The following is a 57671-nucleotide window of genomic DNA, read 5'->3' as shown; positions in this document are numbered from 1 at the left end:
CTCCGAGCGGTAGCGATACCAGCTGCATCATTTACGCTTCTCTTAGGTGTTTTGCTTCTGTTGCTATTCGCGCTCTATCTTGGTGATCTAGAGAGAAGTTGAGAGACAGAGAACTGAAACAAGAGTTAGTTCGGCAAGTCTTCTGCCCGGTTCCCACGCATGGTCAACACGGGAAGCCACTGAGATCGTCGCAGTCGCAGTCTTCCAGTTCAGCATTGTCTTCGTCCTCGGAGGGGAAGATATCGAGCGTCCCGTCGTCCGTTGCGGTTTCGACTGCAGCCATGTGCTTGCAGAATGCGTTACGGTGGATATGCTTAGCTCTTTAGCTATGAGGAGTTTGTAGCCCAGACTGCGTATAGATCAAGACGGGGGTCCCGTGGGTAGGTTACTTCCGCTTAAGCGATTAGGCAACAGAAATCGGATTGCTGTCTTGATTAGCACAGGTACTACATGCTAGTTGGGGTGAAAAATACAACTGGCAATCGGCGGTGTTCGGTCAAACTGGCTCTGTTGATATCCCATTAGTCAGTCATTATTCTCGGTGAAACGCCCGTTGAGTAGGTGTACGAACGTAGCGGGAGAATGCTTATGACAAGACGAGAAAGAGTATTACGGAATGTCGTCACCTGATCCCAATACGGAAGGATTGGGCTTTTCGCTTCGCAATGCGATTTTAGTTGTCCTTTTCTTTTCAATTTTTCACCTCGGAAGGGGGTGGGCGCGGGGAATCCTGGAAGAGAACTATACGATAGGCATATTGGGCTTGATACTTGCTCTTGTACCGATAGTCTGGCTACTATTTGTGATCAGAGAGGCCTATTTCTGAAAATCCATAATAAGGTACTCAATCGAAATAGTCAGTCGCAGTCTCAAGCACTTCCACAGCATCAGATGTCGTCCCAGTGGGAGCGACAAGATCACCGTGTGTACGCTCGATCAGCTTTGCGTCGTTGAGGCGGGGCAAATGGCGATGGGTGAGCGCGAGAGCGAGCGCTGGGTTGGTCGACGGTTCGGGGAAATCGTCCTCATGTTCGCCATCACTACCATTGAACTGCTCTGTGAACTACTCTAACTGTGACTCAGCAGCTAATTACCATGGCAGAAAGGAGGCTGCTTGGAAGGATGGCGCAGGCCTGAACCAGCTAGCGAGAGGCTGACAGAGAGGATTAGCCTTCGGACATGTCCGTTACTGCCATTCCGATCCCGTATGTCAGTGAGACTAACGCGACACCGAACATGAGAAGCCACAAGATAAGAATGAGGTTAAGCGGAACGCTCCTCACTCCCTCGGGGAGGCCGCGCTTTACTGCGATCTTATCTGGAACGATTGGGCGGTAGACCAGCTGTACAACCATCAGAACGAGTCCAGTGGTGGCACCGAAGGCAATCGTCCACCAACTTCCGCCATCGTAGGGGGTCTGTCGGAGGATACTGACATAGTCGATCATGAGCGTAACCCCGATGGAGTACAGGAGACAGATGGTAATAGTTACTACAGAATAATCCAGTAACAAAAAATGCGAACTGAGGCCGATACATATCCCTGCAACCCCACCAACGAGTGCTGCTCGCTTCGTTGGCGGATTTCGAGTTGCCTTCTTGGGTGCTGAAGACGGAGTGGAGTGGTTTGATCGATCGGGGTTCCATCTGATACTCACCAGCTGTTGACGGGGGAATCGGTTCGGAGGGTACCGTTCAACATACAAGAATAGCTATGGTTGTAATAAAGAAACCGATCTTCTATATCGAATTGTTCGTGAGTTCTCGCCGTCTACAGATAAGCAAGGCGAGTGCCTCGGGGGCTGACTCCGAGGGTGAAGCCGACACGAACTGTTAATTGGTATGATTCGTACAGCAGAGTACAGTCAGAAACTCAAATACGGTGCATCAAGCCCTCGATGAACGCACGCCAGTCGAGGAGGAAAACTAGACGGTGCCAAACTCGCCGAAATCCCAGAAAACAGACTGTTTTTCCCCTGATTGTTCGGAGCAGCCGAATTCAATCACCGAAATCACCACCAGCTTGCACGGTCAATATATACCACGAAATGCATAGTAATCGGCTCAAGAGTGCCAAAGGGAGCTACCTCTCATGAGGTTAGAGCGCAGAATCCACATCTGCAGGAAGAGAGCCTCTGTGTTCATTGTATCGTCGCTAATAGAGATCTGCACTGTTGGATCCGATGTCCGAACGGCCGTATTTGATCGTCAAGACGCCAGCAGCTGCAAGAACGAGGCCACAAAGACTCACTACGAGTTGAACGAGAACGTGATTCAACAAGGAGTAGTGAGCCACAGACCCAACAGTACTGGCGAACTGATTGGTCGGGATCCATCCGAAGAGGAAAAATCCAGCCGGTATGAGACCAAGTAAGATCATCAGCGCTCCTAAAAAGAGATCCGCAATACGATCAATATCCATCACTCATCAGTACTTGGTCAGGGCGCTTAGTTCTTTAGCGGTGAGGAGTTTGTAGCCCAGACTGCGCATAGATCGATTCGGGGGTCCCGGGGTTTGTCCACTTCCGCTTATGATTTTCATAAGTAGTGATTTTCGGCCTCTCGATTAGCCGCTTACAACTCAACAGCGCTCATCGACGCAATAATATTCGCTTCCGTGGGCGCAGCGAGATACGGCTCAATCGCGTCATAGCTTGACCAGCCACCGAGCGCCATCACAATCCGCGGAGATACGTTCTCCTCGACCAGCAGGTGATTCGCCCAGCAGCGGCGCAAGTCGTGGGTAGACACCCGCCGATAATCGTCGTTGCCCGTTTCATCGGCAGCACGGTCGGCAGCATTCTCAACCCAGTACTGGACAGTGCGTTTCGACCGTCCAATCAGGGGGTCATCGTCCCGAAGACCGGCCTGCTGGACGTACCGATTGATCGTTGCCTCAACCTCGACCGGTAACCATGTCTCGCGTTGCTTCCCGCCTTGGTAGCTTCCAGTCGTATCCTTCCCGTTCGTGACTTCGAGTTCGTAGTGGCGACCGTCGTCCATCCGCGAGATGTCCGAGGGCGTGACACCGAGTACTTCCGTGACGAGAAGGCCACAGTCACCCATCAACCGAATGGCGATCTCGTGTTCAAACGAGTCGGCGGCGCGGGGGATCGCCCGATACTCCTCCCGACTGAGCCAGACATTGAACGTCCCGTCTTCATTGCGTGTTAGTTGTGAATTTCGTGCAATAGAGAGGTTGGGGACGGTACTATCGAAATGTTGAATCGGCTGCTTTCGGTAGTTTCGCGAGTTTGTGTTTCTCTACAAACATGCACTCATTCTGCTCTCCGAATTTGGATGGTGTTGTGTCTCGACTATTATCTATAATTTCGATTGATTGTTTAAGTATTATTTAATCAAATTTAAACAGGCATAGTATATTGGAATATTAGAGGTTCATCACAGATGTCAAGACGTGACGCTGACTCACAGACGCACAGTAAACAACTGAATAACCGCGTTGAGGATGGCGGCGGCTGTACGGAGACATGGTCGGCGCTCTCAGAGATGCGCAACTCCGGTATACGACGCCGGGATGTTCTCACACACGTCGGTCTCACCCTCGGCGCCATCACCGCCGGCAGCAGTGTGCTGTCCGGATCCGCGACAGCAGTCGCCGACAACGACGTCGACAAGACGCCCGTTCGCGGGCGCGAGCGCGCACAACTCCTCAAACGTGCGAACACGTCCTCGAAAGTTGACGAAGTCGCGGACATCCTCGGGGAGACCCCCGAGGCAACGGCGGCCTTCGAGTACGACAACGGCGAGGAGACGGGATACGGGGTCACGTTCGGTACCCCTGGGGAACAGGGGACAACGATCACGTACTACGAGTCCGACGCCATCAAGGGCGGGTCGACTGCCAAGGGCGGCACGCCCGTCGGTGACGGTGTCCGCGGTGCAAACGCCGGTCCAACGACGGTCACGTTCGACTTCGGTACCTCGCTCGTCCAGAACGTTGCGCGCGCCGTCCCGGACGACGCCGTCGACGCTGCCACCGCCGACGGTGACCTCGCACGACGCCAATCAATTCTCGTTCGCGGCCGCAACCGCTTTGACATTTACGTCCCCGTCACGCGCAACGATGAATTCGTTGGTCGCGTTGTCATGACGAGTGACGTCGCTCCGGCGACAGTGACGAGCGCCGACCTGTCGGTCGCACCGAAACGGAATGACGATGGCATCTCCACCCAGAACCACGTCATTTGCGGCCCATGGGGTACGGTCTGTACGAACTACTGCACCGTGTTATGTTCGGCTCTCGCTGGACTCTCCGGTGCGGCGTGCACGAGTGCGTGCTCCGGAACCATTGTGGGCATCCCAATTTCGCCAGCGTGTGGTGCCATCTGTGCCGGCGTGGTTGGCGGCACATGCTACCCGACCTGCACTGGATTAACCGGACATTGATAGGTCTCAAGCGAATACGTCCTACTCATGAATGTCTCATTCACGTTAGAGGAGGGGAGTGCCACGCTCATTGTGGCAACCGTTATCGCGGTCATGACGTGGTACAGCGCTGGTATGACCGGTATCCCCCGCATCACGAGTGCCGTGATTTCGTGGCTCATCGCGGCCGTAGTCATGGTCGTTGGCCTCTGGCTGCTAAATTGACGGCGAATAATTAGTCCACCAGTACAGCAGGCCAGCAAACCAATTGAAATCGTTGCTCCGTGCAGCGAATAGACAGCGATCACCGACTGCTTTGCATCATCTCCAAGACCCAACGATCCACTGGGCACTGTCTAGTTTAGCTCCTCCTCGACAGGTGTTCGGTTGTTGAGCGATTGATGCTGTCTCTGATGATTATAGTAATGCACAAACTGTTCAAGCCACTGCTGGACGCTTGGCCGACTGCCCATCCACGACGTATGAAAGCGGTCGATCCGCTGTTTGAGCGTGTGAAACCATTTTTCGATGGTGTTTCGCTCGGTATAGTCAAGGTGACCGCTCAATCCAATTCGAAAGAGGGCGGTCCGATAGCCGTAGCCATCCACGAGAAACACTGCGTCTGAGAGATCGTGTTTCTCGGCCAGATCAGCTAGAAACGCAGCCGCTTGATCAGTGCCGTGCCGATCAAACACTTCGATACCAAGCAGCAGCTTTGTGTCGGTGTCTATTGCAGCGTACATCCAAGACCACTCGCCGTTAATTTTGACAGCGGTTTCGTCCACCGCGACCCGCGTCGGTGATGCCGACGGCGGGTCAGAAACACTGTCAGCCAGTCGATGTACCCACTGAAAAATCGCTTGATGAGAGCGTTTTACACCGAATAATCGGAGAATTTCTTTTGTTTCTCTGAGCGAACAACCAGTCGCGTGGAGGCGGACGGCAAACGCCCTGACGGGCGTTGCCGTCCGCTCATTCTCCCAACATTCAAGATTCGCCGTCTCTAACGTTTCACTGAGCAGTTCTTGGTTGAGCATGAACACCAAAACCACGGAACTGCTCGCTTCTTAAACTGGCCTAACTACTTGACTTCGCACGTTTATATAGTGGAATTCACCCCTGCTGGCAGCGTGGAGACTAAGCAACCGCGGTGCGTATACTTGATCGGGCGTTCAAGGACGCGGTAGTGGTCCACATAGCTCGCATGGAAGGTGCGCGTCCTGCCACCAGGCAGGAACCACCAGACGTGGGAGTTTGGCCCTGGCGCGTCCGAAAACGCCCTTTTCGTAACTTACATACGGTCGACGTAGCTATATACTTCTCTAAGAGCCAGCCCATCAGTTACAAAATGACAGTTCTCCAACGTGCGAAGTCAAGTAACTAGACAGTGCCAAACGCACTGAAATCCCAGAACGCAGACTACTTTTCCCCTGATTGTTCGGAGCAGTCGAATTCGGCCATCGAAATCGACGACAGTTGACACGTTAATATGTGACCACGAAATCACATATATCGACTCAAGGGTTCTGAGAGTCGTCTACTGACGTTTTGAGGTTGGGGAATAGAAAGCGGCTGATGTTGGTTAGAGGGAGTGAATAAACTAGTAAAAAGACTGATGATACCTCCCAGAAATTAGAGACTATGTTTGAATGGCTCTTTCCACATTGGTCAAATCCTGCTCTCCTCGCTGCGATCGTTGGGGCGCGAATTTTCATCAATATGGTACTGACGATGATTATGGCACAGTCAACTAGTGCTACGTCGCGTTCTACAGTTGCAATGGCTGTTCTGACCGCCCTTTCAGCGGTTTTAATGGTTACCGTGCTTCGTGGCAGTCTCGGACTCAATGCGTCCTATTTCGAATTCGTTCTCCAACTTATCCTCCTCATACTTACAGGATACGCCATCGCTTCGAACCCTGAAGATGGACGGTGGAGAGTCACTGTTGTTATCTCCCTTGGCGCTATTTTACTACTGCTCATTATGATACCTCTCTATGGTGAGGCCACAGTTGCTCCCTGACCAAACGATTACTGATTGCGAGATGTTGGATCGGGTGGAATACGCCGAGCACTACTAAATGAAGATACCACCAGTAACTGAGCATAGATTGGTTTGGGGCACTGGGGTGGTTCCACTCCCACTTATCGGTCTAGGTAGTAATAGATCGGCATTCGTTTTGAAAGGAGATCTACCTCTCGAAAACATCCATCATGAACAATATGACCACACAGAGTCCAACCAGGATAATCCAAACAAACGTGTCAAGACCAAAGATATCCGGGAGAGGAGACCCCACAAGTTGAGCTACCACTGCAGTTAGCAGGATAGATACGACACCAATCAGGTTCCCACGAAGGTTCCCTTGTGTAGTGGTCATCATCCTCAGATTCTGGCCATAGTGCATTAAACCTTGAGTCGTCGTCGCTAATAGAGATCAGCAGTGTCGGACCCTATATCCGAACGGCCGTATTTGATCGTCAAAATACCAGCAGATGCAAGAACGAGCCCACAAAGGCTCACTACGAATTGAACGAGAGCATGATTCAGCAGGGAATAGTGAGTCACAGTCCCAACATTACTGGCAAGCTGATTGGTCGAAATTCGTTCGAAGAGGAAGAATCCAGCTGGTATGAGACCAAGTAGGATCATCAACGTCCCTAAAAAGAAATCCGCAATACGATCCAGTACTTGGTCAGGGCGCTTAGTTCTTTAGCGGTGAGGAGTTTGTGGCACAGGCTGCGCACAGATTGATGTGGGGGTACCGGGGTGGTGTTACTTCCGCTTATCGATTTAGGCGGTAGACGATCGAGTCGTGCTGAATAGGCGGGATATCTTTTATTATTGCTACCACTATTCTCGAGTATGGTTAGTCTGCAAGTCACGCTGTCACTCAGCGCCGGTATTCTTATCGCTCTTATCGGAGCGATCTGGATTTTTAAAGATGCAAACAGTAGAAATATGGGGACAGCGGTAGATTGGGCAGTGGGATTCTTCGTCGCATTCTTTCTGTTGCCAATCCTCGGGGGTATCGTCGTACTAGCCATATATACAAGCCGTCGAAATCGAAGAAACGGCAGAGGAAAGCCAACTCTCGCTCCTTTTGAAAGATAATCTTCAGCACCCACTTGCTGGCACTGTTTAGTTACGCCTCATCGTGTTCCGCCCAGATTGTTCCAAGGCGCGTCTCCACCCACGGCAGGACGACTGCCTCAAACAGAGCAGTCACATCAGCTGGGAAGTTCCGATCTTCTGCATCACTTGTCCCTGCAGCCGGAAACGGATGGAAATGATCCCGTGTATTGTGATTTTGCTCATGTCGATCCCACCGACAACGCTGGATCTCCCCGACGTAGGTCTCGATGTACGAGACATGAAACGTACCGTTCGTGTAGACTCGTAATTCGAGTCGGACATCATCAACAGCGTCCGGATAATAGTCGACATTCAGGTGGATGAGCAGTGTTTCCTGCTTGTTCGCGGGGAACAACGATGTGGTGTTCACCTCGTCCAAACTGGCAAGCACCCGGGCAAGATAGCGAAGCAACTCCTCGTCAATCTTCTGTGTCTCATCAGCCTTGTCAGCCACGATTAGGCAGCCTCCGACTCCGAATCGGCCGCTCGCTGCTTTCGCACATCATCAAGGCGTTTGATTCGGCGTCGCACAGTTTCCCACTCGCTAAGCTCCATCCACACCTCTTCGACCTGGTCGTAGTCAGCGTGGTCAAGTACGTCGACATCACCTGGACGGTCGGCGTCGTACCGCTCTCGGAGCGCTTGATCCCGCGTTGTGAGTTCGTCGAGCCTGCTTTGAAGCTGCCCCGGCGAAAGCTGTTCGAGGCGGCTTCGCTTACGCCACTCGAAGTAGGACTCGTTCCGTTGGTACGTCGCAGGGTTTTCGGCAACGAGTTCAAGAACGCCGATATCAACAAGGCGTTCCAGGTGACGACGGGCGGTATCTGGTGCACAATCAGCCCGCTCTGCGATTGCAGCCACTCGCGCTGGTTCATAGAGTTGGAGTGCGACCCGGTAGACCCGCTCATCGGCTGGTTCCGAGCCCAGTTTTGTCTCGAACTTGCCTGCGAGATCGAATTCGGAGGTCGGGTCAATGTCTGGCATGGCTTAGTTAGTAACTAGCGGTATTGACTAATATATTTTCCTCTCACCGATCTATTTCGTCAGCAGTATCCTAACATCCGATATCTCTCGATCACTCACCCTGCAGGTGCTGATCAAAGCTGAAGAAACAGATCATTCGGGAGATGCTTCAGGAAAGGACTTGCGGAGATCTTTCGCTGTAATCGCTGTTGCGTCGCGTTCAGCGGCCTGCATCGCTGCATCGTCAATAATACCGACGATATCTGCACTACTGAGACCTTCCGAACGATCAGCGAGATACTGGTAGTCGTCCTCGTCGAGAGCAGTCGGCAGTTCACGGAGCCGCACGCGGAAGATTTTCTCCCGCGCTTCCTGGTCGGGCAGACCCACCTCGTACTGCTGATCAAAGCGCCCTCGGCGAGTAGCGGCTTCATCAAGCAAATCCGCGCGGTTTGTCGCCGCGATAAGCAGAAAGCTCGGTTCTTCATCGTCTAAGTGCGCCAGAAACTCGTTGACGACTTGAGCATGCTCACGGTGAAGATCGTTCCCACGACCGGCAAGGAGTGCGTCGATCTCGTCAACGAAGATCACACACCGGTCGAATTGCTCGGCCTCATTGAACAACTGGTTGACTTGCTCAGTGGACTCGTTCACCCACCGGCTTTTGATATCGCCAGCGCTCAGCTCGAGGTATGGATGGCCCAGTTCGCCAGCAATCGCTCGAGCGAAGTGTGTTTTCCCGGTACCAGGAGGGCCATGGAGAAGGATACCGTTCGGTGGCGAGACGTTGAACCGCTCGTAGGCAGCATCGGTATGTGAGAGTGGGCGAAGAACCGATCGCATAATATTGCGTTTGAGGGAGTCCATGCCACCGACATCGCGAAAGCTCGTGGTGGGAGCTGACCGCCAGTCAAATGTGAGATCTGGCTGAATATCAGCCATCTCCTCTTTGTCGTGATTCCGGTGCTGACTCTGCTCTTGTCGTGTAATGGGTTGGTTTTCCTGTTGGCTACGATCTTCAGCCGATCGTACTCGCTGTTTCTCTGTCTCCTTAGAGCGGTTTTCATTTGTTCCGAGAACTACTGAAAAACTTCTCAACTGTACTGGAACGCATGCTATCCAACTGAGACCCATCAGCCATGGATTGTCGAGCATTGGAGCCACACGGAATAGTTGCAAAACTTCTGCAAGCTGTGGGGAAAAGTGGCTCCAAAGTGGAAGAAACCAAACTCCAGTTAACAGAGTGAGTCCGGTAATCTCTCCAAGAATCCATCCGGTATCTATCTCTTGAATATCTACACGGACAACTAGCCTTAGTAGGTCATACATTATCGAGGTTATGAAAGTTGGAAGGGTCCAGATAGCATAGATACTGATAATCGCTGGGATGAGTACACCAACAATCGAGGCTAGTTCACCTGCTGCTAATAATAATACAATTGGAACAAGTAAATAACACGCTGAGGCGATCAGCGTAGAGAGCGCAATTCTGGCAAGTCTCTGTGGGGAACGTAAGGAATTGTTCTGCGCTACGGTGGACGTTGTGTTTTCTTGACCGTCCATGAGTTATCTTATATTTTCTCCTTCATAAACCCATTATGTCAGATGGTTATCTTGAACTCCGCTTCTCCCTAGAGTCGGCCCAGTCGTTCAACGTACTTTGGTTCGCTTTTGATCCATTCTCAGATGGATCTATAACTGGATTTTCGCGATAGTGTCCGAGACCAGCTTCTGCCCAATCGAGAGGGGAGCGGTCAAGATTCCGCAATACGAAATTCGTTCCGACACGAGCATCATTTGCAGCACGCTTTCCACCGTTCTTTATGTGCTTTCTCTCCTTCGCCATGAATGCTGACCCCTGTCCCGTCTTCGGTTCTTTAATTCTGGATCCAGCACGGCTTTTTATGTTGCTAACGGTTGTATTAGCTTTACTGACGCCTCCACTAACGGCTCCACCAGTAAGACGCTGATCAAGAGAACCTGCCTTAGAACCTGCGTAGCTACCTGCCTGCTTCCCTCCAAAGCGTGCTTGGTTCATGATACTCGCACGGCTCGACTCCTGTGATCCGCCTGCTGATGCAGCTGAACGACTTCGAGATGTCCGTTTCCGCCGACTACGTACTCGACCAGGAACAAAACCCGATGACATGGCTGTTTTCAGCCCATAGATCGCAGGTGCGACCAAGCCAATCAACCAAAAGAGGAACGACTCGAGCACATCGTTAAACGAGCCAGGATCCGATCCTGCAGTGGCCGCTGCCTGCGTGGTAGCACCGGATCCAGTGATCCCCATCGCCGTCGCACCCACAAACATGAGCGCGGCCATGAAAATACCCGCAAGCAGGAGCGAGAGCGTCGCGTTGATGAACATCTTCGCGGCTTTCGCTGAATCCTCGAATGGCCCGAAGTCGAGATAGAGCATCACCGCCAGAATCGGCAGCGTCACAAACATTGCTACGAAGAGGAACTCCCGAATTACCAGCATTGCAAAGAGAAGGAGAATTCCGATAATCGAGGTTACACTCAAAATCACCATGCCGACTGCGACGACGCCTGCTGAAGCGGCTGCACCCTCCATCCCAGTTTTGAGCATCTCGGTCCCGAACGCGCCATAGCTATCAGGGTAAATGTAGGCGATAACGGCGTTCACCAGCAACAGGCCGAAATGCATGAGTTGCCGCCCCACGGCAACAAAGATAATCGCCTTGAGCGCCTTCCAAACCAGGATAACACTATCCACGTCGGCATTCTTTGAAAATGGCTGTGAGGCAAAGCCAGCCATCACCACGACCACAAGCAATTGGGGGAAGATACCCAACAGATGATCAAACGCCTGGAGATATTGTGGATCGGTATAGGGGCTATCGAACACCAAGAACGTGTATACACCGCCGGACATCAGCAGTCCAACAAAGCCCATGAGTTTGGTCATAAGCCATGTAAACAGATCTGCAATCCAGCCAGTGAATCCAGCAGCCAAAACGAATGATGTCATTTCTGCTGGGAGATGCCCGGCTCCGACTGTAAGCTTAGGAATCGTAAGTGTACCATCGTGAGCGATGGAGGCACCGTATGTTCGGAGGAAGCTGAGAACCATTGCGTATCAAATTTCTTTCGTTTGATTGTATATCTCTGCCACATCATGAAAATATTCTCTTAGATTTTGAGAATTATCGTTGCTTGAGATAGTGAAATGGAAGATAAAACAGTACAAACGCAATGGAAGCGATGAACCCCTTACTCAGTGCCAATAGTGCACTATAGATGTTGAACGGCGATGGTGCAAATCGGATCAGATTATGCGATGGAGCATAATAGAGCCCTCGTGAGTCAGTAGTGATACCGCGAAACGTGGCCTCGACAGCACTCTCATCACGCGTAACGACAACAACACCGTCCTGATTGGTAATGACACGGCCTTGGACGGCCCCGTGGAGATAGATCGGTTGGTTCCTAATCGGGGACCCAGTCTGTGAGTCAGTAAGCTCAATCCGTACGTGTGTCTTATCCTGTTTCCGCAGTGTGATCGAAACTGGGTGCTCTGTTACACACCTCGTTTCCAGTGGAATCTCATCACCATGGATATCATAGAGGGTAGTGAGTCGCTGATCGACGTTTGTGATGAGGACACGAGTGGATGTCCGGGGTGAGACCGATGAGAGGTTAACGGTCGGATTCAGCGGAGCAGCCTCCGAAGCAGGCGGACTAGTGCGAACTCGCCCAACCGTTGCCGTCGACGCTGCTTGTGGGGCCGTGGGCACGATCGTTGGCGTACTACGAACGGCGAGAAGTTGCTTTTCGAGAACACCAGGTGGCGGGACTGTTCTCTGTGAGGTCATGTTGGGTGACGAAGAGTGATTGAGCGACCGGTTGAGTCGGACAGACGGTCGTGTTGTATTGTGTGAAAGCGTCGTGTTTGGTCGTTGTGTGCCGATCGTTGCATTCGAATACCGATGCTGGGAGTAAACACCCCATACGTTCTGGAGACGCATCTGCCCTGAATCAAATGCTGCGTAACTCCAGTGTCGACGATTAGTGACGGTCGTCGGTCCATCTAAACGCAGCACAATTCGTTCGAGTTCGCCGTTGTCAGTGACAAGTGTTTGTGTCGCGTTGAGTTGCTGATTCGGTGTGATCACGACGGGTGCCGTGTCGCGTACAGTATGTGAAAATAGAGTCGTATTCGTAGTTCCATTCACGTGCTGCCATCCAGAACTCGTCCGAATAGAGACGGTCTTGTGAATGGCCAGCTGTGTTGTGATCGTCCCTTGAACGACCATCGTCGTTCGTCCAGTTGCTCGTGCATTCGTGTATGTAAGCGGGCGCGATGCACGTGCTTCAGAGGTTTCCGTCGAAATCCATGTTTGAGACCCAATTCTGAGAGACCGATTGACCGACTGGCTCGTGATGGAATAGTTGAAACAGGTTTTCGTGCCATTCGTGACCCTGCAGGTTCGATTTGGAAGTACTGTCGAATAATCGAGTGCAGCGAGAATAGTCCCGTTCTTAGGAAGCAAAAAGAGGGCTTGTGAGGACGTGTTCGCCTGACCAAGACGGGTTTGTGTTCCGTGTTCCGTTCCCAGGATTGTTACATGCGCATTGTTGACGACAGTGCCGTTCGAGCGATTCGAATCGGGAAACCACATGCTCGTCGAGCGATTGTGTGGAAAAGTCTGGAGATTGGAACGGCGGTATTCAGCGAGTGTCTGATTGTGAGGACCGACTCTATAAGCTGGCTGGGACGTTGAATAAACGAAATCACGGGCTTCACTGATATTCGCGGCTGAAATGTTCGGGGACTGGAGGACCGTTCGGAGGTCTGGTTGAACGAATGGCGGCAATGCACCGATGTTGGGATCCAGGTCATCAGAAACAAAAACGTCAGTAGCGGTAGCGAGTCGAGTGGTGTTGGCGCTGGTTGCAAATGAGCTTAGCAACAGAAATGACACTACAATGCCAAGAATCAGTGGTTGAAGAGGTGTGTCTGTGAGAGGCATTCGTGATGGAAGTGTTGCTGATGCAAGTTCGCTGATGAGATACTGGAGACTATTCGACTATCATTAGATGAACGGTGGAACGATCATTCCCGGAGCGAGATTTTCGAACAGGGTGACAAACACATTATAGCTGACCGAGAGAACGACCATCCCAGCGCCACCCCAGAGAGCACGCCACCCCCATTGTGTCCGATTTGTATTTCGGCCGGAGATAAACCACATCGCTGCACCAACGAGGAAAACGATGACTCCAATCTGCCCGAGCGTGGTCGCGACGAATTGCTCGATTTCACTAAGCGAATTATTGATTTCGCTTTGTTGAGCAGCAGCGATTCCAGTGCTAACACTGATCGCAAACAGAGCGGTGACTAAATCCGTGACTCGGTGTGGGTATGTGTGGCGCATGCATGATTTAGTTCTTTTTTCTATGGTAAAAATTTTAGGTATTATGAATAATATCCTGAGTTTTAGAGAGAGTAGCAAATCACTCAGATGAATTTGGAATTGGTCTCATTACAGCAGGACAACCAATCCCAGTCTGTACTATCAATACTGGTCCATATGCTTACGGCATCAACGATGGTTTTTCGGGAAAACGCGATTGAGAAGCCGGGTCAATGACGCAGTCCGTGCGATTCGAGTGGGTTGACCACGGCTGGTCGGGGAACCTCACCCGCAAAGGTCTCAACCAAGTGGATACAAGCCCGTCAGTTGCCTCCATGGGTCAGTTGCCAAGCTCCCAATGTGAGGAATCCTCGCGCTTGAGCGTGGAGAGGATGGCAATCCACAAAATCCAGATTGAAAGTGAGATTTGAAAACAGGAGAGGATTTTTCATCATTCACGATGTATGGATTAGTTGGTAGTAGAGAGACTACCGGGGGAGGGACTAAACGACACCTATGACAGCAACTCATAAAAACGGGAGTGGCGACACGGGTCAGGGTGAGAAAACAGAACGGTACGCTGTGGTAGTTGCTACGAAAGGAGAGAGCATAGATATCGTGCTTCATGGGATAGCAGCTGCTCAAGCAGAACAAATCGCAGCTCAAAAAAATAGAGAAATGGACAGAAAAACCTCGGTTCATGCAGTATCCGAAAAGCAGGTCGAGAAGGCCCACCAACACTTACAGCGACTTCTCACATCGTGACCCAATCCAGTGCTGACCCGATCCACAGTGAGCACCAAAGAACATGAGTGAGTCAGAGACCTGCGAGTACACACTTAGTGAGAAACTCCTCTATTGCTGTTCCGACAGTATACCGAACGTGTGTATGTCCGATGTCGAACATCGCGATCTCATCTATGATTTTTCGGGAAATGTTTCTATATGAACCGTCTCGCCCACTATTCGACGGTCACACTCTTGGCGAGGTTTCGAGGTTTGTCGATAGAGCGTCCCTTCTGATTCGCGACGTGATACGCGAATAGCTGTAGGTAGACGTTCGCAACGACCGGTTCCATCAAGCCAACATCCGGAACTTGGAATGAGATATCGAACACTGCATTTGGGTCGGGGTCTGACGTGAGGCCGATTGTAGGTGCACCCCGGGATTCGACTTCTTTCACGTTGTGCAAAGTTTCTGCTGCGTTCGTTCCTTCGGTTAGAATTGCAAGGACAGGCGTGTTTTCCGTGACGAGTGCAAGTGGACCGTGTTTGAGTTCGCCGCCCGCAAAGCCCTCTGCATGGTCATAGGAAATTTCTTTGAGTTTCAACGCACCCTCGAGTGCGACCGGATATCCGAGTTGCCGACCGATGAAAAAGAAGGAATCGCTGTCAGCAAACTCCTCTGCGGTCTGGCGGACCGTCGATTCGGCATCGAGGACCTGCTGGATCGCACCGGGAACTTCGGAAACAGCGTTCAGGATAGTCGATGCTTCATTCGATGAGAGAGCGTTTCGTTGGCGGCCGAGATAGACGGTCAGCAAGGTAAGCGTCGTTACCTGTGAGGCGAATGTCTTTGTCGCAGCGACACCGATTTCCGGACCGGATCGAATATACAGAGCATCATCGGCTTCACGGGCCATCGTTGAACCAACGGTGTTTGTCACCGCGAGCGTCCGTACGCCTGCGCCTGCACCTTTTCTAAGAGCCCGTAATGTATCTGCTGTCTCACCGCTTTGGGTGACTGCCACGACGAGCGTTCGCCACGGATCACGATTCTCTCGGAATTCGTACTCACTTGCGATCGAAACCGAGACGCGCACGTCCGCGTATCGCTCTAAGAGTTCCGCAGCGTACAATCCAGCGTAGTATGACGTCCCGCACGCAATTATCTGGATTTCATCGAGAGAGCGACAGTACTCTTCTGACAACGATAGGTCGAGGTCGACAACACCAGCGACTTCGTCGACACGACCGGAGAGTGCTTGACGGACAGCTTGGGGTTGTTCGTGGATCTCCTTGCGCATGTAGTGCTCATACCCGCCCTTTTCGGCAGCATCTGCATCCCAGTCGATGACCCTGCGCTCACGCTCGACGATAGTACCGCCGTTCACGATCGTGTGACCACTCTCGGTGATGTGTGCGATATCGCCATCTTCGAGGAATGAAACCGTTCGTGTGTGGTCGACAAATGCCGTCACGTCGCTCCCGATGAACGTGGCGTCGTCAGCATGGCCGATAACGAGAGGGCTGTCTTGACGAGCAACGACAATCCCATCATGGCCAGCTGCAGTGACAGCAATCGCAAAACTTCCCTCAAGCATCGCGACGACTGCTTCGACGGCATCAAGGAGATATTCGGTCTTGTCAAGTTCGTCTTCGATCAGGTGGGCGACGACCTCGCTATCCGTCTCGCTCGTAAACACATGGTCGCCAATGAGATCTCGTTTGAGCGTCTCATAGTTGTCGATGATGCCGTTGTGAACGATCGCGACCTCGTTTTCACAATCGGTATGTGGGTGTGCGTTTTCGTCGGTCGGCGCACCGTGAGTACTCCAGCGAGTGTGGCCGATTCCACACGTCGCATCGGGTATCGAAGGAACGGTGAGGTCATCGATTTGTCCGCTTTGCTTGTGAACATGCAGGGACCCATCGAGTAACGCAACTCCGGCGGAGTCATAACCACGATACTCTAAATTCTTCAAACTCTGTGCAACGATCTTCGAACAGTTCCCGTCGCCAAGATAGCCTGTTATTCCACACATGAATTAGCCTCGCACGATTGTCGCATCATCTGCAATTCGACCGCTCACGACCGCACCACTTTCAACCGTGACACTCTCGCCGATGACGGTTCCTGGTTGCACCGTAACATTCCCTTCAAGTTCTGCATAATCGCCGACCAGACCACCGAACTCGACATCACGATGGATTTCTTCATCGAGTGTGAGTTCAGCGTCCCCGCCTTCGATCGTGGAATTCGGGCCGACAGTGGCGTTCGCTCCAATGATACAGTCTTTCACGACCGCACCGGGACCAATCGTGGCATCAGGAAGCACAACAGTATTTTCAACAACTGCATTTGCACCGATGGAAACATTCTCACCGATAGACGTCCCACGAAGCACGACGGCACCGGGAAGGATGGCCACGTTCTCGCTCAGAAGAAAATCATCGTGGAGCGTGGCAGTCGATGCGACGTATCCCGAGTGAGCTGTTTCGGCGTCCGGATTCGATCGGTGTTGGTCGACAGTGTAGTCGTTGAGTACGAGCAGGTCCCATGGATACGAGACATCGCCCCATAGACCAGTAACCGAAATTGCCATGAGTGGCCGAACCTCCGATTGTGTCTGTAATGTCGTCGTGAGTGCCTGTTCGCCGAGATTCTCGGTCTCTCGAATTGAATCGAAGATCTCTGGGCCAAACGCGTACACACCTGCGTTAATCTGTCTCGACGACGTCGTTCCGGGAAGTGGTTTTTCGACGATATTTGTAACCGTCTGACCGTCGAGTTCAACGACTCCAAACCGGTTCGGCATATCGACTTGCGTCACCGCGATACATGATTGTCCTGTTTGACGGCGTTCGTCGATCAGGTCTTCGATGACCTGTGATTCGAGATAGCGATCACCGTTCAATGCGATGAAATCTGACTCGATGTATGGTTCGGCTTGTAAGAGCGCGTGACCAGTTCCAAGCTGTTTTTCCTGGACAGCATAGGTGATATCGACATCCCAATGGTTCCCATTGCCGAAATGGTTCTGAATTCGCTCGCGATGATAGCCGACAACGAGAACGATTTCTGTAATCCCGGCCGCAGACACCGCTTCGATGACGGACTCTAACAGTGGTTTGTTCCCGACGGGGAGCATAGGCTTGGGACGGTGGTTCGTAAGGGGGCGCAGTCGTGACCCCTCACCAGCAGCAAGAATAACCGCTTTCATCAAGAAATAAACTCGTCTGAGAGTGTATAGTCCTTTCCATCGATATTTATTTTTATATTTGAATTTTAAGTGAGGTTAAAGTTTGAGATACTTCGGGTGAGATATCGCATCTCGTGAGAGCGCTAGGAGAGTTCATGGGAAGGTAAAATTCAGATAAGTGATGAAACAAAGTTACATTATTATGGGGGCTAATCTAATACACAATGGAATTGTTGATAATCGGGTCCGACGGAGCAAGTCCCCGTCTCCTCAACTACTACTTGCAGAAAGGACGGATGCCCAGCCTTCAATCATTTCTCGAAACACCGGAGACCGAGATGAAACCCATGGCTTCTCGATTTGCTGGAAATGACGTCCCCCATACCGGTCCTGCGTGGACGTCAATTTACACGGGGCTTCGGGCAGAACAACACGGCGTCACTGAGGAAGGGTGGGTCGAAGGTCGGATATCGTTGTCCCCTCATTTCGAGAATACTGTTTTCTCCCGGTTGATGGATGACGGCCTCACGGTGGGGTCGTTCACGATGCCAATCACATATCCGGCGCAAGTCGGGAACGATAGTTCGTGGATGCTTTCGGGATATCCGTCGAGCGAACTCACTGACCGGTTACTGTCTCCCGCCGAGAAACAACCAGCACTCCCCGACGATTATTCGAACCTCCAAGCAAAGCATCTCCTCGCAGAGGACGGGCCCAAACCACCGGAAAAGTGGGTCGAATCGGAACGTCGAAAAGTGAACGACGTCCTCCCCTGCCTCGCAACGGGGGACGAAGACGTGTTGTTCTACGGCACCCAGATCACTGACGTGATGGGGCATCGAGCGCGATACCGACCCTTCCTGCTAAACGGTGCTCTCAATCTCGCCTGCGAAAAAACGAATGACCTTCTCGGGACTGTAATCCAGCCTCCACGGGTCGGCTCGATTGTGTGGACGAAAGAAATGCGAACCGCCTACGAGACCTTAGACTGGGTATTCGGAAAACTGATAGAAAAGTACCAACCCGAGGACGTTCTCCTCGTGTCCGATCACGGGTTCCAGTTGATCGGGGCAGACCATGCGTTTCTTGGTGTGAGTGCTGCGACGTCGGGCATCGAGCGGCCAGAATCGATCTTGGAAGTCAAGCGTGTAATTCTTGACCGCTTTGGAATCGATGAGCATCAGGAATCGACGACAATCGACCGCCCACAAGACGAACTCGACGAAGAAGACGAGGACGTGATGGGACAACTCGAAGCGCTTGGATACCGATAAATACGTGGGCTGTAGTTAGCACATCATACTAACCCCCCTTTTCGATATTGTACGATGACCTCGTTCGGGCGAGTAACAGCACAGAATACCGAACGATATCAGTCACAAACACGATGAGAGAAATCGAAGTTCAAATTCGAGTGGAAAAGAGTCCATGATCAATGGTAAATCACCACTAACTTGATACACGTTTATAACCAAACTACGTGACGATGAGCCTCATCACTGCAATCGGGATATTCATTGTCGGATTTCTCTCAGGGACAGTAATGCGATGGTTTGCAGGAATTGCAGCGATCATCGCTCTCATATTGGTCCTCATCGGCGGTGTCGCACCTGCCCCCATCGAATCAGTAGTCAACCACGTTATCCAGCAGTACTACGTTGGAAACGAGTTGTTGTTTCTCTCGGGGTTCCTGTTCGGCATTGATGCGAAAAAGACGAAGAAGGAGGTCGTAGAACGAAGGACTTCGGGAAGTTAACCACTGGATTTCATTATTCACGCGACCACCGTGAGGTGATGAGATGTTGCGAAAGATGACCAAACGCTATGGTATGGACGAGTGGACTTTTCCATCTCATCGTTCGGTTGAGAAGGTTCCCGGTTGGAACTGAGCGGGTTACGGAGAGTTTCGTTTTATTTTCGCATCTGGTATCAACTGCCGTGAATTTACGCTCTTATTTACTCGCCCACCGGATGCCAACCGCTCTGTCGGAACGGGAGTATTCGAGAGTCGCGACTACATCAGACCGCGCCGTATTCTTTGGAACTTTGAATATGAGGGCTCCGGACCGTGTCGCACCGCCTTCGAGTGATCGAACCGTGTACAAACTTCGAACAGCGTCTTTGGAATCGACCGGGTCGTATCGTTTTCCGTCTACCGTCGCATAAATCGAGATGCCCGACGGAATTCTCTTGGGTGAACTCGTAGGATTTGTGACGGTAAAGTCCACGAAGAGAAACGACCGGTCGGTCGACTGTTTCGTCCCACCAGTCTCGTACGCGGATTCGAACCGGAAGTTCCGTACTGTCCCTTCGAGGCCGCTTTCGAAGGTCGCTGTTTCCCCGAGCGTCAGCCTCTTTCCATGCATTTGCGCACCAGTTCTAGTAGCCGAATCGGTACGTTCGGTTGTCGAGGCGGTCTCCAGTCGTTTGGTAGTAGTTCCCCTCATTCGCTCTGTCGTGTGAGTCGTCTTCTGTTGGGTTGTAGTTTCGTTAGCCGAGGTCTTCTCGGGCGGGGAATTTTCCAACGAAGAACATCCCGCCGCGATGCTTCCGATGCTGACGCCGATTGCCGCGATGAAACCCCTACGATTCATACGGATTGGACAATCTCTTGGTTAAAGTTTCTTTGGTAGAGAATATTATAAGAGAGGTTGCTTAAAATTCCACACGGAGACAGGGACTAACGCGGTAATGAAACGAAAGGGACGGGAGAAACTCACCGACAGATAGTCCAGAATGCCACCCGAATTAGATGAATATCTAATCTTCATTTCTTGGCTAGTGAATTGATACTTATTCGTTGTAGCAGGAGTTCCACAAAACAGAGATGGACACTCACGGACGTACTCACGGGAGGAAACGACCATAACTGGTTCGAAACACATAAAAATGGATGGATTCGTGGCAGTGAGAGCACACAAGGGTAGCGCATTGAATTATCCCACTGCTATGGAAAGATTTATATGAGTCGAGTGGAGACTCTCGCTTAAAGTGGCAGAAGAAAGATTGTATTGTCCACGGTGTGAGGAGGAACAACCTGTCGTCAAAACTGTGAGTTGGCAGGACGATATCTGTAGAGAGTGCAGTACGTCGATCGAGACCGATCGACCGAATCCTTCAGCGTAGTACGGGTCAGGATTCACACCAAACGACAAACGAGATACAGTACCAGCCAGAGTTTTCTAGCAGAACGAAGTACTCTCAGCCGTTCGGTGAATTAGATTTTACCCATTAAGCAATTGTAAATAGATTTCCATAGTTCAGTCTCGGACCACGGTAGAGCAACTCAGTAGGACGTCCCAGATAACGATACAATGTCATCATTGGAAAAGAAAACCCCCTCTACAGCCATTCTCTCCAGAATTTTCGGAAATACCGGTGGAGGGGAAACTGGAGCGGAAAGCGTTCCTTACAGCTGGCAAGAATTTTATTGTCGGCCGTTAATTACATATCTAAACTGAGTTAACATAAAAATTCAAAATTTCTTATTAGAGAGGGTATTGTAGAACCATCGAATGATTTGGCAGACGGGGAAGGCAGAAGGGTCGAAACGTGTTCGTTTGGAGGAAATGAATGAATATTAACCTTTCAATTCTTCTTGTGATACTCTCGGTGCTCGTCCTCACGTGGGGGTTCGAGCGGTATCGAACCCAATTCGTGAAAACGGAGTTGGCCCTCAGTCTGGTCGTAGCCACCGGAATCTTCACCATCGTCATTTCGCCGGACATGTACGACGTCCTCGGGGGGATGTTGAACATCGAAAACCGTTTCATTACGATAATGCTGATCACGAACATCGCACTCGTCGGGTTTCTTTTCTACGTCGTGAAGATGAATCGCGAAAACAAACAGGAGATAGGTGACCTCGTCCGTAGTCTCTCCGTCAACCAAGCCCCCACAGACCCCGTTCTATTAGATGGTGGCCACGAGACGATCGCGATCGTCATTCCGGCGTACAACGAAGAGGAAACCATTCGGCCAGTGATCGAATCGCTTCCGGAATCGGTCAGCGGGTACAAGGTGGAAGGAATCGTCGTCTCCGACGGGTCGGCGGATAATACCGCTAAGCGGGCAGATATTGATGGGACGACGGTTATCGAACACCCCCTCAACCAGGGACAGGGAGGGGCGCTCAAAACTGGCTTCGAAGTCGCCTCGAAGCGCGGAGCCGACATCGTCGTCACGATGGACGGTGACGGACAGCATCCAGCCGAAGAGCTAGAGCGACTCGTCACCCCGATCATAAACGACGAGGCCGACTACGTGATGGGCTCTCGGCAATTGGGGACCGATTACTCGGACAACAGTACACTCCGTCGGATAGGTATCAGCAGTTTCACGTGGATAATCAACCTCCTCACGAAAGCCAAAATCACGGATTGTACGAACGGATACCGTGCGATTCGTGGGTGTGCAGTCGAGCAGCTCACGCTCACTGAAGAGCGATTCAGCGCGCCCGAATTGATCATCGAAGCGAAAAAGAACGGGCTTCGAATCGAGGAGATTCCGATCACCGTCGAAAAGCGACAGGCGGGAAAAACGAAAAAACCAAAGTTGGGCTACGCAATCGGGTTGACTCGAACGATAGTCACGACATGGATTCGGTGAGCCGACTCGACCCGCTCCACCGATAGATATCTGCTTCCGAAACCACTGCCGCGGGTCGGAGTTCGAATCGGATTTTCGGAACGAACCTGCTATCGACAGTGGCGCCGCTACTCTCGGATAGACACGACCATCCGAGACGCTCCGAAATCAGTGATGAGCCGATTATTCGATAGCATCGCTGGCCGCGGTAAGCAACCGGTCCGTATACGCTCGCATCGAATATCGTCCGAGCGTCTGCTCGTCGATGCCCGTGGTCACCGTCAAGTCGGATTTCTCGATAATACGAGGAAGGTCGTTCAAAGAGCCGGTATGAAGTCGGTCATGGGACAGGTGGGGTAGTATTCCGACCGGGGTCGTAAACACCTCGGTGTTCACCGCGAGCGATTCGAAAACGACGGTCGGATAGGCCTCCGCGTCGGAGGTGAGCAACAGCGCATCCGCGGCGGCTATCGTCCGGAGGGTTTCGTCGTGCGGCAGTCTGCCGACGAGTTCGACGCGAGCCTCCAAATCCTCTAGCTGTATTTTGTTGGCCACTGCCTGCTCCTCCGGACCATCACCGATGACGAGGACCTCGTACTCCGGTGGAAGCTTCTTGGCGATGTCGATGATTGCAGTCGGGTTCTTGATCGGTACCAGCCGTCCCACGAAGACCACGAGGTTCGAATCCGGTGCGACGCCATGTCGGTTTCTGATTCGATTCGCGTCCAGTCCGTCCACGACCCGTTCTATCTGCTCGGTCTGCAAGTTACCGTGAAGGATTTCGGCCGACGCGGACGACGTCGCTTCGAGGATCCCCTTGACTTCCGGCGAGCGACAGAACGCGACGTCGCCCATCCAGAACCGGAAGTTGACTCGCTCCAAGACGAAGCGCGGCGAAACGGTAAACGAGGAGTCCATCGACGGGGTGTACCCGACGAACGTGACGTGGGGGAGACGAAACAGTTTCGAGAGTACTGTGCCGGTCCAATACAACGCGTGAGAGGTGGAGTGTACCGCACTGGCTTCGTTCGCGTACAGATATCGAGCCACGAGCGGGAGCATAAGAATCGAGTACAGCACGCGGGTAAGTATCGAAACCGGAGCGTAGTTGGGATACCCCGACGGTTTCGATGGGAGCGGCCGCCGTATCTCTACGCCGTCGACGGTTTCACTGGCGGGCGTCCCGTCCTGTTTCGGAGTGAACACCGTAACGTCATGTCCCTGCTCTGCGGCACGTCGACAGAAGTGCCATCTGACGAGCGCGCCGCCGCTTATCTTCGGATAGAACTCCTCGGCGAGTACTACGATGTGCATCTGTTCACTTGTACCCGAGTGCTTCGAGTCGTTTTTCGATCTCATCGTCCGTCGATGCGCCGTCTTCCTCCCGAAACCGAGTTCCGAGTTGTTCGTCGCTGTGCTCCAAGAGCGTCCGTCTGAGCGAGTCGTACGCCTCTCGCTCCGCTTCCGCAAGCGATTCGATATCGACAGCCTCCCCATCCGGGAGGCGAATCGCGGTTTCGGCGGCGATATCCCCGGAGTCCAACTCGCGGGTGGTTCGATACCCGCGCCTAACACCGTTGATGGCGAACTGTCGCAGCCCTTCCCGCTCGTTTTCCCCGGTCGCGCTACTGAACGCGAACTCGTTCCGTCGGGATTCGTCGGGAGACAACAGTGATTCGCCGGGAAGCGCCTCGCTCGACTCGGAGAGGAAATCCAAGATCGTCGGGAGGACGTCGAGCGTGCTCACCGCATCGTCGATAACTCCCGGAGCGACGTCCGGCGTCGAAACGACCATCGGAACGCGCGTCAGTTCGGGATACACGAATCGAGGATGCGCGTAGCGACCGTGTTCCCCGAAGAGGTCGCCGTGGTCGGCGGTGAGGACGATCAAGGACTCGTCGAACAGGTCGCGTTCCCGAAGTTCGTCGAGGAATCGGCCGATCCACTCGTCCGCGTACCTGATTTCTCCATCGTAGAGGTCCTTCGCCGATCGAACGTCCTTCTCCGACGGTTCGCCCTTCGCCAACCGACTGTAGAGCCGTTGGGCTTCCACTTTCGAGATTTGCGAGGATTCGAACGGTGGGTCGTCGGGAGGATTGTACGGCCCGTGGACGTCCATGTAGTGATTCCAGAGGAAGAACGGACCCTCGTCGAGCGAATCGACCCAATCGAGCGAACGACGGTTGATTTCCTTGGCGCGCGCGTGGTACTCCCCGCGATTGAAGACGAACTTGTCGAGTGCGCGTTGGGCGAGCGCGAACAGTCGACTGTTCCCGAGATACATATCGTCGTAAAACTCGTCGAAATCCGCATCGAACCCGTAGGCACGGGAGACGTACGGGTTCGAATGAAACGCCCCGGAGACGTGCGTATCGGCGAGCGACGTAGCGATGGTCTCGGAGTCGAGCGAGAAGTCCTCCGCGATGGCGTTCGTCGGGTGACGGCCGGTGAGAAGGGACGGAACGGCCTCGCGCGTATGGGAACTCGCCGAGTACGCGTTTTCGAAGCGCAGGGACTTCGAAGCGAACGCGTCGATGTTCGGGGTCGTCTCCCGATCGTACCCGTAACAGGACAGATGGTCCGCCCGGAGAGCGTCGATACTGAGAAGGATAATATTTTTCGTCATTGTTTCGGGGTTGGATAATCCGTCGTGGCGTCGACTGATGAAACTAACGAATGGGACAACGATTCCGAGGGCGTCCACCGGAATCGACCGGCGTCGTCTGCGACGGCTTTTCTCGTGTTTCGAGACGATATGAGATAGTGTGCGGACCGATACATTCAAGAAGGGATTCAACGCTAATAATGACGTAACGACGGACCGCCTCGGTCGCTTCCGGAGTCCTCGAAGAACGAATCCGTTCATCGTCGTACCCCCTGAACTCCCCCGATAACAAACCCATGTCAGAACAGTCAGAGACGCCACCACGCTCCTCGGAGCAACCCCTATCGTTCCTGTACGTCAACAACACCGACCCGGAATCGGGGGGTGGTGGTGACCTTCGAATACTCGAAGAGGCAAAGAAGCTAGCGGATAGGGGCCACAGGACACACATGCTCGTCAGCCGAACCGACCCAGAGTACCCCTCTCAGCGCCGGGTAGACGGCGTGACGATACAGACAGTGAAGTGTCTCCCGGATATGATGGCCGGATTTCCCACGGTGTACTTTTATCTGTCACGGATGCTCTTTCCGTTCATCTCGCTCGTCCCGATTCTCTCGTTGGTGTATCGCGACGATTTCGACGTGCTAATCGACAACTTCACGCCGCATCCGAGTTTGGCGGCACCCGTAGCCCGAATTTTTTCGCTCCCCGCAGTCGCCGTCGTCCACGAATATCACGACCGAACGGCGTTGAAGAAGTACCCGCTCTTCATTGGGGTCATTCAACTCGCCGTTCAAAACCTCCTCCGTATCGGGATGTACGACGCCGTCGTGGTACCGCGGGAACTCACCAAAGAACGACTGCGCCAGTACGGCGTCGAAACCCCGATATACGTCGTCCCGAACGGCATCGATTTGACGCCGTTCGAGCGGATCGACGGCGTCGGCGAATCGACCTACGAATTGGTGGTCGTCTCCCGATTGGAACGACGCAAGGGTATCGATTTACTCGTCGAAGCGATGTCGGTCCTGGCACGGGAGAAACCGAATATACGGCTCGCAATCGCGGGAACCGGAACCGAGCGGGAACGGTTGGAACGAATGGTCGAAGAGCGTGACCTACGCGACCAGATCGACTTTTTGGGATTCGTCTCCGAACGCCGGAAGGTGGAACTCCTCAACGGAGCGGAGATATTCGTCCTTCCATCCCGGCAGGAGGGATTCGGAATCGCGGTCCTCGAAGCGATGGCGGCGAACTGTCCCGTCGTTGTCAACGACCTCCCCATCCTTCACGAACTCGTCCCCGAAGAGGGTGGCGTCTTCGCCGACGCAACCACGAGTGAGGAGTTCGCTGACGCGCTTTCCACCTTGCTTGCTGCTGATCCGGCCCGGCGACGAGCAATGGGGGAACGAAATCAAGTGGAAGCGAACCGATATTCGTGGGAGAACGTCGCTATCGAAGCCGAAAGGGAGTACTACAAACACCACTGATCGACCGAGAAGTCTCGTCCGCGCGTCGCTCATTAAGCGAACAGTTCGTTTCTCGGCCTCCAGAATCAGGAGTTCACCACGAGCGGTTCGTACCAGTCGCGATTCTCCCGATACCAATCGATGAACTCGTCGACGCCTTCACGAATGGAACGGGTCGGCGCGTAATCGAGCAGCCGTTGTGCCTTCGAAACGTCCGCGTGGGTGTGTTCCGCGTCGCCCTCCCGCCGGTCGGTGAACTGGATATCCAAGGACGGGTCGATGGTATCGCGGACCGTCTCGGCGAGCGTTAGAACGTCGATGGTATCCGTGGAACCGATGTTCAGCGTCTCGCCGTCCGCCTCGGAGGTGGAGAGCAGTGTCTCGTTCACGCGAGCGATATCGGCCACGTAGGTGAAGTCACGCGTCTGGGTTCCGTCCCCGTACACGACGGGGGGCTTTCCACGGAGACACCGCGAAACGAAGTTCGAGATGGCCATGTTGGGACGCATTCTCGGGCCGTAGACGGTGAAGTAGCGAAGCGAAACGGTCGGAAGGCCGTAAATCTCGTTGTAGACGCGAACGTACTGTTCGGCCGCGACTTTCGAGGCACCGTAGGGTGAAACCGGCTCGTTGGGATGCTCTTCGTCGTAGGGGAGGTACTCGGGCTTGCCGTAGACGGACGAGGACGAAGCGTGGACGACACGGTCGACGTCCGCTTTGCGAGCAGCATCGAGGACGTTGACCGTTCCAACGACGTTGTACTCGTTCACCTTTTTCGGATGGTCGACGCTCGTCCGGACGCCAGCCTGTGCGGCTTGGTGGTACACGATGTCGGTGTCGGTGAGGAGTTCGTCGAGAAGGCTCGTATCGGTAACGTTCCCTTCGACGAATTCGTAGCTACCGTCGCTTTCGCTCGCCGCCGTACGACCGACATCGATGTTGTGTTCCTTGAGTCTGCGGTCGTAGTACGGTTCGAGATTGTCGAGGACGGTGACGTCGTGTCCTTCCCGAGCGAAGTTCTCGGCGAGATGACCGCCGATGAATCCGGCACCACCGGTAACGAGTAATCTCATAATTCCACGTCAACTTCCGTTAATAAGAGCTTTACTGCAGTATTTTACTTCCTAGTGAATATTCCAACATTCATAAATGTCCACCATTAGTAGATAACACCGTGATTTCGGGAGATCAGTTCAAGAGACTATCTGTTTCTCTCCACGGTCGAACAGCACAGAATTCCCGTTGGTGTAAACTGTATTGTACCTACCCGACAGCTTTTGATTCATATCCCATGTTATCCTGTATATCCCGTTCGAAGAACGATACAGGTACACGTTTGGCCTAATCAATAGATACCTGCTCTCCAACGCCGACATGTTCGAGTTGAAGAGGAATTGCAGTTTGAAGTGTTGATACTCGTGTTTTTCGTGGCGGGATATCGACCGTATCGTCCCCTCCGATGCGTAGTACGAATCGGTGGCGATATCACCCGTCACGTGCTCGTTCGCGAACCGCTTCCCGGCCAGCTCATCGTTGTTTAGATACGTTCGATAATCGGTGGGTCGATCGGGCAGAGCAACGGTCACTGATACGATTTGAGCGACGATGATAAAGCCGACGAGGAGCGCTCCGACGGAAAATAACAACGTCCTTGCTCGACCCGAGCCGAAAAGCGATGGCAGCAATCGCAGGAAGCCAATCGAAACGAGTGCGGCCAACACCGGTTCGGCCACGTACAGACTTCGACCGACGCCACCAATGGAGGGATCAACGAGACTGGCGAGGATGAACAACGAGGCGACTGAAACGGCAGCGAAGGCAAATACCGTTTCGTCCCGTCTATTGGCGACGACGAGGATCAATCCGGAAATCCCACCCAACGGAAGGAGAACGAAACCATGGCCACGTCGAAGAAGGAGACTGGTAACGGTCGTCTGTATTTGTACTGCGTTACTATACGAAGGGGAAGGGGTGTACAACGCGGATTCGGAACCGGGCTGGAAGAGGAAAACGATCCGATTGATCATCCGGATTCCCAATCCCCCGACGTGAAAGTACTGAATATAGAGAATGAGGGAGAGCAACGACACAGTAAAAACCACCCGGGAGGTCGAAATTCCTTTTTTGTAGTTCGGAATGGCCCAATCCAATTTTTCCAAGCCGTTGACGGCAACGATCATACCGCCGAAGACGACCGAAAGAGCGACGATCAACGTCGGTGGAAGCTTATGTGTGAAGATTGCGGCTATAAAGAGTAACATAATGGGAACGATCCGCCTCGAATCGCGCGTCTGGATGTATCCCAACAACAGGACGAGAATGATACACCACTGTAACACCCCGAACGTTTGAGCGATCGGTTGGTACGAGAGAATGGTCGAGACTTTACAGAATCCGGCGATGGCCGCCGCCACCACCGCGACTTTGGACCACGCATCCGTGGTTAGCCTTCTGACGATGAGAAAGGCGGTGAGCGGGAATATCAGACCGGTCAGCGCGGGATACACGACAATCGCTGTTGGGGCGTTGACACCCGCAATGAGGCCGATAATTGCAGGAAAAACCTCGAATATCGGTGCCCTCAAATAGAAGCTGTCTCGGACAGCAGCGATGCTACCGGTTTCCATCACTCCTTGCACCCAATAGGCGTATCCGTCAGGGTCGAGGCCGATCATACTCGCGGGGTACCGATACACGTAGACGCGAAAGATGATGGCGAGAACGACGATGACGATGAAACAGGTGACCAAGTAGCCATCCCGGGAGTAGAACGGAAGGGGAAGAAGTATTAACAGCAACATCGGAAGCAAAATAACACCCATCCACGGATACAGTCGAGAACCGTGGCTGAGACCGAAACCAATCAATATTGAAACAAAGGAAAGCGCGATGGAGAGATAGAGGGCCGTTTTCGACGAGAGGCGATTCACGAGTAGTAATCCGACAGTCGTGGCAAAATATTTTTTGTCCAATAGTAATTCATAAGGAGTGATGTGAAGGTCCCTCTCGGCGGCCGTGTTGCCATCGACTTGGTCTCTCGGCAAGCGGACTCGGGGGAGACACTGTCGTGGATTCATCTACATCGATAGTAGATTCCATTATCCATTACGAAAAAGCATTTAGTGGCAGAAGGGGTAAATCTCGTTGCCGATTTCCATAAACCGGCTTGATATTAATCATGGCAGATACAAATGTTGAAGGCGAAACCGCCTTCTCGCACATCTCAAGGGGGGCATTTGTTACTCTACTGGGGAAATCCATCGGGATTCCGCTCGGGATCGGATCCACGATTCTCGTTACGCGGCTTTTCGGCGCGGAAATCTTCGGACGGTTACGATTCGGCCTGACGGTGATGGATTTTGCCATGATATTTTGTGTCATGGGGTTGACCACGGGAGTGAAACGGTATATTTCGATAGCGGAAACGAGAGAGGATCAGTTGGAGTACTACGTCCTCTCGCTGCTGGTCGGAGGTAGCGGTTCGATACTCGTCGGCGGGTGCATGGCGTTCTTTTCCAGAGATATCGCCCTGCTGTTCTTCAGCAACGCGGCCAGCGCCATCTTCGTCCTCTACTTGGGGCTTTCCCTCCCGTTCGCGACGATATTCACCGTCTCACTCGCGGCCACCCAAGCGTGGAACTACTCCTCGTTCAAAACGGCACTGCAGGATGTCGTGTTCAAGTTGTCCCAGATAGTCCTGTTCGGAATCGTCGCGTATTTCGGCTTTCGTCAAGCGGGATTGGCGCGGTCGATGTTCCTGATCTATCTGCTCGTCAGCCTGTTGGCCGTCCTGTCGGTGTATCTGATCGTCCGTGATGAATTCGATTCGACGAGCGAAATTTTTCGTGCGATAACGTTCGATACGGGGAAGGTCAAACCGTTAGTCACCTTCTCGTTACCGCTGTTGTTCACGAAAAGCGTCTGGTATCTCATGAACAACGCCGACACGCTGATGATCGGCTATTTCATCGACGAAAGCGCGGTCGGATTGTACTCCGGCGCGTTCTCCCTCGCCCTGTTCGTTCAGATGATCCTCGGCGCTTCGGGGTCGCTGTTCATGCCAAACATGGCACGACTCTACGAGAACGGGAAAGCGGGAGAAATCCGCTACGTGTACCGAAAAGTCACGAAGTGGCTGGTGATACTGAGTCTGCCAGTTATGATCGGGAATTTGGGGTTCCCGGTGATTTTACTGAACGTGTTCGGCCGGGCGTTCGGAGAGATGTCGTTGACCCTCGGGGTACTCTCGGTCGGCATTTTCTCCCACGTGTTGTTCGGTTTGAACGGCACGATCATGCCGGCGATCAATCGACCGAGAGTCCTGTTGTACAACAACATGGTCGTGTTGCTGGTGAACATCGTCTTGAACACGTTACTCATCCCTCGCTACGGCATCATCGGGGGAGCGACGGCGACGACAATCTCGTATTTCCTCCTCAACATACTGCACGGGGCGATCCTCTACAAGGAACTGGGCCTCATTCCGGTCAGGGGGGACTTCGTCGCGGTCACGCTGTGTTCGCTGATCGTCATGATCGGCATCGGACGATTCGCCAACCTCGGAATCACATCGCTCGCCGGAGCGATCGCGTACGGTGTGGTCGCTTACGCGATTTATATCGGAATCATCCTCAAACTCGATTACATCACCGTCGACGAGTTCTTGGATCTCATAAACAACTGAGACCGAAACGATCGGCGACAAAAAGCGAATTCCGTCGACCTGCACCGGCGGTAGAACAGCCCATGAATATTCGGTTCTCGGGTGGTTCATCGAGATGTACGATCCGGACCGTATCCTGTTGCTCTCCGACCACGGGTTCGGACTGATCGGAAAGGACCACGCGTTCGTCGGCACCAGCCTCACGTAGGGCGATATTCCCAGACCGGAGTGTACCATCGAGGTGAAAAAGTGTATCCGAGAGGCGTTGATTTCCACGCCACCGCAGCGGAGCGAGAAGGGGAAAAGCGACGAATTGAGCCGCGAGGAGCGAGACGAGATAGGAGAACAACTGGACGCGCTGGGATACACCGATTGACCGCCCCCCAAACGTCACCGCTGGTGAGCTACCTTCGAGAACACGGAAGCGTCATCGAATCAGAGATAACCGAGGTCACGAAGCAGATCGTCGACGTCGAGGTCTTCCTGATCGCGTAACCGGTTTTCGGGGAGGTGGCCGACCAACTCGGCTTTTAGCGCGTCGTCATCGATCGGACGATGCTCGTCCGAATCCTCGTCCAAATCGTAGAGGTCGGGCGACCACCCGCGTTCCGGATATTCGATGTATTTGTGGTCACGAGTTCGGACGGCGCGCATGACGCTATGTCCAAGCGCGTACGGTGGCCCACATGCACGGCAGTACGCGGTTCTGTCGGTGATATCCGATGACGGGAACAGTGATCGTCCCGTCGTCGACTCGGGTACTTCGAGGCCCGCAACTTCGAGCAGGGTGGGAAAGATATCGATCTGACGCACGAGCGTATCTACCGTCCTTCCCTCACTCTTCGGCGACGGGAGGATGAACGGGACGTTCGTTTCGACGTCGTACACTGTGTGTCCGTGGGACCCTTCGACGAAGTGGTCCGATATCCGCGGTCGGGCGACTCTCTCGTGGAGGCGGTTTACCGCACGTTCGATGGGACGAACATCCAGTTGACGATCGTACCGGAGATAGTCCCGGAGATTTTGGATGTGCCCGTGGAACGGCCGCTCCCAGCCCGTGAGATGTTCCCCGTGATCGCCCGTGAACGCAACGGTCGTGTCCTCGGGTAACGCCGAGCAGAACGTTTCGAGGGCGCGGTCGAGGGCAGAAAGCATTCGCGAGTATTTTCGAGCGTGCGGTGCGCTCAGCGACCCGTATTCCTCATTGTCGAACGGTTCGGGAACGTCGATGGGACCGTGCAGCTCCCAGAGGTGGAGGTATAAGAAGAACGGTTCGGACAGTCGGTCGAGCCGCCGTATCGCGGATTGCTGCCAATCGCCGACGAGGTTTTCGTTCCTGTCGCGGTACCAGAAGCGGTCGAAGCCGCGGTCCAATCCGGTGTCCTCGACGATCGGCCCGGTCACCATGGCGTACGTGTCGTACCCTTCGGCACTGAATACTTCACCAAGCGTGTCGAGGTCCGGGTTGAGGCTCACGTTGTGATGGGAGTTCACCCCGTTCGTTTCGGAGTAATTCCCGGTGAGAACGCTCGCTACACACGGCGTCGTCGTCGTCGCCGTGGAGTGCATATTGGCGAAAAAGGTACCACTGTCACGGTTCCCGTTTAGAAACGGCGTGTCCGCGTAATCTTCGGACACGAAATCGCTCCGCAAGCAATCGACACAGACTAAAACGACGTTTCGATCCCGGCTCACTGGTCCTATCTCAACCTAACCGTATTTATATCCTTCTTGTCCGTGCGGTATAAATTCAGCAGATATAGCGTCACGTTTTTTGTCCCCCCAGGTGGTCCTCCCGGTAGGATGGCGAAAATAACGTACGTAACGAGCAGTATCGTCGGCCCGTCCACCGTCTCGTCGTCGATAGCGAAATATCAGTTCCCGAAGTTCTTAACGGCGGAACACTCGACGACGGTGTTGTCGCGAACGCCGATACAGGAACCCGAGATCACCACCGAAGCCACCGTCAAAACGCCGCCGGGAAACGCCTACGTTCGAGCCATCCTCTTCCCGTTTTTCGTGGTGTTCCACCTCCTTCGAAGTCGAGGGGAGACGGACCTCGTCGCGTCCGACCGGTCGGGCGATGCGATCTTACCCGTGGCGATTTTCCATCGTCTCGGCTTCGCCCCGTGGGTCGTCTTCTGCGCCGACAGCCCCGACGGTCGGGAGAACAAGCGCGGCCGAGCGGACCTCGAACTCGACGTTTCGTTGCTTCACACCGAACTGATGCAACGGATAGCGTGGTACGGATACCGGAACGCCGATAGGGTGATTCTGAGCGACGAATCGAGCGAGATAGCGGACTCGCGGAAGACGGTCATCAAGGGCGGGGTGGACTGTGAAACTGTCGAACGCGTCACGGAAACGACCGAACGCACCGAGTCGGACGCTGTCAGGGTCCTCTACGTCGGAAACATGTACTACCACAGGGCTATCGACGTGTTGTTCGACGCCTTTGACCACTGTGAGAGCGACGTCGAACTCGTTCTCGTCGGGCCATCGCCGGAGGGCGGGGATGCGAACAACTTGCAGGAGTTCGTCGAACACGTCGCACCATCCCTCGAAGCGAGAATCGAATCGCTCCCGGTGAACTGCGAGTACAAGGGAAAGCTTCCGCACGAAGCGGCGCTCGCGGAGATGGTCGATGCCGACATCGGCATGTGTTTGCTTCCGTACGAGCGGGGGATGCCCCACTTTCTCGACTCGTACCCGATCAAGATCTTCGAGTACATGGCTACCGGAAACGCTGTCGTGGCGACGCGAACACCTGCGACGAGCGAACTACTCGACGACCCGCAGTTGGTACGGGAAAACGACCCCGAAGCCGTCGCGGACACCATCGACTCGCTGGCGGATGACGGAAACCTTCGCGAACAGTGTCAAACCCGCAACCGGGAAGTCGTCGAATCCCACTGTTGGGGTACCCTGTGGAACCGGATAGACGACGAGATAGAGTCGGTAATCGAGAACGACGAACGGACGACTCCGATGACCGAAGCGCAAACGGAATAGCGTTCGGACACGTAAACGATAGTGAACGTAGCACGGTTTTTATCACTAATGACGGTGTCCGTAATCATATGCCAGTGGAACGGGTTCGAGGGAACGTTCTCGAGGATATGTTCTGGAAACTGAAACGGTATCGCACGACCCAAACGACGGTCGAGATACGGAACTGCGCCGGGGAGTATCGACTGGTCGTTCCCGAGGGAACCTCCTTTGTCGAGAAGTACGAATCTACCGGCGAGTACGAACCGGTGTTCGAGCGCGAACTGAAAGATCGGTTGTCGTCCCTCGATGATCCAACTTACTACGACATCGGCAGTCGATGGGGATATTTCACGAAGTTTAGCTGTCTCGTCACCTCGCCCGGTTCGACGCACGGATTCGATGCGAACCCACACTGGTTCGCACTTCTGCAGCAGACACACGAATCTGACCTCCCGGATATCACCCTCACCAACGCGTACGTCGCGTCCGAGTCCGACGACGATACAATCTGTATCGACGACTACCGCCTCGGACACGATGCCCCGGACATCGTGAAGATAGATATCGAAGGTAGCGAGTACGAAGCGCTGGAGGGAATGCGGGCGACGTTGGACGACGTTCACCCGGAACTCTTCGTCGAGATTCATCCGACGTATCTCCGCGACCGGGGAACCTCGGCGGCGGCGGTTTTCGAACTCCTCCGCGAAGTGGGGTACGAACTTCGGGTGGCCACGGACCATCGAACGAAAAGCGACGTTTGGTCACCCCTCTCAGACGTCGAGCTGCCGTCCGACGGCGACTACCTCGTTTTGGCGGAATGACGTTCGTCGCCCGGGGGAGCGTGGTGTGAATCCGTTTACCCGTACGAGTATGGACCCAACAGCGCGCCGATAGAGAAGTTGTAACCGTCAGCTCTCCCGAACTCTGCCGAGAGATATTCTAACGGACTTTACTGTTTTACTTTCACCCCGTATGGCAAGCATTGTTGGTTACACCCGCTCGACGTTGAGACGAAGTTGACCATGCAGTCCCCGCTCGAAATCACCGACACAGACCCGTATTGGCTCCGTAGTCGAGATGTGAGTGACTCACCGAAAATCGGAGGTGATGACTATTTCTCCGAACACGCTGTGACACGCCCTGAAGACGTTGAGTTCGACCATCTACCACCAGCGGACAGCGAGACCGTTCGCGAAATCGACCGCGAGGCGCTCGAACAGAACAAAACGATCGGCAAGTGGCAAGTCACGGGGTCGGCGGATCGTATCGAACGGTTGTGGCCCGAACTGCTCTCCGACGCAGAGGCGGGCATCATTTGGGCGGTGAAAGCCATGACCGCATTCGGATACGAGGAACTGCCGATGTACGACGAGTACATTCTCACGGTCTATACACCCAACTATTTCGAGCGTCACGATGTCACCCGCGTCCGGGAACACCTCCGAGATGAACACGACGTTACACACGAACTATACTACAAACCGGATATCTACACCGCAAAGAGAATCGATGCGGGAACAGCCGACGAATTTGGCCTCTCGGCCCCAGCTAGATACATCGAATAGAATCCAGCGAGGAACCGCGTCAGCAACCGTTTGGGACCGTCTGACCGACTTGCGTCCTGAAGCTTGCAGCGGTTTGTCGAACAGGCTCGTTTCTGTTATAAACGGCGTTCCAAAAAGAGAGCGCATAATCAGCAACGAATTCATTCTGGTCACTTTGAGAAGTCGCGACCGGCGTCCTCGATACGGCGACGCTGTTCAGCGTCGATGTCCGACTGGCGAGCGGATTCAAGCTGAGAATTGATCAGACGGTTCTGTTGTTCTCCCCAGTCGTCCGGTGAATGCGTACGGATGTATTCTACCCAGCGTTTGATGCCGGTGATGCGTTGCTCACGATTGCGTTCGTGTTTCGCATCGAGTGCATCACGCCCATTTGAGTTGCTCATACTCGTCCTCCACACCGAGTTTCGTGACCCACTCTTGGTGTTCTGGGGTGCTAAGGGTTTCCCCGAACATCGAATACAGATGGACCGCATCCTCGAAATCTTTCTGCGCACTCAGATAGAGTTTGTAGGCGATTTGAATCTCAAGAGGATCGATGGGGAGCGTCGTGTCGACGGTCGTGATTTCCGCGGTAATCCTATTTTTGAGGGAGGCACGATCGTACTCGTCATCCACGAATTTGACCTCCAAATGTGGAATCATTTCGCCATCTCGTGCCACCCAGATATTGTCGCCTTCGGTCAGCATCTCCGACATCGAGTCTAACGGCATCGCTGGACCCTAGAAATCCTCCGTTTGCAGGCGCGTGGCTAGTTGTTCAATCGTCTGTTCTTCACGTTGTTCAAGGAGAATATCGATGTCTTCCGTCGCTCTAGATCGTCCAGCTAAGATTGCGACGTAGCCACTGATGAAGACATGGTTGATGGCAAGGTCGTCAAGAATCGCGGAGAACGTGATTGCAAGCTCATCGAGATCATTGGGATTTCGATCGACAACAAGAGTACCGTCACGAAGTTCGATCCCGCCCATGCTCTCGTCTTGCTTTTCTGAGAAGATAAGTCCACCTAGAATCGAGCACTGTTCGGGTTGTCATCTCTTTGATGGCGAAGGTAATACTCGAAGTGCCACACTGGCGAATTGTACCTGGTATCGTCGATAGTGTGGGGTGACGACGATCGAACGAGCGCACATCTTGCACGGCCGACCGGTGAGGATTGGTCGATTTCCACACTTCGCGCAAATACTGATACTCCGAGGCAGCATATAGAAGCAAGTATGAACGCGTCCGACCCACCGACGGTCCAGCGGGTCAACGAACTCGTGATGGCGAACCGAGCGATCAGAGCACCGTACTACCAAACGGACCACGACGAGGAAGTTCAGTTCACGGATCCGGATAGAGGGCTTCAGTGGGGTGCCGACGCCATTCCAGCCCTGATAGGTTTGTTCCGGATAGAGCAAGACATCCGGGACGACCACCCCGACGGTTGGGTGGGCTTCGCTCGCCACTGGAGAGGAGGGACGTTACGGCTGGACTTCGACCTGTTTTCTGGACCCGAAGACCCAGACCCGATCGTCGTCGTGACCGCGATATCGGGTCGGGAAGGGGACGACACCATCGTGGACGAAGACTTCGGGGAGATCGAACTGCCGGACCGAGCTCCAACGCAGGAAGAATGGGAAGAACGCCAGAAACGGTACCAGGCGGCGCGAAGGAACGATTCTGCCGATGGAACGGCAGCGGTGAAGGCGTACATCGCAGCGCTGCCGGGGTGGAAACGCGAAGTGGCGACGCGATTCGACGAGATCATTCACGACGAAATTACCGATGTGCGCCGTGCGGTGAAGTATCACCAGCCGTTCTATGGCGTCGAGGATAGCGGCTGGTTCGCGTCGTTCAGTGCGTTCACGAAACACGTGAAACTGTCGTTCGTGTGCGAGTCGTACCTCGAACCGACGCCCCCCAGTGGAACGGGTCCGAACAGACAGGCCCTAGACGTGAAGGAGACGGACACGCTGGACGAGGAGCAGGTCGCTTCCTGGGTCCGGCAAGCCGCCGACGATCCTGGAATGGGTTGGTGAGAAAACCCTCGCTTCTCGTCTGGCGTACGGCGGTGACGATTCCAACCATTTATTCATCGAAGCACAGTCGTCGAATTCCAGTACATCCGGAACGGATAACGCCCCTTATTACGACCGAATGATTTATTTTTTTAACCCATGAACCGAGTATCGTGTCGCGATTGGCATCGCTCAAAGCCGGAGTTTCGAACCCTCGACTGATAGCGTTGGAACTCTACAAGCACTTTCAGCGAAACGTCCGCGGACGTCACGGTATCGACGTCGTAGACAGCGACTGGGACACGCTCGTCCTGCTGGACGCCTGTCGATACGATATCTTCGAGCGACACGTTCCGTTCGAGGGTGAGCTTTCGAAAGCGGTCTCCCGAGGGTCACACACCAGCGAATTTCTGGAGGAGAACTTCAGCGGTCGAACGCTGCCGGATACCGTGTACGTGAGCGCGACGCCGCAACTGCGGGCGCACGAACTGGAGGAAAACTTTCACGCGGTAGTGCACGTGTGGGACGACGGATGGGACGACGAGTTGCGCACGGTACCGCCGGAGGCGATGGTCGAGGCGACGCTCGAAGCGCACGAATCGTATCCGAACAAACGTATCATCAGCCACTTCCTGCAACCGCATTATCCGTTCATCGGCGAGCACGGTCGGGGGATAGAACACGGAACCATCACGGGTGGTGGCGTGTTGGCGGACGAACGGGATTTCGCGTCCGTCTGGGAGTTATTGGAGAGTGGAGATGTATCCCACGACGACGTCTGGCGGGCCTACGTCGAAAACCTCGAACTGACGGTTCCCCACCTCGAACGACTGCTGAAATCGATAGACGGGAAAGTCGTCGTGACGGCCGACCACGGGAACTCCTTCGGACGGATGGGCGTCTACGGTCATCCACGAGGGTACTACCTTCCGGAATTAGTGGAAGTCCCCTGGCTCGAACTGTCATTCGACCGGCGGAGGGAGATAATTGCCGACGGAACGACCGACGTCACCGCGACGGAAACGGTCGAGAATAGGCTCCGAGACCTCGGCTACCGATAGGAGCGTTTCAGCGTTCCAGCATCTCGTCGTAGAGGTCGAGATACTGCTCGGCGATGCGGTCGAATCGATGATTCTCCTCGATGTACCGTCTGGTTTTTCGCGCGAATTCGTCGGGTTCGTTCTCCATCACGAAGCGCACGCCGTCGACGAGCCCATCGATGTCGTCGGGGTCGGCCAACCAACCGGTCTCCCCGTGCGTCACGAGTTCGGGCATGGATGTCGCGTCGTACCCGACGACGGGGATGCCGGACGCCATCGCCTCCATCACGACGTTCGGGCATCCCTCCCGGAGCGAGGGAAACAGAAGCCCGGTACAGTTGGCGTACACGGCGGGGAGTTTCGATTTGTCGACTCGTCCGGCCAGCGTCACGTTGTCCAATCCGTCGGCGGACTGCCGGACCGAATCGAACAACGCCCCGTCGCCGAACATGACGAACTGGGCGTCGTCCACCTGTCGGGCGACCTCGACGATGTGTTCGGGTCGCTTTCGCTCCACGAAGTTCCCGACGAACATGAACGTCGGTTTCCCGTCGGGACCCGACAGACCGTGGCCCGGCGCGGGATGGTTCGGATGGAACACGTCGGTGTCCACCCCGTTGTAGATGACCTCCACATCGACATCGTACGCCTCCCTCACGGTTCCCGCCGTGTGCTCGCTCACCGCCGACACGCGGTCGGCGTATTCGAGCAGTTTCCGCTTTTGCTCCGTCGGGAACGTCGGCGTGTCGACGTCGACACGAAAGGTGTGTAAGTGGCGCAACGAGCGATTCCGGGCGTGCGAAATCCGACTGATGGTGTAATGTGCCAACCCGCCGGTGTGGATGAGGTCGTGGCGTCCGAGGCACGACCCGAGATACCGAAGACGGCGCAGCGCCGACCCGGGAGTTCCGGCGTATCGTTCCCGAATGTTCGAGTGATTCAGGATACCCGTTCGTCTGTTCGACAGTATGGTTATTTCGTACCCGTCGTTCGCGACGTGTTCGCCGATGTTCTCGAAGAGGTTCGGAATCGGACTGTCGGACCCGATGGTGTACGGGTAGAAGATTCGTCTCATGGATCTCAGGGTGTGATCAGGGAATCGGTCATCGAGCGGTACTGAGACGACGCTTCGGAGAGGGTAAAGTTGTCCAAGATGTACTCACGACCGTCTTCGCCGAAGGTCCGCCGTCGCCGGTCGTCCGTCAGGAGGTCAGCTATTCGGTCCGTCATTCGCTCCGTATCGTCGGGGCGAACCAACCACCCCGTCTCCCCATGTTGAATTTGGTCCGCCATTCCACCGACCAGGAACGCGACGCACGGCGTCTCACAGAGGTACGATTCCGAGATACACATCCCGAAGCTTTCGGCCGACGACGTGAGGAACGTCACGTCGAACAGGGAGTACCACAGCGACAACTCCGAGTTCGGTTGTTTCCCGACCCAGTGGACGTGTTCCGTCACCCCGATATCGTCGCCGTATCGTTTGTACTTCGGGAGGTGCTCGCTATCCCCGACGAACACTAAGTGGACGTCCCGACCGTCGAGGGGAGTCAGTTCTGAAACTATGTCGAGCGCCTTCTGTGGCTGTTTCACCGGACGGGGCGTTTGACAGGTGCCGATGACGAACGCGTCGGACGGGATTCCCAGTGACTCCCGAAGGGTATCGACCTCCTCGTCTGACGCCGGAGCGAAACCGGATTCATTGATGCCTGGGGAGATGACGTGATGTCTCCGACCGGGGTTTCGCCCGTGTTCCCGAAGTATGTCGAACATCTGGTAGTAAGAGTTGAACACCATCGCGTCGCTGCGTTTCAGGAGTTCGTTTTCGATCAGTTTAGCCGATACCAGCGGGAACTTCTCCGACGGGTTGTTGTAACCGTTGAACCGGGTTACGACCGGCGTTCCCGATATCGAACTCAACAACTGCGGGACGGGCGTATGTACGATTCCACCGAAGACGTGTATCAAGTCGTAGGACCGGCGAGACAGGAGCGAATCGAGCAGAAATTTTGCCTGTCCGACACCCATCGCGTCGCCGACGAACATCGGTTCGATGCCGTTCTCTCGAAACTGCGACGCGACCGGTTCGTTGTACGAGTTGAAAATCGCACTGACGACCGTTTGTTCGGGAAAGTACGACGAAATGCGCTCGGCCGTCGCCGGGATATTATTCGGACTGACTGGTCCCATTACGTTCAGTACGGTACCCATATAGGTTCTATCTTCATTGACGTTCGAATGCGTATTAATCCTTTTTTCGCAATACAGTGATTGGAATCGACCGACCGGTTCCGGCATCGGCGAGCGACCACGAGGCGTCGAGCGAGATTCGACGGGAGGAAAACGCCGTTGCTGACGAATATCCACTCTCACGTCACCGCCGAACGGATTCAGCCGATTACGTCGGAGATGACCTCCCGCAGCCGGTTCTTCTGGAACTGCGGTCGGAAGTAGCGCTCGTTGAGCCACTCCTCGTCCCACGTCTCGTTCTCGATGACCGAAACCATCTCCGCGGCGGTGGTGACGACGTTGTTGGTGACGAACTCGACGTCACCGGCACGTCGAGCGACGACCGGAACGCCACATTCCATCGCTTCGAGGATGACGAGCGGAACCCCTTCCTTCGGGGACGGATGGACGTAGAGGTCGGCAGCCTTGTAGTACTGGTCTATCCCCTCGTACGGAACGTGCCCCGGAGCGATCACCGTCCGTTCGTCGAACTCCTCGGTCAGCGTCTCCCGATACGGCCCCTCCCCGATGACGACGAACTGATAGTCGGCCCGATCTTGCAGGGAGGAGATGACGTCTTCGAGGAACGGCATCCCCTTGAGCTTCGAGAGCCGCCCGACGTAGAGTGCGATTTTCCGATCCGTGGAGAGTCCGAGCCGCCGTCGAATCGGTTCGTCGTCCGCGACGGAGTGAAACCGGCCTTCGCTGTCGAGCGTCGGCGGGAGCATCACGATATCCTCCTCGTTCACGCCGCGGCGATTCACGGCGTCCCTGCCGTTCGGACCGAGGGTGATGGTTTTGTCGGAGAGGCGCGACACGACGAACCCGTTCAGGACGTTGTTCAGCGCGAAGACGCCCACCCGCTCCGCGCCACTGTGGAACTTGTACGCGTCGAACGTCGAACCGGAGTAACGGGTAATGGTCGGAACCCCACAGCGGCGTCCGGCGCTGGCGACGCCCGCGGCGTGGCTGTTGAAACACCACAGTTGGATCAACACGTCGGGCGACCGCTGCCGGACATACTCCGTACACTGGCGGTGTACCGTCGCGATTTTCGAGAACACCGTCGGAAACGGAATCGAATCGGAAACCGACGGGGAGGTGTCTTCCGGTGTTCGTATATGAGTGTAGTACTGCGTTGCGGAATCGGGGAGAGGGGCGCTTCCGAACGCCTCCACGTCGAACCGCGACGAGAGATACTTCCCCCACGAAAGCAGGAGTTTCTCGACGTTCTCCGTATCGTCCCTCGTCGTCCCGAGATAGATCCCGACCCGTGTCATCTTGTACAGTCCTCTACTCCCCCCGCCCGGTTATACTTCACGTCGAGAGGGGCGATAATAACAGCACCCCTATCGCTGTTGACTGCCTCCGACGCCGAGGGGCGACGAATTCATCGAACCGTCCGTCGCGGAGTAGCGTCAACAGTGGGCGCGTCCCGCTTCGGGGACGGAAAGGACGATTTGCTCGGAACCGCCCCCCACCGAGTACACCACGTTTCGCCGGGCGGTGAATCGGTCGTACGCGGCGGGAGTGACGTGGCCCGGCGTCGCCGGGAACAATTGCACGCCGACCGTCGTCCACGACCGCCGAGCGACGACGGGACAGCGCGGTTCCGCACCGCTCCCCCTGAGCCACTCGTAAACGCCTCGTTCGGACACGTTGCTTCCGGTTCGCTCCGTGTAGTACCTCGAAGACAGCCTCGTCATGTGACCGTCGCTCGTCCACCCGTCGGCGTGTGTGGACGCGAACGCGGCGCTCTCCAGTTGCGGTTGCGTCACCAACGGTTGTGCCGAGGTGGCCCGCAATCCGCTGAACGCGAGCGGTGCGCTGACGAGCGAGCAGACGATGACGAAAACGATGACCGCCGTTTTGAGGCGGTCCGTGTCGCTCTTCGCGCCGAGTGCGACCACCCCCAGTCCGGCGAGGATGGGAAACGAAAGGTGAACGTACGTGTGGCCCCGGACCGCGAGGGCTTGATACTCCACGGTCAGTCCGCCGGTCAGCGCGAATCCGATGAGGGTCAACGAACCGAGGAGCATCGCCAACGTGGCGTAGCCTTCGACGCCACCCTCGATGGGGATGGGGACCCCTCGGGCGGCGACGATGCCGATAGCGGCGATGGGGAGGATGAAGAGCATCGTGATAATCTCGCTCGAAGCGGTTCCGGGGAATATCGGAACGAAGTGGTTCCCCACGACTAGACCCGCACCGCCCAGCAGGACGACGGAGGGGACGCCGTACTGCAACCGGGGGTTGGTCGTCGGAAGCCAGCGGGTGAGCAGGACGAGGACGATTATCCACGCGACGAACAGTCCCGGAGCGGAGGAAATCCGCGTGGCTTCCATCCCCGTGACGGCGTAGTAGAGGACGGAGTAGGCGCAGAATCCGACGATGAGAACACCCGCGACCACGCTCGACCTGCTCCTCGACGTACCGAGGTACAGGGTCAGCAACGAGACGCAGGTCAAAAAGCCGATTATCGTGCTGAGGTTGTGCGTGAGCGGAAACGCCACGAATATGATTCCGGTGAGGACGAACCACGATGGGCGGTTCGTCCACAGCGCATACGCGAACGCGAAGACGCTCATGACGACGAACACGTGGCCCACTCCCTCGCTGCTCACCGCCGCCGAGCGACCGAGAAAGATTCCCTCCGTGGCGACCACGAGTCCGGCCACCGTCATCGCCGCTCGAACGTTCGAGACGGACCATCCGAGTCGTCGCCCGACGCCTCGCGTCACGAGGACCACGAAGAGACACGTGATAGCGCCGACGCTCGCCGTGAGAAACTGTGCGATGTAGAGCGGGGAAACCCCCGTGAGTCGACTCGTCGTCGCGAGCAGAACCGTAAACGAGTACTCGTCCGGTTGGAAGCCGCGTTTCACCGGGAGGTGTCCGGATTTCAACGCATCGCGGGCGAGCGCAGCGAAGTGAAACCCGTCGAGGTTGAACGGGAGCGGACTCCAGTAGAGCGGAATCGTGCGCGTCGCGAACCCGACGAGGAGGACGGCGACGGCTACGAGTACATACGAACGACGCTCAGTCATCGACACCACGCCCTTCCATTACCATGCTACTTTCGTTCGACACGCCCATATTACTAACTAATTCTGCAGGTGAACGAAGCAGGAACGCTCCGGCGACGAGACACGCACTCATGAGGATTATCGCGACCCCGCCGACGACGGTACCGAACGCGATACTCGGCGTGAGGGTCGGCGAGATGCGAACCCCGAAGACGACGAGATAATCCAGCCGTGCGAGGGAAACGATGACGGCAATCCCGAGGAGCAACGCTCCGCCCACGGCGACACAGCCGATGGTGAGCGCGTCCATGGCGATGAGTCGAAGCAAACGGGTCGGCGGGACACCCGTCGCCCGATAGACGCCGATGACCCGTCGACGCGCCTGAACGGCCTGTGCGAAGACCGCCGTCGTGCTTCCGACGGTCATGACGGCCGCGAGCAGGAGGAGGACGGCGAGCAGGAGTTGGAGGTTCCCGAACGCACTCTGTATCGCACCACCGATTCCCGTTCCGCCGGCGGACTGCCCGCCGTTCGAATACGCCGCGATGAGTCGCTCGTCTCCGCGAACCAAATACGAACTCGATGCCAGTCGACTCCCGTTCGACGTCACCCGAACCGAGTAGGAACCGGGCGATTGCTCACCGATGGGAAAATCCACCGTCTTCGTTTCACCGGGCGGAACGGAAACCGTTCGTTCCCTCGATGCGACGTCGCCGGTCAAGCGAATCCGACGGGTGAGCGTCTCGTTCCACGGGTTCGACAAACGCACGCGAGCCTCGGTTTGGGAGAGAATACTCGGATTTTCGGGGCGAATTCGAACCTCGCCGGTCAGCGTCCGCCGTGCCGTTCGGGAAACGTTCACCGTCCGCGTGACGGTTCGATTTCGCGCCGTCGTTCGAACGGTATAGGTGCCGGTCGCAGTGAGCGGAAGCCGCGCCGTCCCGTCGGAGTCGGTTCGAATCGTGGTGTTCGACAGCCGAATCGTCGCGTTCGCCACCGGCGTCCCGTCCACCGTCGAAACGGAAACCTTCGGAGCGCTGTTCGGCGGCGCTTCCTTCGGAATACCACTGACTCGGATCGAATCCGGAGAGGCGACGAGAATCGACCTCGTGAACCCGCCAACGCGAAGCGTCGTCCGTCCGGGCGGCGGCGCGGGCAATCGAACGGTAATCGACCGCTGTGAATTCGGTTCGAGGGTCGGAGAGATGGATTTTGACGTGTTGCCGAGCGCGACCGAGACGTCCCGTGTCCCTTTCTCGGAAGCGAAGTTTCGAAGCCGTATCCGTACCGGAACGCTCGAATTCGAGTTCACACGGCCGGGAGCGGAGAGGTTGATGACTTCCACCGTCGACGAGGAAGAACCGGCTTGGAACTCCCGTGCCGTCCGTATCATTTGGACGGTCGTCCCGGTCTTTCCGAGGAGGTGGCGTCCGACCGGAAGCGAAACGAGAAGTTGGTCGTCTTCCACGCCGGGAGCCGAATAGGTGCCGACGACGCGAACCATCGCGATGCCGGGGTTCGTGCTTCCGCCGAGCGTGATTCTGTCCCCCACCTCGACATCCAGCGTCCGTGCGAGGCCGACCCCGATGACGGCTTCATCGACTGCACGGGGACGACGGCCCTCCTCGATAGTGACGTCCGAGACGGTCGTGTACGCGGAGTAGTTCGCCGCACGAACGACCACGGGGTGACCGTCGCGGACGGTGAAGAGGAGTATCTCCGCGCTCGCCGGCACCCCCTGCGAGCGAAGCGCATCGGCGTATTCCCGAGGAACGTCACTCGCCAGGGGGTGCGGTGCCCCCGATTCCGTAATCGTCGTTCCCTCCGCGCTCATGAGCGGCGCCATGACGCCCCCAATCGACGCCATGAGGAGGACCACGGTAACAAATACGGTCAGGGTCGCCGTGCTCGGCGCGAGCGCACGCCAGTCCAGCAGTCGCAACGTGAAGAACCCTCGAAGTCCGCTCGTCGAGGAACTCCCCGGTCGATTCGGTTCGAACACACCCGTGACGTGCGCCGGCGGTGGACGGACGGTCGGCCACACGGCGGCCGCCCCCGCGAGGAGCGCGACGAGTATCGTCCCGACGTACAGCGGTCCTAACACCGTAAGAACCGATGGAGTGACGTGTACCGACAGCGACGTCGGAAGCCCGAGCGAAACGGCCGCGTTGACCGCAACGCTCGGAATGATGACGCCGAGCGCGTATCCCGCGCCGATGCCGATCCCCGTGAGCAGGGCGGCACGCAGCGCGAACAACGAGAGAACGGTTCGCTGGCGACAACCCGTCGAGCGGAGGACGCGAATCGACCGGCGTCGGTCCCGGACGGTCATCTTGGTCACGCTGTAGACGGTCACGCCGACGAGGACGGTGCCACCCGCCGCGGTCAGTATGAGGAGCGAGAGCAGTTGTCGCGTTCCCGTGACGAAAAACGCCAGCGCAGAGCGGAGCGTGACCCCGTGGGACGGAATCGTCGTCCCCGCGTCCGAACCGACCTCGGACGGTGCCGGCGTGATGACGTACGCCCCGGACGCGCCGAGTTTCGTGACCGTCTTCGGCTGCGTGACGTACCAGTCGGGTGGAATCAGCCGGTGAGAAGCCGGTCTTGGCGTGACGGCGACGGTGAGGGGTCGGCGATTTCCGACGAGTCGCCGTTTTCCCGCCGTTTTCCTCGTTCCGCTCGTCACTCCCGTCGATGGTGGCGGCGGCAACGACACCCCCGAGTCGGTTTCGAACGTGGTCGCCTGTTGCTTCGAGATGCCGACGACGTATCGCGTTTCCCCGTTCGGGAGCGTCACCGTCGCCGTCGGAACCACGAGCGCGTCCGCACCCGCCGCTTCGTGCGCGCGAGCGACGGAATCATAGTGAGCGGCCGTTCCGTCCGTGCCGTACTCCTGTGCTATCGTCGTCGTCTGCGTACTCACCGCGGCGACGACGAGGGTCGTTCCCGTGAGAAAGGCGAGCGTCACCGCGATGACGAGGACCGCCAGTTTGTCGCGGCGCGACCATCGCGTCAACAGCGCGCGTCGATACCCCACTGGATCACCTCATGGAGACGGCGCGGCTCGTTTCGAGGATGTGGTCCCATTCCCCGCAGTCACATTGATCCAGAGGTGTATCTCGCGATAGGCGTTGTTCACGGCCGGATTCGCGGGCACACCGTCCTTGTACAGGAGATACACCACCCGGAGTCGGTCGCCCGTCATCTTCGGCCTGATTCTGTGTGTCGTCCGCCACGTTCCGTTCGACTCGACGCCGGTGTCGAATCGCCGTAGCTGACGCTGCTCGGTGACGACCGTCGAGTTGTTTTGTGCTGTCACGTCCTGTAACAGCACGACGACGGAGTAGTTCTCGCGGTGGCCTTCGTGATTTCCGATGCCGACGACGACCGGCTTGCTCTGGTCGTACGTGAAGTTCGTCGGATAGTCGTCCGCGACCAGCTTCTGCTGTTTGTTTTCGGTCAGTAGATAGAACTCCGTGAACGACTCGCCCTGTTTCGGAATCACGACGGCGTAGGTAACGCTCGCCGTGGCGAGGAGGATGCACAGGACGAGGACGACGTTCAACACGGCATCCGCCCGCGTGTCCGGTTCGAATAGTTCGCCACGTGCACGCCCGAACCAACTCCGGTAGGGGACGGAGAACCGTTCCTCTTCGGGAAGGTCGTTCCGTCGGACCGCCCCAACAGCGGTCATACACAACGTGAACGCGCTGAGGCTCAGCAGGACGGGAACGAGTCGAATCCCCCACGGTGTGAAGTTGAGTATCAATCCGATGAGCGGGACGATAGCGATACTCGTCCCGAACGACAGTGCGACTCGCTCGAGGCCATCGATTCCGGTACCCGGGCGTGGGAGCCGTGAGTCTTCGGTGTCGGGTGTCGATTCATTCGATGGCAATTCGGCAGGTATGTCCTCTGGGAACAGCGCAGCGATGAATGCATACCCAGGTGGGAAGAGGACGAATACGAGCCCGACAAAGGCACGGATCGGTGTTTCATTGAGACCGGGTATCAAAACGACAGCAAGTGTGAGGAAGACGAGGAGACAGATTGCAGTCAAATCTGCGGGAAGAGTTCGTACTGACCGAGGGAGAAGAAGCTGGAGGTCAACATCACGGACCATTCGTTTCCCTGTAAACCTTGCCATAATAAAAATGCCCCGATGGGTGGGGTTTTCTATACCCATCTAGAAAACCCGAGTTCGCGGCGGACATACCATACCATACCGAGTATGCATTTGAATCGATTTCAGAGAATTGAGGCTGGGAGAATTCACCTACAGATGATATTCGAAAATTATCTTCTATAATAAGTTGGGTCGGACATAGCGCTCTGAAGTACTTCAGTGGGGTCTGAAACGACATGAGCCCGATACGGATGGAATGCCTCCGCGGACCTTCCTGCAACTCGTTTCATAACTTCCCTCTGATTTCCGAGGAGTTCAAGGTATGAAATATCAATGGGACCGTTAAATATATATCAAATCCATCATTAGATATACACAAAACGCAATCGCGTTCTCTATCGTTCGTGTTTTAAATATGAAGAAAGATTTTTATGGTGGGTTTGGTTTAGTGTTGTTTATGGTAGAGAATGACAATCAGATCAAGCGACGGAAATTTCTAAAAGCGGCGACCGCAAGTGGTGTCGCGGGGATGACGGCTTTAGCAGGGTGTTCTGGTGGCGGTTCTAATGATAACGGAAACGGTGACGGAAATCAATCCGGCGGCTCGGGCAATGCAAAATCGGGCAAGGGACTCTCGACCTACACGTACGTTAATAACGCCCAGAGCTACAACCCGCCGAGACATGACGCGATAAATCTCATCGCAAAGCAGTTCAGCGATCTCGGACTCGACATGAATGTCGACGTGCTCGAATGGGGTACCTTGTTCAGCCGCGTCTCCCAGGAGTACAATTACAGTTTCGCAACGTGGCACACGTTCTTCGTTTCAGAACCAGTAACAGAATTGAACAACTTATTCAACTCTAATAACACCGGCCCAGGGAAGGGTAATTACTCCGGGTACAAGAATCCCAATCTCGACAAACAAATGGAGGATTACCTAGCCGAACCGAACGCCGACAAGCGAGTCGATCTCGCCCATAAGATACAAAAGAAGGTGATGGACGACGTGCCGATGATGCCGATTACGCAAATGCCACAAGCGGCCATCTACAACAAAAACCAGGTAGGCAACTGGCAAGCCGACCTCGCAAATGGGTTTAACTCCTATTGGACGATGATAAATCTGGAGATGAAAGGCGGCGAGAACACCCTCAAGGGCTACTGGCCAGAGACACTCTCGACGATGAACGTGCTCGGTCACAACGACGAGAGCAAGCACGTCTATCAGTTCAACATGATGTACGACTTCCTGGTTCAGCTCAACAACAAGGCCGAACCAGACCCGAAGGTCAGCCTTGCTACGAACTGGAAGCGGGTCGATGAAACCACAATGGAGTACACGATCCGCACTGACCACTCCTGGCACGACGGCAAGGACCTCACCGCCAAGGACGTCGCGTTTACGTACAACTACATTATTGAGAACAAGGTGCCCCTGTACTCGACGCAGGTGGAGTACCTCAAAAGCGCCGAAGCCGTCGACGAGTCGACGGTTCGAATCAAGATGTCCAAACCGCTGGGGCCGTTCAACCTTGCGGTCGCGAACCTCATCCCCATCATCCCCGAGCACAAATGGGCCGACAGGAAGAACCCGAGTCAAGCAAACATTCAAAAACCGGTCGGTAGCGGTCCCATGATGTTCGACTACTGGGAAAAGGGCAGTGAGTTCGGAATGAAGAAGTTCGACGAACACTTCGCTCCTGTCTCCTTCAAAAAACGGTTCTGGCGCGTCATCCCCGAAGCGTCGACGGTGTGGGAGAACCTCAAAAACGGCGACCTCAATTACGAGCCGTTCGGCCGCATCGACCGCAGTCTCGACCAGAACCAAGATCACAAAAGTATCGGTACGAAGTTCCAAACCGCACCGACGTTTTGGATGTTTACACCGAACGAGCGTGAACAGGGTCTCGACGATGTACAGTTGCGCAAGGCGCTCGTCGAATCCATTCCGCGAACACCCATTGTCAAACAGATTCTGTTTGGCTTCCCGGACCCCGGCAGCAACGTCGTCTCGTCGGCGTTCGGAAAACTCCACACCGATGATGTGACTAAGTACAAAGAGAGCAAAAAAGCTGCTCGAAGCCGACTCAAGGAGGCCGGTTACACGTGGAATGATAAGGACATGCTTCAGGCACCGAGCGGCAACTAAGCTGGGGGACCCGACTTCCGTTCGGTATTTCACATAAATCAACTGAGAAAATATAACACAAATCATGGGAAAAGCAAGTTTTGTTATCAGACGCACGCTCCAACTCGTCGTAACCCTCTGGGCAGTCGCAACAGTGCTCTTTGGCCTGTTTCGACTCATGCCAGGTGACCCAACATCGTATGTGGTTTCCTCGCAAATGACACAGGAAGCGCGTCAAAAAATAATCGAAAGCTACGGTCTCAATGACCCACTGCATGTTCAGTATATCAAGTTCCTTGAGAATCTGCTACAGCTAAACTTCGGTCAATCGTTCCACTCGAAACGACCAGTCACAGACGTCATCGCGACATACCTACCAAACACGCTCATACTCATGCTAACGGCGTTCATCTCGGCGTACGCGATCGGCATTACGCTCGGCATCCTATCGGGATGGTACCGTGGCTCGCGATTTGAGAAAAATACAGTCATCGTCGCACTGACCGCACGGAGCGTTCCCACATTCTACGTTGGACTTATCGTCCTGTGGATCTTCGGTGCAGGCCTTAACGTCATCCCAATGAGTGGTATGACCAGTCTGGGATCGCAAAGCACAGGATTCTGGCAGATGGTATTCTCCGTAGATTTCCTGCATCACCTCCTCGCTCCGGCGCTGGTGCTGGGGTTCTATTTCATGGGCTATCCGCTGCTGATCATGCGTTCCAGTATGCTCGAAGTCCTTTCGGAGGACTTTATCGACGTCTGCCGCGCAAAAGGGCTGAAAGAGCGGACAGTAATGTTCAGACACGCCGCACGGAACGCGCTGTTGCCTATTGTCACCGCGGCGGCCATCGCCCTTGGATACGCTGTCGGCGGAAGTGTCCTCATCGAGACAGTATTCGCGTGGCCCGGTCTCGGTCGTGAGATGGTGCGAGCAGTGCTTCGGCGGGACTTCCCCGTTGCACAGGGGACGTTCATAGTTCTTGCTGCAACCATCATCACGCTGAACTTCATCGCCGATTTGGCGTACGGATATCTCGACCCGCGAGTAACCTACGATTAAAACAATGGCACAAGAAGAACAAACCAGTCAGTCGATATTCACCGACCTCGACGACAGATCGTCCGATCAGGAGATCAATAAGTGGCGACGAACAGCCAATCTCTGGCGCGGAACGCTTCGCGACCACTGGGGAAAACTAACGAGTGAACTCTCGGTCAAACTCTCGCTGATAGTCGTGGCAGGGTTCGTCCTCGTTGCTATCTTTGCGCCGTACATCGCGACCTATCAACCCCTTCAGCGCCAGTATCAGAGTGACGCCGGGATAATCATCCAAAAGTGGGCAAAACCATCGCTCTTAGGTGCTGATAATTCCTACCTCCTCGGGACGACCGCGGAAGGGTTCGACATCTTCAGCCAACTCGTGTACGGAACGCGGGCGGCACTGATGGTTGGGCTCATCGCAGCGGTATTTACCGCCGGCATCGGGACGCTCGTCGGTCTTATCGCCGGGTACTACGGCGGGAAAGTCGACGATGCGCTCATGCGGCTCGTCGATTTCCTGTACGGAATGCCGTTGTTGCCGACCGTCATCGTCCTCGTCGCAGTGCTCGGGCCGAACCTCTGGAACATCATCTTCGCGTTGATTATCCTCCAGTGGCGTTCGACCGCTCGGGTTATTCGGTCCCAATCACTCTCACTCCGTGAGCGCCCGTTCGTGAAGGCTGCGGAGGTTGCCGGTGCAAGCGACTGGCACATCATCAGTCGACATCTCGCCCCGAACGTTCTACCGCTCACGTTCCTATACGGTTCGTTCGGCATCGCATGGGCAATCTTGGCCGAGGCGGGTGTCTCGTTCATCGGTCTCGGCGATCCGAACACCGTCTCGTGGGGGACGATGCTCCAAGCATCACGGGCATACTCAGCACTCCAGTTCGGTGCGTGGTGGTGGTTCGTACCGCCGGGAATCTGTATCGGGCTACTCGTGATTAGCGGCTTCCTCATCGGCCGCGGCTACGAAGAGATAACCAATCCCAAACTACAATGACCCTATTAGAAGTCAACGACCTAGAAGTCTACTACGAAACGGAAGACGGACCCGCACAGGCAGTCGACGGCGTATCGTTCGAACTCGAAGAGGGAGAGAATCTCGGTATCGTCGGCGAGTCGGGATGCGGTAAGACCACGCTCGCGAAAGCGATAATCGGCATTCTCCCCGACGCGGGATACGTCAACAATGGCAGTATCGAGTTTAAGGGCGACGACCTCACCGACATGACGGGAGCCCAACGCCGCCGTCTCAAGTGGGAAGAGATATCGATGATCGCTCAGTCGGCGATGAACTCGTTGGACCCGGTGTACACCATCCGCGAGCAGATCGTCGAAGCGGTCGAAACTCATCGACCGGGCACGGGCCGCGTCGAGGCCGACGAGATGGTGACGGAGATGTTCGAACTCGTGGGACTGGACCCGGATCGTGCAGACGATTATCCCCACCAGTTCTCCGGCGGGATGCGCCAGCGTGCCATGATTGCGATGGCACTCGTGCTCGAACCGTCACTGATGTTAGCCGATGAGCCGACCACAGCACTGGATGTCATCATGCAGGATCAGATCCTCAAACGCATCAACACGATCCAACAGGAGATCAACTCCTCGATGCTGGTCATCACCCACGACGTGAGCGTCGTTGCCGAGACGTGCGACCGTGTCCTCGTGATGTACGCTGGAAAAGTAGCCGAAGAGGGATCTGTCGAAGAGATATTCGATCACCCGTATCACCCCTACACGATCGGCCTGAAGCGGGCGTTCCCGAATATCCGGATGTCGGACCAAGACCTATTGTCCATATCGGGGTATCCACCCGAATTGGTGGACCCGCCCCAAGGCTGTCGATTCGCCGAACGATGTCCAATGGCAACCGATCGGTGCCGCAAAGAGGAACCTGAAGCACAGCACATCGGCAGCCTGCGGTCGTATTGCCACTATGTCGACGAGATCGACGCGGAACTACGGCCGTACGCCGACGACGCACGAACGTGGAACCAGACTGCTGCAGCCCAAGACGTCGGAGGTGACTAAAATGAGCGACGTGCTCCTCGAAGTCGACGACCTCAAGAAACACTTCAAAGTCGATCAGGGGTGGATAGCAAGCCTGATGCAGTCGGTCTCCGGTGGAGAACCGGAATACGTTCACGCCGTCGACGGCGTCAGTTTCGACCTCCACGAGGGCGAAACGCTTGGATTAGCGGGTGAGTCCGGCTGCGGCAAGACCACGACAGGGATGTCCCTAGTAAAGCTGCACGAGCCGACCGCTGGCGACATCGTCTATAACGACAAAGAGCTTTCAAAGGCCAGCGACGAAGAAATCCAAGAGTTTCGGCAGAACGCCCAAATGATCTTTCAGGACCCGTTCGAGAGCCTGAATCCCCGGATGACTGTGTACGATACCGTTGCCGAACCGCTCCGCATCCACGACATCCGCAACGAGACTGCACGCGTCCAGCGCGCGCTGGAATTCGCAGAACTCCTCCCGGCCGAGCAGTACTACGATCAGTACCCCCACGAGCTATCCGGAGGACAGCGCCAACGCGTCGCCATTGCGCGTGCCCTCGTGCTTGACCCCGATTTTATCGTCGCTGACGAACCGGTGTCGATGCTTGACGTTAGTCTCCGAGCCGGGGTTCTGTCGCTGCTGGACCGGATGACCGACGAGTTCGGACTTTCGGTCGTCTACATCAGTCACGACCTCTCGTTGCTCCGGCATATGTGTGACCGCCTCGCTATCATGTACATGGGCAAAATTGTCGAAAAAGGGCCGACAGACCAGGTGATCGAGAATCCCCAGCATCCCTACACGCAGGCGCTCATCAACGCGGTTCCCGTTCCCGACCCAGGCGTGGGACGTGAGCGAGTCGAACTGCAGGGAGAAGTGGGCGACGTCATCGACATTCCGACCGGCTGTCGGTTCAAGGCTCGCTGTCCGAAGTATATTGGTGACGTCTGTGACAAAGTCACTCCGCCATTGGAACAGAAAGCCGATATCGACGGAGAGCAGGACATCGCCTGTCACCTATACGAGAGTGCGGAGGGATACGACCCCTACGAGGAGTTAGCGGGTGAACGTCGAGAGGGCGAAGTCGCCGTGAGCGACGACGCCGAGTCGGCATCGGCGGACGACTGAACGGATCACCTCGATTCGCTCGCCGAGTACCGGCCCCGAACTCGCCGGTCCTCGCTATAACCGGATTACCCTCGATACTCTCGTAGCAGCGGTTCGTCGTCCGGTACGGCCATGTCGAGGAGTGGATCGTTTTCGTATACTGCGATGCCCTCGTACCGGCTGAGAACATACCCCGAGTGATCTGTGTTCACTCGGGTCTTTGTCCCCCCGTGAGGCGTGACGATAGCCGCAACTACCTGTCCCGACTGGACCCATTCTCCCTCCTGTACATTATAGTGAACGAGTCCAGCGGTGTCCGCGTGTGGGTGGACGAGCCGTTTGAGATCGGTTTCGGCTGGCAGTTCAAACTCCATCGAGGACGACGCCGGTTCGGTGACCATTCCGAAGGCGTGGAGCACGTTGTACAACCCGACGACGGCTGCCTCGCAGATGTCCTGTTCCACGACGAACCGACCGCCGAGTTCCGGCGTGAACGCCGGAATTCCGTCCGCGACGGCCGCCCCGGTCAACGTGTGCTCGAGCGACCGTCGCTCGGTCTCCTCGTGACTGAACTGGTTGATTGCAGGGAGGCCGAACGCGTCGGTAAGTTCGATGATACGGTCGCGTAATTCGACGGTGTCGGCTTTCTCTCGATTGCTTCCATAGCTCACTCGTGGTAGAATCGTGTACGGGTACGTTGCGACCCACGACGTATGAAGTGAGATGACGACATCTGCGCTCGTACTGATCTCTGCGTACAGTCGCTCGCAGATCAACTGCTGAACGCTCGGCGGTGTCTCGCCGTCTCCGCGTTCGATGCCGAAGTACCGGTTGGGGTCGTCACCGTGGTAGTAGGAGGTCCGAGCGTTCGTCCGAAGTCCGGACGGGTTCATCACCGGTATACAGACGACGGTTCCCCGGAGCGACTCGTCCCGAATTCGGGCCACGAACTCGTGTATCGCCTCCATTCCGGTCGGTTCGTCACCGTGAATCGTTCCGGTCACCCACACCGTCGGCCCTGATTCATCACCTTCGACGATGACGACGGGAATCCGTTCGGACTGCCCCGTCGGTAAATCGGTGACGGACAGATAGCCTGTAGAAACTTTACCCGGTTCCGACTCTGCAGTTCCAACCTTCATGGGTCTTTCCGGCGACTATCCGTGTACGCTAGTGTTTCTGTCACATGTTGAGATCCGATATGTGAATCAAGTAACTGGTTCGTTGTGACAGGAGTAATTTGTTCTCCGTGATCGATATGCTGTTGCATAGCGAGACAAGTTCTCTGCCGCTCTATAGTATTCCTTCGAAATTTAGCTGATCATTCTTGCGTTCGAAGCGTTGCTCGGAGGCGAATACCGGGCGCGGTCACCGCGTACGGAATCTGTGATTTGTGTTTCTCGTCGACACCCGTGACGGTTCCTCGGGTACATCCAATGGCGGTCACGTTGAGGAGTGTCGATGGATCGTACGTTAGCGATAGACCTTCGGTGCGGCCAGCGCGTTCGCCGTTCTGAAGTCCGTAGCCCTCCGCGATGCGGAACTCGGCACAGCCTCGGTCCGGCCGGTCATCGACCTTGCGGTCGATATCCCTCGCGTAGAGGGTACTCGCGGGCATGACGCCTGACCGCTGGACGCGTTCAAACTCATCGCGAAGCCACGGCTCGTCGAATCGCTCGACGAGTACGTCGGCCCCGTTCTGGAGGGCCGCCCGGCTGGTATCGCCGGGTTCGACCTCTAGATGGCGGGCATGGATCCGCGGTGGCTGTCCAAATCCGAGACTGTGGACGGCGTTCCCAGCGGGCGACTCGTCTGCTTCGGCACCGGTTGCGATGTTGTAGAGGTATCTCGTCACCGTTCCGTTCTCGACTAGTTGCACCGGTGTCGTCGGTCGGAGTTCGGCGTCATAGCCGCGAGCGGCCCACGAGCCGGCGTGAACGGTATCCTCTATCGACAGCGATTCGGGACCGAGTTCATCGCCGATGTTGTACGGACTTAACCCCATCTCGATCATGTCCGCTTCGAGATATCGCGACATGAACGCGAACAACTGCCCGGCTGCCTGCGGGCTTAGAACGACGGTCGCCTCACCAGTCGGTTCGTTGGTCGTTGCTGCTCTCGTCAACGTCCGAGCGTCGGCGGCTGCGGACTCGAACACGTCCGGGAGTTCGTCGAGGAATGCCGCGCCTCGAGTTGACCCGGCATGGCGCCGAATCGTCGGCCCGTCTCGGACTGCGAAGGTGAACTCCACGCTCGCGCGGTCCAATGTCGTTCGAATGGTGCTCCCTGTCGTCGTCCCCGCGGTCTCCACAACGTGCGTGTCGGCGTAGTTAACCCACTGTCGTTCGAGATCGAGATCAGATGCCGCCGTGAGACTGGCTTCGATGGTCGACCGTTTCGTCTCTAGCGGTACCTCGTCGATTCGCTCCGATGCCCATCCATCGTGGACGGCTCTGTGGGTGGTGAGCTGGTCGAATCGAGCGGGGTCGGCTTGTGCTAAAAACTTGCCGCCGCGGACAGCTCTATCCGCTACATCGGCTAACGTTTCCTCGTTCAAATTCGTCGTGTATCGATAGTCGGCAGCGCCATTGGCGAAGACGCGACACCAGACACCTGCCTCGTCGAACACGAGTTCGTCTCGCGGACCTTCTTCGGTCACGACGATGTCCGTTTTCGTCTGCGAGACGGCACCCACCTCAGCGTACGCAACGTCGTCGTCATCCTCAAAGCGGGTGAGCAGCCATTCCATCGCCGCTATCGGGTCGCCGCTCTTAGTCATGCGAAAGGATACCAATCAATACGGTATGAAACCACCGAAGGTCGGCCGGGGTTGTCATCGTTCGAACGCATGAGTGCATCGAAGATGAAGACCACCCGACTACTGGCGATTCTTGCGTTGCTGTGCCTCTGCTTCCGCCTCGTAGGACTCGGCGACAACGGTATCCTGCAGTTTCCGTCGGTATTCCCATCCACCAGCCAACAAAACAAGGAGTCCAACTAACGCGCCACGTAACGGGGTCCCCGCATACGAGAAGTAGACAAATACGAAGACGGCGAATGCCACGGAGAACCCGAGACCGACCGTTGCCCATCCGTTCCGTCGCAGTCGAAAGTCTGGCATGGCTTTACGTATCAGGAGCGACAGTATTAACCTTCGGGCACTGTCTAGTTGGGCCAGCTTGAGGAATGAGCAGGTTGTTGAGTAACTTGCCTAGAGATGCTCGCAAACCTGCTCGAAGAAGGCTTAGACGCGGATTTAGAAGAAACTTGGGAGAACGAACGGA

General features: G+C 55.5%; 51 protein-coding genes (1 of these 51 running past the window's edge). 21 read left to right on the top strand and 30 right to left on the bottom strand.

Annotation, left to right across the window (positions count from 1 at the left end):
• Together LJF34_RS28180 and LJF34_RS28175 are read left to right on the top strand one after the other, a co-directional pair.
• On the top strand, positions 1-102 hold the end of the coding sequence (locus LJF34_RS28180) for a hypothetical protein (RefSeq protein ID WP_231190085.1). It extends 426 nt beyond the left edge of the window; 102 of the gene's 528 nt are visible here — the last part of the coding sequence; its start codon lies beyond the left edge, outside the window; its stop codon occupies positions 100-102.
• An 820-nt stretch (positions 103-922) separates the two neighbouring features.
• Positions 923-1072, top strand: a complete 150-nt coding sequence (locus LJF34_RS28175; RefSeq protein ID WP_231190082.1) for a hypothetical protein — start codon at positions 923-925, stop codon at positions 1070-1072.
• A gap of 94 nt (positions 1073-1166) precedes the next feature.
• Here the strand turns inward: LJF34_RS28175 and LJF34_RS28170 are convergent, their stop codons facing one another.
• The 3 genes from LJF34_RS28170 to LJF34_RS28160 all read right to left on the bottom strand — a co-directional run bounded on the left by LJF34_RS28170 (position 1167) and on the right by LJF34_RS28160 (position 3192).
• Positions 1167-1448, bottom strand: coding sequence for a hypothetical protein (locus LJF34_RS28170; RefSeq protein ID WP_231190080.1), 282 nt, complete (start codon positions 1446-1448; stop codon positions 1167-1169).
• A gap of 707 nt (positions 1449-2155) precedes the next feature.
• Positions 2156-2422 carry a hypothetical protein gene (locus LJF34_RS28165; RefSeq protein ID WP_231190078.1) on the bottom strand — a complete coding sequence of 89 codons (267 nt, stop codon included), beginning with the start codon at positions 2420-2422 and terminating at the stop codon, positions 2156-2158.
• 152 nt (positions 2423-2574) lie between these two features.
• On the bottom strand, positions 2575-3192 hold the full coding sequence (locus LJF34_RS28160; protein WP_231190101.1) for a site-specific integrase: 618 nt from the start codon (positions 3190-3192) through the stop codon (positions 2575-2577).
• A 216-nt stretch (positions 3193-3408) separates the two neighbouring features.
• Between LJF34_RS28160 and LJF34_RS28155 the strand changes: the two genes are divergently transcribed.
• The gene (locus tag LJF34_RS28155) at positions 3409-4410 is read left to right on the top strand and encodes a hypothetical protein (RefSeq protein ID WP_231190076.1); all 1002 of its coding nucleotides are present in this window, start codon (positions 3409-3411) and stop codon (positions 4408-4410) included.
• Between the two features lie 335 nt (positions 4411-4745).
• Here the strand turns inward: LJF34_RS28155 and LJF34_RS28150 are convergent, their stop codons facing one another.
• Positions 4746-5426, bottom strand: coding sequence for an IS6 family transposase (locus LJF34_RS28150; protein WP_231190074.1), 681 nt, complete (start codon positions 5424-5426; stop codon positions 4746-4748).
• A gap of 742 nt (positions 5427-6168) precedes the next feature.
• Between LJF34_RS28150 and LJF34_RS28145 the strand changes: the two genes are divergently transcribed.
• Positions 6169-6411 carry a hypothetical protein gene (locus tag LJF34_RS28145; RefSeq protein ID WP_231190073.1) on the top strand — a complete coding sequence of 81 codons (243 nt, stop codon included), beginning with the start codon at positions 6169-6171 and terminating at the stop codon, positions 6409-6411.
• A 169-nt stretch (positions 6412-6580) separates the two neighbouring features.
• Here the strand turns inward: LJF34_RS28145 and LJF34_RS28140 are convergent, their stop codons facing one another.
• The 6 genes from LJF34_RS28140 to LJF34_RS28115 all read right to left on the bottom strand — a co-directional run bounded on the left by LJF34_RS28140 (position 6581) and on the right by LJF34_RS28115 (position 13889).
• Positions 6581-6769, bottom strand: coding sequence for a hypothetical protein (locus LJF34_RS28140; RefSeq protein WP_231190071.1), 189 nt, complete (start codon positions 6767-6769; stop codon positions 6581-6583).
• A 765-nt stretch (positions 6770-7534) separates the two neighbouring features.
• Positions 7535-7978 carry a hypothetical protein gene (locus LJF34_RS28135; RefSeq protein ID WP_231190069.1) on the bottom strand — a complete coding sequence of 148 codons (444 nt, stop codon included), beginning with the start codon at positions 7976-7978 and terminating at the stop codon, positions 7535-7537.
• Between the two features lie 2 nt (positions 7979-7980).
• Positions 7981-8508: a helix-turn-helix domain-containing protein gene (locus LJF34_RS28130; protein WP_231190067.1), complete on the bottom strand. Its 528-nt coding sequence runs from the start codon at positions 8506-8508 to the stop codon at positions 7981-7983.
• Positions 8509-8640: 132 nt separating this feature from the next.
• Positions 8641-10050, bottom strand: a complete 1410-nt coding sequence (locus tag LJF34_RS28125; RefSeq protein WP_231190065.1) for an ATP-binding protein — start codon at positions 10048-10050, stop codon at positions 8641-8643.
• A 46-nt stretch (positions 10051-10096) separates the two neighbouring features.
• Positions 10097-11482, bottom strand: a complete 1386-nt coding sequence (locus tag LJF34_RS28120) for a hypothetical protein (RefSeq protein ID WP_231190064.1) — start codon at positions 11480-11482, stop codon at positions 10097-10099.
• Between the two features lie 2065 nt (positions 11483-13547).
• Positions 13548-13889: a hypothetical protein gene (locus tag LJF34_RS28115; protein WP_231190063.1), complete on the bottom strand. Its 342-nt coding sequence runs from the start codon at positions 13887-13889 to the stop codon at positions 13548-13550.
• Between the two features lie 495 nt (positions 13890-14384).
• Here LJF34_RS28115 and LJF34_RS28110 point away from each other — a divergent pair, with 495 nt between their 5' ends.
• A complete protein-coding gene (locus LJF34_RS28110; RefSeq protein WP_231190062.1) occupies positions 14385-14633 on the top strand; it encodes a hypothetical protein in 249 nt (82 codons plus the stop codon).
• 197 nt (positions 14634-14830) lie between these two features.
• On the opposite strand, the gene glmS is transcribed toward LJF34_RS28110, so the two are convergent.
• Both glmS and LJF34_RS28100 read right to left on the bottom strand, forming a co-directional pair.
• Entirely contained in the window at positions 14831-16633 is a 1803-nt protein-coding gene (gene glmS / locus LJF34_RS28105; protein WP_231190061.1) for a glutamine--fructose-6-phosphate transaminase (isomerizing), read from the bottom strand.
• A gap of 3 nt (positions 16634-16636) precedes the next feature.
• Positions 16637-17812, bottom strand: coding sequence for a sugar phosphate nucleotidyltransferase (locus LJF34_RS28100; protein WP_231190054.1), 1176 nt, complete (start codon positions 17810-17812; stop codon positions 16637-16639).
• A gap of 203 nt (positions 17813-18015) precedes the next feature.
• Between LJF34_RS28100 and LJF34_RS28095 the strand changes: the two genes are divergently transcribed.
• On the top strand, positions 18016-19065 hold the full coding sequence (locus tag LJF34_RS28095) for an alkaline phosphatase family protein (RefSeq protein ID WP_231190052.1): 1050 nt from the start codon (positions 18016-18018) through the stop codon (positions 19063-19065).
• Positions 19066-19277: 212 nt separating this feature from the next.
• Positions 19278-19547: a hypothetical protein gene (locus LJF34_RS28090; RefSeq protein ID WP_231190050.1), complete on the top strand. Its 270-nt coding sequence runs from the start codon at positions 19278-19280 to the stop codon at positions 19545-19547.
• Between the two features lie 196 nt (positions 19548-19743).
• On the opposite strand, the gene LJF34_RS28085 is transcribed toward LJF34_RS28090, so the two are convergent.
• The gene (locus LJF34_RS28085) at positions 19744-20157 is read right to left on the bottom strand and encodes a DUF4352 domain-containing protein (protein ID WP_231190048.1); all 414 of its coding nucleotides are present in this window, start codon (positions 20155-20157) and stop codon (positions 19744-19746) included.
• Positions 20158-21364: 1207 nt separating this feature from the next.
• On the opposite strand from LJF34_RS28085, the gene LJF34_RS28080 reads away from it, so the two are divergent.
• Complete coding sequence (locus LJF34_RS28080; protein WP_231190046.1) at positions 21365-22399, top strand: DUF2304 family protein; 1035 nt, start codon at positions 21365-21367, stop codon at positions 22397-22399.
• A gap of 162 nt (positions 22400-22561) precedes the next feature.
• Here the strand turns inward: LJF34_RS28080 and LJF34_RS28075 are convergent, their stop codons facing one another.
• Entirely contained in the window at positions 22562-23692 is a 1131-nt protein-coding gene (locus LJF34_RS28075; RefSeq protein WP_231190044.1) for a glycosyltransferase family 4 protein, read from the bottom strand.
• Positions 23693-23696: 4 nt separating this feature from the next.
• The gene (locus LJF34_RS28070) at positions 23697-25004 is read right to left on the bottom strand and encodes a sulfatase (RefSeq protein WP_231190042.1); all 1308 of its coding nucleotides are present in this window, start codon (positions 25002-25004) and stop codon (positions 23697-23699) included.
• A gap of 275 nt (positions 25005-25279) precedes the next feature.
• Here LJF34_RS28070 and LJF34_RS28065 point away from each other — a divergent pair, with 275 nt between their 5' ends.
• Positions 25280-26473, top strand: coding sequence for a glycosyltransferase family 4 protein (locus LJF34_RS28065; RefSeq protein WP_231190040.1), 1194 nt, complete (start codon positions 25280-25282; stop codon positions 26471-26473).
• 65 nt (positions 26474-26538) lie between these two features.
• Here LJF34_RS28065 and LJF34_RS28060 read toward each other — a convergent pair whose 3' ends face one another.
• Positions 26539-27525 (bottom strand): GDP-mannose 4,6-dehydratase, encoded by a 987-nt coding sequence (locus LJF34_RS28060; protein ID WP_231190038.1) that lies wholly within the window; start codon positions 27523-27525, stop codon positions 26539-26541.
• Positions 27526-27645: 120 nt separating this feature from the next.
• Complete coding sequence (locus LJF34_RS28055; RefSeq protein WP_231190036.1) at positions 27646-29382, bottom strand: hypothetical protein; 1737 nt, start codon at positions 29380-29382, stop codon at positions 27646-27648.
• A gap of 248 nt (positions 29383-29630) precedes the next feature.
• Between LJF34_RS28055 and LJF34_RS28050 the strand changes: the two genes are divergently transcribed.
• Entirely contained in the window at positions 29631-31136 is a 1506-nt protein-coding gene (locus LJF34_RS28050; protein WP_231190034.1) for a flippase, read from the top strand.
• A gap of 220 nt (positions 31137-31356) precedes the next feature.
• Positions 31357-31491: a hypothetical protein gene (locus LJF34_RS29140; RefSeq protein ID WP_255666531.1), complete on the top strand. Its 135-nt coding sequence runs from the start codon at positions 31357-31359 to the stop codon at positions 31489-31491.
• Positions 31492-31550: 59 nt separating this feature from the next.
• On the opposite strand, the gene LJF34_RS28045 is transcribed toward LJF34_RS29140, so the two are convergent.
• A complete protein-coding gene (locus LJF34_RS28045) occupies positions 31551-32810 on the bottom strand; it encodes a sulfatase-like hydrolase/transferase (RefSeq protein WP_231190032.1) in 1260 nt (419 codons plus the stop codon).
• A 108-nt stretch (positions 32811-32918) separates the two neighbouring features.
• Here LJF34_RS28045 and LJF34_RS28040 point away from each other — a divergent pair, with 108 nt between their 5' ends.
• The 3 genes from LJF34_RS28040 to LJF34_RS28030 all read left to right on the top strand — a co-directional run bounded on the left by LJF34_RS28040 (position 32919) and on the right by LJF34_RS28030 (position 35671).
• A complete protein-coding gene (locus LJF34_RS28040) occupies positions 32919-34127 on the top strand; it encodes a glycosyltransferase (protein WP_231190030.1) in 1209 nt (402 codons plus the stop codon).
• Positions 34128-34195: 68 nt separating this feature from the next.
• Positions 34196-34927, top strand: a complete 732-nt coding sequence (locus tag LJF34_RS28035; protein ID WP_231190028.1) for an FkbM family methyltransferase — start codon at positions 34196-34198, stop codon at positions 34925-34927.
• 258 nt (positions 34928-35185) lie between these two features.
• Positions 35186-35671, top strand: coding sequence for a putative phosphothreonine lyase domain-containg protein (locus LJF34_RS28030; protein ID WP_231190026.1), 486 nt, complete (start codon positions 35186-35188; stop codon positions 35669-35671).
• 149 nt (positions 35672-35820) lie between these two features.
• On the opposite strand, the gene LJF34_RS28025 is transcribed toward LJF34_RS28030, so the two are convergent.
• From LJF34_RS28025 to LJF34_RS28015, 3 genes are read right to left on the bottom strand one after another with little or no spacing between them, the layout of a single operon-like run.
• Positions 35821-36054: a hypothetical protein gene (locus LJF34_RS28025; protein WP_231190024.1), complete on the bottom strand. Its 234-nt coding sequence runs from the start codon at positions 36052-36054 to the stop codon at positions 35821-35823.
• Positions 36032-36358 carry a hypothetical protein gene (locus LJF34_RS28020; RefSeq protein ID WP_231190022.1) on the bottom strand — a complete coding sequence of 109 codons (327 nt, stop codon included), beginning with the start codon at positions 36356-36358 and terminating at the stop codon, positions 36032-36034. The genes LJF34_RS28025 and LJF34_RS28020 overlap by 23 nt, the downstream gene beginning before the upstream one ends.
• A gap of 33 nt (positions 36359-36391) precedes the next feature.
• Positions 36392-36640 (bottom strand): hypothetical protein, encoded by a 249-nt coding sequence (locus tag LJF34_RS28015; protein ID WP_231190021.1) that lies wholly within the window; start codon positions 36638-36640, stop codon positions 36392-36394.
• A 246-nt stretch (positions 36641-36886) separates the two neighbouring features.
• On the opposite strand from LJF34_RS28015, the gene LJF34_RS28010 reads away from it, so the two are divergent.
• Complete coding sequence (locus tag LJF34_RS28010) at positions 36887-37693, top strand: DUF1801 domain-containing protein (RefSeq protein ID WP_231190018.1); 807 nt, start codon at positions 36887-36889, stop codon at positions 37691-37693.
• A 152-nt stretch (positions 37694-37845) separates the two neighbouring features.
• Positions 37846-38733, top strand: coding sequence for a hypothetical protein (locus LJF34_RS28005; RefSeq protein WP_231190016.1), 888 nt, complete (start codon positions 37846-37848; stop codon positions 38731-38733).
• Between the two features lie 7 nt (positions 38734-38740).
• Here LJF34_RS28005 and LJF34_RS28000 read toward each other — a convergent pair whose 3' ends face one another.
• The 6 genes from LJF34_RS28000 to LJF34_RS27975 form a co-directional block, all read right to left on the bottom strand.
• Positions 38741-39787, bottom strand: a complete 1047-nt coding sequence (locus tag LJF34_RS28000; RefSeq protein ID WP_231190015.1) for a glycosyltransferase family 4 protein — start codon at positions 39785-39787, stop codon at positions 38741-38743.
• A 5-nt stretch (positions 39788-39792) separates the two neighbouring features.
• Positions 39793-40902 (bottom strand): glycosyltransferase family 4 protein, encoded by a 1110-nt coding sequence (locus LJF34_RS27995; protein WP_231190012.1) that lies wholly within the window; start codon positions 40900-40902, stop codon positions 39793-39795.
• Positions 40903-41102: 200 nt separating this feature from the next.
• Entirely contained in the window at positions 41103-42221 is a 1119-nt protein-coding gene (locus LJF34_RS27990) for a glycosyltransferase (RefSeq protein WP_231190010.1), read from the bottom strand.
• 138 nt (positions 42222-42359) lie between these two features.
• Complete coding sequence (locus LJF34_RS27985) at positions 42360-43988, bottom strand: sodium/phosphate symporter (RefSeq protein WP_231190008.1); 1629 nt, start codon at positions 43986-43988, stop codon at positions 42360-42362.
• The gene (locus tag LJF34_RS27980) at positions 43981-47004 is read right to left on the bottom strand and encodes an FtsX-like permease family protein (protein ID WP_231190005.1); all 3024 of its coding nucleotides are present in this window, start codon (positions 47002-47004) and stop codon (positions 43981-43983) included. Before LJF34_RS27980 ends, LJF34_RS27985 begins: the two co-directional genes overlap by 8 nt.
• A gap of 9 nt (positions 47005-47013) precedes the next feature.
• Positions 47014-48090 (bottom strand): DUF1616 domain-containing protein, encoded by a 1077-nt coding sequence (locus LJF34_RS27975; RefSeq protein WP_231190002.1) that lies wholly within the window; start codon positions 48088-48090, stop codon positions 47014-47016.
• A gap of 460 nt (positions 48091-48550) precedes the next feature.
• Between LJF34_RS27975 and LJF34_RS27970 the strand changes: the two genes are divergently transcribed.
• From LJF34_RS27970 to LJF34_RS27950, 5 genes are all read left to right on the top strand, one after another.
• Positions 48551-50245: an ABC transporter substrate-binding protein gene (locus LJF34_RS27970; RefSeq protein WP_231189999.1), complete on the top strand. Its 1695-nt coding sequence runs from the start codon at positions 48551-48553 to the stop codon at positions 50243-50245.
• Positions 50246-50309: 64 nt separating this feature from the next.
• Positions 50310-51287 carry an ABC transporter permease gene (locus LJF34_RS27965; RefSeq protein ID WP_231189996.1) on the top strand — a complete coding sequence of 326 codons (978 nt, stop codon included), beginning with the start codon at positions 50310-50312 and terminating at the stop codon, positions 51285-51287.
• A gap of 4 nt (positions 51288-51291) precedes the next feature.
• Positions 51292-52272: an ABC transporter permease gene (locus LJF34_RS27960; protein ID WP_231189993.1), complete on the top strand. Its 981-nt coding sequence runs from the start codon at positions 51292-51294 to the stop codon at positions 52270-52272.
• Positions 52269-53306: an ABC transporter ATP-binding protein gene (locus LJF34_RS27955; RefSeq protein WP_231189990.1), complete on the top strand. Its 1038-nt coding sequence runs from the start codon at positions 52269-52271 to the stop codon at positions 53304-53306. Before LJF34_RS27960 ends, LJF34_RS27955 begins: the two co-directional genes overlap by 4 nt.
• A 1-nt stretch (position 53307) precedes the next feature.
• Complete coding sequence (locus tag LJF34_RS27950) at positions 53308-54408, top strand: ABC transporter ATP-binding protein (protein WP_231189983.1); 1101 nt, start codon at positions 53308-53310, stop codon at positions 54406-54408.
• Between the two features lie 65 nt (positions 54409-54473).
• On the opposite strand, the gene LJF34_RS27945 is transcribed toward LJF34_RS27950, so the two are convergent.
• The 3 genes from LJF34_RS27945 to LJF34_RS27935 all read right to left on the bottom strand — a co-directional run bounded on the left by LJF34_RS27945 (position 54474) and on the right by LJF34_RS27935 (position 57508).
• Positions 54474-55529 carry a succinylglutamate desuccinylase/aspartoacylase family protein gene (locus tag LJF34_RS27945; protein WP_231189980.1) on the bottom strand — a complete coding sequence of 352 codons (1056 nt, stop codon included), beginning with the start codon at positions 55527-55529 and terminating at the stop codon, positions 54474-54476.
• A 179-nt stretch (positions 55530-55708) separates the two neighbouring features.
• Entirely contained in the window at positions 55709-57166 is a 1458-nt protein-coding gene (locus LJF34_RS27940; protein WP_231189977.1) for a metallopeptidase TldD-related protein, read from the bottom strand.
• A 99-nt stretch (positions 57167-57265) separates the two neighbouring features.
• Entirely contained in the window at positions 57266-57508 is a 243-nt protein-coding gene (locus tag LJF34_RS27935; protein WP_231189974.1) for a hypothetical protein, read from the bottom strand.
• Between the last annotated feature and the right edge of the window lie 163 nt (positions 57509-57671).

The organism is Haladaptatus sp. DYF46 (assembly GCF_021083305.1).
Classification (GTDB): domain Archaea; phylum Halobacteriota; class Halobacteria; order Halobacteriales; family Haladaptataceae; genus Haladaptatus.
Note: the sequence above shows the minus strand (reverse complement) of the source record. Positions and strands in the feature narration are given on the sequence as shown.

Excerpts from the sequence above, each read along its gene's own strand:
- LJF34_RS28170 (WP_231190080.1), bottom strand. The coding sequence starts at position 1,448 with ATGATCGACTATGTCAGTATCCTCCGACAGACCCCCTACGATGGCGGA.
- LJF34_RS28165 (WP_231190078.1), bottom strand. The coding sequence starts at position 2,422 with ATGGATATTGATCGTATTGCGGATCTCTTTTTAGGAGCGCTGATGATC.
- LJF34_RS28155 (WP_231190076.1), top strand. The coding sequence starts at position 3,409 with ATGTCAAGACGTGACGCTGACTCACAGACGCACAGTAAACAACTGAAT.
- LJF34_RS28150 (WP_231190074.1), bottom strand. The coding sequence starts at position 5,426 with ATGCTCAACCAAGAACTGCTCAGTGAAACGTTAGAGACGGCGAATCTT.
- LJF34_RS28145 (WP_231190073.1), top strand. The coding sequence starts at position 6,169 with ATGGCTGTTCTGACCGCCCTTTCAGCGGTTTTAATGGTTACCGTGCTT.
- LJF34_RS28140 (WP_231190071.1), bottom strand. The coding sequence starts at position 6,769 with ATGACCACTACACAAGGGAACCTTCGTGGGAACCTGATTGGTGTCGTA.
- LJF34_RS28130 (WP_231190067.1), bottom strand. The coding sequence starts at position 8,508 with ATGCCAGACATTGACCCGACCTCCGAATTCGATCTCGCAGGCAAGTTC.
- LJF34_RS28125 (WP_231190065.1), bottom strand. The coding sequence starts at position 10,050 with ATGGACGGTCAAGAAAACACAACGTCCACCGTAGCGCAGAACAATTCC.
- LJF34_RS28120 (WP_231190064.1), bottom strand. The coding sequence starts at position 11,482 with ATGACATCATTCGTTTTGGCTGCTGGATTCACTGGCTGGATTGCAGAT.
- LJF34_RS28115 (WP_231190063.1), bottom strand. The coding sequence starts at position 13,889 with ATGCGCCACACATACCCACACCGAGTCACGGATTTAGTCACCGCTCTG.
- LJF34_RS28110 (WP_231190062.1), top strand. The coding sequence starts at position 14,385 with ATGACAGCAACTCATAAAAACGGGAGTGGCGACACGGGTCAGGGTGAG.
- glmS (WP_231190061.1), bottom strand. The coding sequence starts at position 16,633 with ATGTGTGGAATAACAGGCTATCTTGGCGACGGGAACTGTTCGAAGATC.
- LJF34_RS28100 (WP_231190054.1), bottom strand. The coding sequence starts at position 17,812 with ATGAAAGCGGTTATTCTTGCTGCTGGTGAGGGGTCACGACTGCGCCCC.
- LJF34_RS28095 (WP_231190052.1), top strand. The coding sequence starts at position 18,016 with ATGGAATTGTTGATAATCGGGTCCGACGGAGCAAGTCCCCGTCTCCTC.
- LJF34_RS28090 (WP_231190050.1), top strand. The coding sequence starts at position 19,278 with ATGAGCCTCATCACTGCAATCGGGATATTCATTGTCGGATTTCTCTCA.
- LJF34_RS28085 (WP_231190048.1), bottom strand. The coding sequence starts at position 20,157 with ATGCATGGAAAGAGGCTGACGCTCGGGGAAACAGCGACCTTCGAAAGC.
- LJF34_RS28080 (WP_231190046.1), top strand. The coding sequence starts at position 21,365 with ATGAATATTAACCTTTCAATTCTTCTTGTGATACTCTCGGTGCTCGTC.
- LJF34_RS28075 (WP_231190044.1), bottom strand. The coding sequence starts at position 23,692 with ATGCACATCGTAGTACTCGCCGAGGAGTTCTATCCGAAGATAAGCGGC.
- LJF34_RS28070 (WP_231190042.1), bottom strand. The coding sequence starts at position 25,004 with ATGACGAAAAATATTATCCTTCTCAGTATCGACGCTCTCCGGGCGGAC.
- LJF34_RS28065 (WP_231190040.1), top strand. The coding sequence starts at position 25,280 with ATGTCAGAACAGTCAGAGACGCCACCACGCTCCTCGGAGCAACCCCTA.
- LJF34_RS28060 (WP_231190038.1), bottom strand. The coding sequence starts at position 27,525 with ATGAGATTACTCGTTACCGGTGGTGCCGGATTCATCGGCGGTCATCTC.
- LJF34_RS28050 (WP_231190034.1), top strand. The coding sequence starts at position 29,631 with ATGGCAGATACAAATGTTGAAGGCGAAACCGCCTTCTCGCACATCTCA.
- LJF34_RS28040 (WP_231190030.1), top strand. The coding sequence starts at position 32,919 with ATGGCGAAAATAACGTACGTAACGAGCAGTATCGTCGGCCCGTCCACC.
- LJF34_RS28035 (WP_231190028.1), top strand. The coding sequence starts at position 34,196 with ATGCCAGTGGAACGGGTTCGAGGGAACGTTCTCGAGGATATGTTCTGG.
- LJF34_RS28025 (WP_231190024.1), bottom strand. The coding sequence starts at position 36,054 with ATGAGCAACTCAAATGGGCGTGATGCACTCGATGCGAAACACGAACGC.
- LJF34_RS28020 (WP_231190022.1), bottom strand. The coding sequence starts at position 36,358 with ATGCTGACCGAAGGCGACAATATCTGGGTGGCACGAGATGGCGAAATG.
- LJF34_RS28015 (WP_231190021.1), bottom strand. The coding sequence starts at position 36,640 with ATGGGCGGGATCGAACTTCGTGACGGTACTCTTGTTGTCGATCGAAAT.
- LJF34_RS28010 (WP_231190018.1), top strand. The coding sequence starts at position 36,887 with ATGAACGCGTCCGACCCACCGACGGTCCAGCGGGTCAACGAACTCGTG.
- LJF34_RS28000 (WP_231190015.1), bottom strand. The coding sequence starts at position 39,787 with ATGAGACGAATCTTCTACCCGTACACCATCGGGTCCGACAGTCCGATT.
- LJF34_RS27995 (WP_231190012.1), bottom strand. The coding sequence starts at position 40,902 with ATGGGACCAGTCAGTCCGAATAATATCCCGGCGACGGCCGAGCGCATT.
- LJF34_RS27990 (WP_231190010.1), bottom strand. The coding sequence starts at position 42,221 with ATGACACGGGTCGGGATCTATCTCGGGACGACGAGGGACGATACGGAG.
- LJF34_RS27985 (WP_231190008.1), bottom strand. The coding sequence starts at position 43,988 with ATGACTGAGCGTCGTTCGTATGTACTCGTAGCCGTCGCCGTCCTCCTC.
- LJF34_RS27975 (WP_231190002.1), bottom strand. The coding sequence starts at position 48,090 with ATGGTCCGTGATGTTGACCTCCAGCTTCTTCTCCCTCGGTCAGTACGA.
- LJF34_RS27970 (WP_231189999.1), top strand. The coding sequence starts at position 48,551 with ATGGTAGAGAATGACAATCAGATCAAGCGACGGAAATTTCTAAAAGCG.
- LJF34_RS27965 (WP_231189996.1), top strand. The coding sequence starts at position 50,310 with ATGGGAAAAGCAAGTTTTGTTATCAGACGCACGCTCCAACTCGTCGTA.
- LJF34_RS27960 (WP_231189993.1), top strand. The coding sequence starts at position 51,292 with ATGGCACAAGAAGAACAAACCAGTCAGTCGATATTCACCGACCTCGAC.
- LJF34_RS27955 (WP_231189990.1), top strand. The coding sequence starts at position 52,269 with ATGACCCTATTAGAAGTCAACGACCTAGAAGTCTACTACGAAACGGAA.
- LJF34_RS27950 (WP_231189983.1), top strand. The coding sequence starts at position 53,308 with ATGAGCGACGTGCTCCTCGAAGTCGACGACCTCAAGAAACACTTCAAA.
- LJF34_RS27945 (WP_231189980.1), bottom strand. The coding sequence starts at position 55,529 with ATGAAGGTTGGAACTGCAGAGTCGGAACCGGGTAAAGTTTCTACAGGC.
- LJF34_RS27940 (WP_231189977.1), bottom strand. The coding sequence starts at position 57,166 with ATGACTAAGAGCGGCGACCCGATAGCGGCGATGGAATGGCTGCTCACC.
- LJF34_RS27935 (WP_231189974.1), bottom strand. The coding sequence starts at position 57,508 with ATGCCAGACTTTCGACTGCGACGGAACGGATGGGCAACGGTCGGTCTC.